General features: G+C 65.2%; 44 protein-coding genes, 1 tRNA gene, 1 pseudogene and 1 riboswitch (1 of these 47 only partly in view). Of the genes and pseudogenes, 26 read left to right on the top strand and 20 right to left on the bottom strand.

Annotated features, from left to right (window positions below):
* Window position 1: 1 nt before the first annotated feature.
* On the top strand, window positions 2–1,039 hold the full coding sequence (locus tag QEG70_RS07960) for a glycosyltransferase (protein WP_308720165.1): 1,038 nt from the start codon (window positions 2–4) through the stop codon (window positions 1,037–1,039).
* A gap of 79 nt (window positions 1,040–1,118) precedes the next feature.
* Here QEG70_RS07960 and QEG70_RS07955 read toward each other — a convergent pair.
* The 3 genes and pseudogenes from QEG70_RS07955 to QEG70_RS07945 form a co-directional block, all read right to left on the bottom strand.
* Window positions 1,119–2,448 (bottom strand): annotated as a pseudogene (locus QEG70_RS07955) (chloride channel protein).
* A 168-nt stretch (window positions 2,449–2,616) separates the two neighbouring features.
* Window positions 2,617–3,519, bottom strand: a complete 903-nt coding sequence (locus tag QEG70_RS07950) for a cation diffusion facilitator family transporter (RefSeq protein WP_308720164.1) — start codon at window positions 3,517–3,519, stop codon at window positions 2,617–2,619.
* A 22-nt stretch (window positions 3,520–3,541) separates the two neighbouring features.
* On the bottom strand, window positions 3,542–4,660 hold the full coding sequence (locus QEG70_RS07945; protein ID WP_308720163.1) for a cation diffusion facilitator family transporter: 1,119 nt from the start codon (window positions 4,658–4,660) through the stop codon (window positions 3,542–3,544).
* 151 nt (window positions 4,661–4,811) lie between these two features.
* On the opposite strand from QEG70_RS07945, the gene QEG70_RS07940 reads away from it, so the two are divergent.
* Window positions 4,812–6,497, top strand: coding sequence for an NAD(P)/FAD-dependent oxidoreductase (locus QEG70_RS07940; protein ID WP_308720162.1), 1,686 nt, complete (start codon window positions 4,812–4,814; stop codon window positions 6,495–6,497).
* Window positions 6,498–6,606: 109 nt separating this feature from the next.
* On the opposite strand, the gene QEG70_RS07935 is transcribed toward QEG70_RS07940, so the two are convergent.
* A complete protein-coding gene (locus tag QEG70_RS07935; protein WP_308720161.1) occupies window positions 6,607–8,856 on the bottom strand; it encodes a primosomal protein N' in 2,250 nt (749 codons plus the stop codon).
* Window positions 8,857–9,049: 193 nt separating this feature from the next.
* On the opposite strand from QEG70_RS07935, the gene QEG70_RS07930 reads away from it, so the two are divergent.
* Genes QEG70_RS07930 through QEG70_RS07920 form a run of 3 tightly spaced genes read left to right on the top strand, consistent with a single transcriptional unit; the run spans window position 9,050 to window position 11,958 of the window.
* Window positions 9,050–10,042 carry a tyrosine recombinase XerC gene (locus QEG70_RS07930; protein WP_308720160.1) on the top strand — a complete coding sequence of 331 codons (993 nt, stop codon included), beginning with the start codon at window positions 9,050–9,052 and terminating at the stop codon, window positions 10,040–10,042.
* 12 nt (window positions 10,043–10,054) lie between these two features.
* Window positions 10,055–11,011, top strand: a complete 957-nt coding sequence (pip, locus tag QEG70_RS07925) for a prolyl aminopeptidase (RefSeq protein ID WP_308720159.1) — start codon at window positions 10,055–10,057, stop codon at window positions 11,009–11,011.
* Entirely contained in the window at window positions 11,011–11,958 is a 948-nt protein-coding gene (locus QEG70_RS07920) for an aspartyl protease family protein (RefSeq protein ID WP_374762570.1), read from the top strand. The genes pip and QEG70_RS07920 overlap by 1 nt, the downstream gene beginning before the upstream one ends.
* A 31-nt stretch (window positions 11,959–11,989) precedes the next feature.
* Here QEG70_RS07920 and QEG70_RS07915 read toward each other — a convergent pair whose 3' ends face one another.
* Together QEG70_RS07915 and QEG70_RS07910 are read right to left on the bottom strand one after the other, a co-directional pair.
* Window positions 11,990–12,472, bottom strand: coding sequence for a hypothetical protein (locus tag QEG70_RS07915; protein ID WP_308720158.1), 483 nt, complete (start codon window positions 12,470–12,472; stop codon window positions 11,990–11,992).
* A gap of 44 nt (window positions 12,473–12,516) precedes the next feature.
* Entirely contained in the window at window positions 12,517–12,855 is a 339-nt protein-coding gene (locus tag QEG70_RS07910) for a P-II family nitrogen regulator (protein WP_061274536.1), read from the bottom strand.
* A gap of 204 nt (window positions 12,856–13,059) precedes the next feature.
* On the opposite strand from QEG70_RS07910, the gene QEG70_RS07905 reads away from it, so the two are divergent.
* The 4 genes from QEG70_RS07905 (at window position 13,060) to QEG70_RS07890 (ending at window position 17,961) form a co-directional block, all read left to right on the top strand.
* A complete protein-coding gene (locus QEG70_RS07905) occupies window positions 13,060–14,292 on the top strand; it encodes a UbiH/UbiF/VisC/COQ6 family ubiquinone biosynthesis hydroxylase (protein ID WP_308720157.1) in 1,233 nt (410 codons plus the stop codon).
* A gap of 143 nt (window positions 14,293–14,435) precedes the next feature.
* Window positions 14,436–15,212, top strand: a complete 777-nt coding sequence (gene cysE / locus QEG70_RS07900) for a serine O-acetyltransferase (protein ID WP_236944685.1) — start codon at window positions 14,436–14,438, stop codon at window positions 15,210–15,212.
* A complete protein-coding gene (locus QEG70_RS07895) occupies window positions 15,212–16,468 on the top strand; it encodes a TIGR03862 family flavoprotein (RefSeq protein WP_308720156.1) in 1,257 nt (418 codons plus the stop codon). Before cysE ends, QEG70_RS07895 begins: the two co-directional genes overlap by 1 nt.
* On the top strand, window positions 16,465–17,961 hold the full coding sequence (locus QEG70_RS07890) for an ATP-binding protein (RefSeq protein WP_308720155.1): 1,497 nt from the start codon (window positions 16,465–16,467) through the stop codon (window positions 17,959–17,961). The genes QEG70_RS07895 and QEG70_RS07890 overlap by 4 nt, the downstream gene beginning before the upstream one ends.
* 83 nt (window positions 17,962–18,044) lie before the next feature.
* Here the strand turns inward: QEG70_RS07890 and QEG70_RS07885 are convergent, their stop codons facing one another.
* Together QEG70_RS07885 and QEG70_RS07880 are read right to left on the bottom strand one after the other, a co-directional pair.
* Window positions 18,045–18,725, bottom strand: coding sequence for a DUF1963 domain-containing protein (locus QEG70_RS07885; protein ID WP_308720154.1), 681 nt, complete (start codon window positions 18,723–18,725; stop codon window positions 18,045–18,047).
* 242 nt (window positions 18,726–18,967) lie between these two features.
* A complete protein-coding gene (locus QEG70_RS07880; protein WP_308720153.1) occupies window positions 18,968–21,892 on the bottom strand; it encodes an Rne/Rng family ribonuclease in 2,925 nt (974 codons plus the stop codon).
* Window positions 21,893–22,558: 666 nt separating this feature from the next.
* Here QEG70_RS07880 and QEG70_RS07875 point away from each other — a divergent pair.
* Both QEG70_RS07875 and QEG70_RS07870 read left to right on the top strand, forming a co-directional pair.
* Window positions 22,559–23,482, top strand: a complete 924-nt coding sequence (locus QEG70_RS07875) for an N-acetylmuramoyl-L-alanine amidase family protein (RefSeq protein WP_308720152.1) — start codon at window positions 22,559–22,561, stop codon at window positions 23,480–23,482.
* 300 nt (window positions 23,483–23,782) lie between these two features.
* Window positions 23,783–25,357 (top strand): 2-isopropylmalate synthase, encoded by a 1,575-nt coding sequence (locus tag QEG70_RS07870; RefSeq protein ID WP_308720151.1) that lies wholly within the window; start codon window positions 23,783–23,785, stop codon window positions 25,355–25,357.
* A gap of 111 nt (window positions 25,358–25,468) precedes the next feature.
* Here the strand turns inward: QEG70_RS07870 and QEG70_RS07865 are convergent, their stop codons facing one another.
* Window positions 25,469–26,038 carry a hypothetical protein gene (locus QEG70_RS07865; protein ID WP_374762569.1) on the bottom strand — a complete coding sequence of 190 codons (570 nt, stop codon included), beginning with the start codon at window positions 26,036–26,038 and terminating at the stop codon, window positions 25,469–25,471.
* 311 nt (window positions 26,039–26,349) lie between these two features.
* On the opposite strand from QEG70_RS07865, the gene QEG70_RS07860 reads away from it, so the two are divergent.
* The 6 genes from QEG70_RS07860 to QEG70_RS07835 all read left to right on the top strand — a co-directional run bounded on the left by QEG70_RS07860 (window position 26,350) and on the right by QEG70_RS07835 (window position 32,552).
* Window positions 26,350–27,396, top strand: a complete 1,047-nt coding sequence (locus QEG70_RS07860) for a rod shape-determining protein (protein ID WP_308720150.1) — start codon at window positions 26,350–26,352, stop codon at window positions 27,394–27,396.
* 137 nt (window positions 27,397–27,533) lie between these two features.
* Window positions 27,534–28,436, top strand: a complete 903-nt coding sequence (mreC, locus tag QEG70_RS07855; protein WP_308720149.1) for a rod shape-determining protein MreC — start codon at window positions 27,534–27,536, stop codon at window positions 28,434–28,436.
* Entirely contained in the window at window positions 28,433–28,999 is a 567-nt protein-coding gene (locus QEG70_RS07850) for a rod shape-determining protein (protein ID WP_308720148.1), read from the top strand. The genes mreC and QEG70_RS07850 overlap by 4 nt, the downstream gene beginning before the upstream one ends.
* A 34-nt stretch (window positions 29,000–29,033) precedes the next feature.
* A complete protein-coding gene (gene mrdA / locus QEG70_RS07845; RefSeq protein ID WP_308720147.1) occupies window positions 29,034–30,953 on the top strand; it encodes a penicillin-binding protein 2 in 1,920 nt (639 codons plus the stop codon).
* A gap of 49 nt (window positions 30,954–31,002) precedes the next feature.
* Window positions 31,003–32,160 carry a rod shape-determining protein RodA gene (gene rodA, locus QEG70_RS07840; RefSeq protein ID WP_308720146.1) on the top strand — a complete coding sequence of 386 codons (1,158 nt, stop codon included), beginning with the start codon at window positions 31,003–31,005 and terminating at the stop codon, window positions 32,158–32,160.
* A 2-nt stretch (window positions 32,161–32,162) separates the two neighbouring features.
* Window positions 32,163–32,552, top strand: coding sequence for a DUF3293 domain-containing protein (locus QEG70_RS07835; RefSeq protein WP_308720145.1), 390 nt, complete (start codon window positions 32,163–32,165; stop codon window positions 32,550–32,552).
* Window positions 32,553–32,664: 112 nt separating this feature from the next.
* On the opposite strand, the gene glyS is transcribed toward QEG70_RS07835, so the two are convergent.
* Window positions 32,665–34,725, bottom strand: a complete 2,061-nt coding sequence (glyS, locus tag QEG70_RS07830) for a glycine--tRNA ligase subunit beta (RefSeq protein WP_308720144.1) — start codon at window positions 34,723–34,725, stop codon at window positions 32,665–32,667.
* A 6-nt stretch (window positions 34,726–34,731) separates the two neighbouring features.
* Window positions 34,732–35,622 carry a glycine--tRNA ligase subunit alpha gene (locus QEG70_RS07825; RefSeq protein WP_061274502.1) on the bottom strand — a complete coding sequence of 297 codons (891 nt, stop codon included), beginning with the start codon at window positions 35,620–35,622 and terminating at the stop codon, window positions 34,732–34,734.
* A 209-nt stretch (window positions 35,623–35,831) separates the two neighbouring features.
* Between QEG70_RS07825 and QEG70_RS07820 the strand changes: the two genes are divergently transcribed.
* On the top strand, window positions 35,832–36,608 hold the full coding sequence (locus QEG70_RS07820) for a DUF2076 domain-containing protein (protein ID WP_308720143.1): 777 nt from the start codon (window positions 35,832–35,834) through the stop codon (window positions 36,606–36,608).
* Between the two features lie 505 nt (window positions 36,609–37,113).
* On the opposite strand, the gene QEG70_RS07815 is transcribed toward QEG70_RS07820, so the two are convergent.
* Entirely contained in the window at window positions 37,114–37,539 is a 426-nt protein-coding gene (locus tag QEG70_RS07815; protein ID WP_308720142.1) for a hypothetical protein, read from the bottom strand.
* 388 nt (window positions 37,540–37,927) lie between these two features.
* On the opposite strand from QEG70_RS07815, the gene alkB reads away from it, so the two are divergent.
* Window positions 37,928–38,584, top strand: a complete 657-nt coding sequence (gene alkB / locus QEG70_RS07810; RefSeq protein WP_308720141.1) for a DNA oxidative demethylase AlkB — start codon at window positions 37,928–37,930, stop codon at window positions 38,582–38,584.
* 83 nt (window positions 38,585–38,667) lie between these two features.
* Here alkB and eda read toward each other — a convergent pair whose 3' ends face one another.
* The 7 genes from eda to ssb all read right to left on the bottom strand — a co-directional run bounded on the left by eda (window position 38,668) and on the right by ssb (window position 46,400).
* On the bottom strand, window positions 38,668–39,282 hold the full coding sequence (gene eda, locus QEG70_RS07805) for a bifunctional 4-hydroxy-2-oxoglutarate aldolase/2-dehydro-3-deoxy-phosphogluconate aldolase (protein ID WP_308720140.1): 615 nt from the start codon (window positions 39,280–39,282) through the stop codon (window positions 38,668–38,670).
* A 29-nt stretch (window positions 39,283–39,311) separates the two neighbouring features.
* Window positions 39,312–41,150 carry a phosphogluconate dehydratase gene (gene edd / locus QEG70_RS07800; RefSeq protein ID WP_308720139.1) on the bottom strand — a complete coding sequence of 613 codons (1,839 nt, stop codon included), beginning with the start codon at window positions 41,148–41,150 and terminating at the stop codon, window positions 39,312–39,314.
* A gap of 457 nt (window positions 41,151–41,607) precedes the next feature.
* Window positions 41,608–41,683 (bottom strand) — tRNA-Lys (locus QEG70_RS07795).
* 169 nt (window positions 41,684–41,852) lie between these two features.
* Window positions 41,853–42,344, bottom strand: coding sequence for a peptidylprolyl isomerase (locus tag QEG70_RS07790; RefSeq protein WP_061274494.1), 492 nt, complete (start codon window positions 42,342–42,344; stop codon window positions 41,853–41,855).
* A gap of 64 nt (window positions 42,345–42,408) precedes the next feature.
* Window positions 42,409–42,921: a pantetheine-phosphate adenylyltransferase gene (gene coaD, locus QEG70_RS07785; RefSeq protein WP_308720138.1), complete on the bottom strand. Its 513-nt coding sequence runs from the start codon at window positions 42,919–42,921 to the stop codon at window positions 42,409–42,411.
* On the bottom strand, window positions 42,914–45,691 hold the full coding sequence (gyrA, locus tag QEG70_RS07780; protein WP_308720137.1) for a DNA gyrase subunit A: 2,778 nt from the start codon (window positions 45,689–45,691) through the stop codon (window positions 42,914–42,916). The genes coaD and gyrA overlap by 8 nt, the downstream gene beginning before the upstream one ends.
* A gap of 163 nt (window positions 45,692–45,854) precedes the next feature.
* Complete coding sequence (gene ssb, locus QEG70_RS07775) at window positions 45,855–46,400, bottom strand: single-stranded DNA-binding protein (RefSeq protein WP_308720136.1); 546 nt, start codon at window positions 46,398–46,400, stop codon at window positions 45,855–45,857.
* 249 nt (window positions 46,401–46,649) lie between these two features.
* Here ssb and uvrA point away from each other — a divergent pair, with 249 nt between their 5' ends.
* The 3 genes from uvrA to speE all read left to right on the top strand — a co-directional run bounded on the left by uvrA (window position 46,650) and on the right by speE (window position 51,305).
* Window positions 46,650–49,688, top strand: a complete 3,039-nt coding sequence (gene uvrA / locus QEG70_RS07770) for an excinuclease ABC subunit UvrA (RefSeq protein WP_308720135.1) — start codon at window positions 46,650–46,652, stop codon at window positions 49,686–49,688.
* Window positions 49,689–49,847: 159 nt separating this feature from the next.
* On the top strand, window positions 49,848–50,312 hold the full coding sequence (gene speD, locus QEG70_RS07765; protein WP_025437442.1) for an adenosylmethionine decarboxylase: 465 nt from the start codon (window positions 49,848–49,850) through the stop codon (window positions 50,310–50,312).
* A 132-nt stretch (window positions 50,313–50,444) separates the two neighbouring features.
* Window positions 50,445–51,305: a polyamine aminopropyltransferase gene (gene speE / locus QEG70_RS07760; protein ID WP_308720134.1), complete on the top strand. Its 861-nt coding sequence runs from the start codon at window positions 50,445–50,447 to the stop codon at window positions 51,303–51,305.
* A 78-nt stretch (window positions 51,306–51,383) separates the two neighbouring features.
* Here the strand turns inward: speE and QEG70_RS07755 are convergent, their stop codons facing one another.
* Window positions 51,384–51,692, bottom strand: coding sequence for an antibiotic biosynthesis monooxygenase family protein (locus tag QEG70_RS07755; RefSeq protein ID WP_308720133.1), 309 nt, complete (start codon window positions 51,690–51,692; stop codon window positions 51,384–51,386).
* 126 nt (window positions 51,693–51,818) lie between these two features.
* Window positions 51,819–51,906, top strand: a riboswitch (glycine riboswitch).
* A 252-nt stretch (window positions 51,907–52,158) separates the two neighbouring features.
* Between QEG70_RS07755 and gcvT the strand changes: the two genes are divergently transcribed.
* The 4 genes from gcvT to QEG70_RS07735 form a co-directional block, all read left to right on the top strand.
* A complete protein-coding gene (gene gcvT / locus QEG70_RS07750) occupies window positions 52,159–53,292 on the top strand; it encodes a glycine cleavage system aminomethyltransferase GcvT (RefSeq protein ID WP_308720132.1) in 1,134 nt (377 codons plus the stop codon).
* Between the two features lie 47 nt (window positions 53,293–53,339).
* Window positions 53,340–53,705: a glycine cleavage system protein GcvH gene (gene gcvH / locus QEG70_RS07745; RefSeq protein WP_308720131.1), complete on the top strand. Its 366-nt coding sequence runs from the start codon at window positions 53,340–53,342 to the stop codon at window positions 53,703–53,705.
* 31 nt (window positions 53,706–53,736) lie between these two features.
* On the top strand, window positions 53,737–56,631 hold the full coding sequence (gcvP, locus tag QEG70_RS07740; protein WP_308720130.1) for an aminomethyl-transferring glycine dehydrogenase: 2,895 nt from the start codon (window positions 53,737–53,739) through the stop codon (window positions 56,629–56,631).
* A 259-nt stretch (window positions 56,632–56,890) separates the two neighbouring features.
* A protein-coding gene (locus tag QEG70_RS07735) for an ABC transporter substrate-binding protein (RefSeq protein ID WP_308720129.1) crosses the window boundary here: on the top strand, window positions 56,891–57,671 show its 5' portion. It continues 224 nt past the right edge of the window; 781 of the gene's 1,005 nt are visible here — the first part of the coding sequence; its start codon is at window positions 56,891–56,893; its stop codon lies off the right edge, out of view.

Genomic DNA, 57,671 nt, shown 5'->3' with positions numbered 1-57,671 from the left:
CATGCGGGTGCTGCATGTCATGGCCGCAAAAGGCAATGGCGGGGCGGAGCTTTATGCTACCGATGTCATGTGCAGCCTGCATGAGGCCGGGCTTGAACAGGGCATTGTCATGCACCCCGCGGCCCCCCGCGTGCCCGCCATGCGGGCGGCGGGCATGCAGGTGGATACCGGCCCCCTGCGCCTGCCGCTCCGCCCTGCGGCCCGCTACGCCATGCGGCGGCTGATCGGGCGCGTCAGGCCCGACCTCATTCATTGCTGGCTGCGGCGCGCTGCCGAGATCGTGCCTGCGGGCACCGGGGTGCCGGTCATCGGCTGGTTCGGCAATTACAAGGATCTGCGTGCCTTTGCGCATTGCGACTGGTTCGTGGGCTGCACGGCGGATATGGCAGCCTCGATGGTGGCGCGTGGCGCACCAGCGGAGCGGGTGGCCTATATTCCCACCTTCCCCTCCGTCAAACCGCAGCCGCCGGTATCGCGGCAGGCGCTCGATACGCCGCCCGATGCCCCGGTGCTGCTGGTGCTCTCGCGCCTGCACCCGGCCAAGGGGCTGGAAACCCTGCTTGATGCGCTGCCCGCCCTGCCGCGCTGCCATGTGTGGCTGGCAGGCGAGGGCGAGCTGCGTGCCGCCCTTGGCGCGCAGGCGGCAAGGCTGGGTGTGGCGGATCGGGTGCATTTTCTGGGCTGGCGGTCGGACCGGGGCGCTTTGCTGGCGGCAGCGGATCTGTGCGTGCTGCCCTCGCGCTATGAACCGTTTGGCACCGTGATACTCGATGCCTGGTCAGCAGGCGTGCCGCTGGTGGCCTGTGCGGCCGACGGGCCACGCGCCCATATCCGCAATGGCGAGAACGGTATGCTGGTGCCGATTGATGATGCACCGGCGCTTGCTGCCGCCATCCGCGCGGTGATCGACGACCCCGCCCTTGCCGCGCATATCGCGGCAGGTGGCACGCGCGATTACGAGGCAGGCTTTACCCCACAGGCTGTAACCAGCCAATGGCTGGCCTTTTACGACCGGGTGATAAAGACAAAAAACGGATAAAAGTTTTTGGGTGCTGCCTTTTTTCAAAAAGGTGGCGTCTTTCGAAGCTTTTTGAAAAAAGCTTCACCAAAAACTTTTGTTATTTTACGGCAGTTTTTGCCACAGGCGGGGGCTTGGGCGCAGAGGCCATGCCATCAAGAAACGCCTCGGCCAGCGCCGCATAGAGCGGCTGCGAGCAGATCATGCGCGACACGCCATAGGCCAAAAATGACGTGGCCAGCAGCGCCAGCGTGACCTGCTGGTTGTCACACATTTCCATGACAATGACCGAGGCCGTCAGCGGTGACTGCACCACGGCGGAGAAATACGCCACCGTGCCCAGCAGCACCACGGCGCCCGGCGTGGTGTGCGGCAGGAACTGCGCCACCCACCCGCCAAACCCCGCCCCGATGGCAAGCGAGGGCGCAAACAGCCCGCCCGGAATGCCCGAGCAGTAGGAAATGATGGTGGCGATGAATTTGAGGATGAAGAACGAGGCGGGATAATGCGTCCGCCCATCAATGATTTCATGCGCCTGATAATAGCCGGTGCCATAGGTGATCCCGCCCGAGGCAATGCCCAGTATGGCCAGCAAAAGCCCGCATACGGCGGCGAACGCCACCGGCCGCCCCTTGGCAAAGCGCCCCAGCCCGCCGGGCAGGCCGCGCGTGGCCCGGATGAGAATGGCCGAGAACACGCCCCCGCCAATGCCCCCCAGAATGCCGCAGGTCGGCACCGCGATCCAGCTTATGCCAATGGGCACCACCACATCCGTGTGGCCGAAGTAACTGTAATTGCCCACAAGGGCGATGGCCGTCACACCCGACAGGATCACACCGGTGAGCATGGTGCCGCTGGTGCGCTGCTCAAACGAGTGGCTGAGTTCCTCGATGGCGAACACGATGCCCGCCAGCGGCGTGTTGAACGCGGCTGACACGCCCGAGGCCCCGCCCGCCAGGATCAGCCCGCGCCGCATGCTGATGGTGGACAGGTTGAGCCACCGCCCGCGCATGCATGATGGCGGCCCCGATCTGCACGCTTGGCCCCTCGCGCCCGATGGAGGCCCCCGCCACCAGCCCCAGCGAGGTCAGCACGATCTTGCCCGCCGCCACCCGCAGCGACAGCAGCCGGTCAACAATGGCAAAATTTTCAAGGTGCAGCGTGGCAATGGTCTGCGGTATGCCGCTGCCCTGCGCGCCGCGGAACCATGTGCGCGTCAGCCACGTTGAAAGCGCAAGCCCGCCCGGCGTCAGCACCAGCATCAGCCATGGGTTGAATGCGATGATGTGCGTGCGCAGGCTCGCTGCCGCATCGGCTGCCATGGCAAAGCCCACCGCCACCACGCCTACCACCACGGCCGCCGCCCAGCATGCGAGCTTGCGCCGCCACTGCTCGGTGGTAATCCGCGCGGAACGGCGCAGATGACGCATGTGTTTCCGGCGTATCTCGGTAAGGTCGGTTCGCATGCCCGGTAACGTACTTTCAGCAACTGCCCTGAAACGGGTAAAACCGGGTTTAGGCCATCCGGTTGCCCGGCAGGGGTGGTATTTATCGCAGGTCAGGCGGTCACTGGCAGAATATCCGCCCCTGCCGCCAGGTCACGGCAGCACCAGCACGCCGGTATGCTTGGCCTTGCGCTCGGGCTCGACATGGATGTTGATCAGCGCATCGCCCAGCCCCGCGCGCAGGCCATCCTCAACCCGGTCGCATATGTGGTGGGCTTCCTCTACGCTCATGGCGCCGGGCACGACAAGATGAAACTCGATAAACGTCATGGCGCCCACAATGCGCGCGCGGATGTCATGCGCCTCCATCGCGCCGGTGGCGGTGTGCGAGATGATGGAGCGGATCTCGCCCAGCGTCTCGGAATTGGGGGCCTCGTCCATCAGCCCCGCGATGGAGGTGCGCATCATCTCCCACCCCGTGCGCAGCACGTTCACCGCAATCAGGGCGGCAAGCAGCGGGTCGAGCCACAAAAAGCCGGTGAGCGGAATCAGCACGAACCCCGTGATCAGCACTGCCGATGTCCAGACATCGGACAGCACATGGTGCCCGCTGGCCACCAGTGCGGGTGAATGGCGCGCCCGCCCCAACCGCAGCAGGAACAGCCCCCACACCAGGTTGAGCACGCCCGCGCCGCCATTGAGCGCAATGCCGCGCCACGAATCCTGTGGCGCATGCATGTGCTGGAAGCCGATCCATGCCTCATGCGCGATGGTGATGGCGGTAATGACCACCAGCACCCCTTCCGCCACGGCGGAGAGGTATTCGGCCTTGTAGTGGCCATAGGTGTGGTTGTGGTCGGGCGGGAGGCTTGCCACCCGCAGCGCCCACAGCCCGGCCACGGCGGAGACCACGTTGATGATGGTCTCGATGGCATCGGAATACAGCGCAATGCTGTCGGTCACCCGCCAGGCGGCATATTTCATGCCCAGGGCGATGAGGCTGACGACAACGCTGCACCAGGCCGCGCGGATCTTGGGGTCGGTACGGGCAAACATGCTGAACAGGCGGTCCTTGCGATCAGACGGAGTGGGCTTCGGCCAGAATGCACTCATTGGCATCGGTCAGGGTTTCAATCTGCAAGGTGGGATGAACAATGCCAAAGCGGGCCTGCAGCTCGGCTGCCGCGCGGTTCAGCAGGCCATCAGGGGCGTGGCCCTGCTCGCCCGCCGCGCGCACGAGGTGAACGGTCAGCGCGGTTTCGGTGGTGCTGATGGGCCATATATGCAGGTCATGCAGGTCGCACACGCCGGGCAGCGTGCGCAGGAAGGCGGCGACAGCGGCAGGGTCGATGCCACGCGGCACGCGGTCAAGCGCCATGTCGAGCGAATCACGCAGCAGCGACCATGTGGCAAGAATGATGGAAAGCGACACCACAAGGCAGATGACGGGGTCGATGCGCAGCCAGCCGGTCAGCAAAATCAGGCCGCCGCCCGCCACCACGGCCAGCGCCATCACCGCGTCGGATGCCATGTGCAGGAACGCACCATGCAGGTTGAGGTCCTTCTTGCCGCCACTGGCAAACAGCAGCGCGGTCAGCCCGTTCACCACGATGCCGATCCCGGCCACCACCATCACCGCAACGCCTGCCACCGGGTGCGGGTGGATCAGCCGCAGCACGGCCTCCCACATGATGCCGCCAGTCACGACCAGCAGGGCCACGGCATTGCCAAGGGCAGCGAGGATGGAAGACCGGCGCAGCCCGTAGGTGAAATTGGCGCTCGGCGAGCGGCGCGAGAGGATTTCGGCCAGCCATGCAGCCCCGAGGGCTAGCACGTCGGACAGGTTATGCCCCGCATCGGCCAGCAGCGAGAGCGCATGGCTGCGCACGCCCCACACCGCCTCGCCCGCTACATAGACAAGGTTGAGCGCAATGCCGATGGCAAACGCCCGTCCGTAGGAGGCCGGCGTGTGCACATGGTGGTGGCCGAACAGTCCGCCGCCATGCCCGTGATCGTGCCCGCAGCCCCCCTCATGCCCGTGGTCCGCATGGGCGTCATGGTCATGGCCGCAGTCATGGTCCGCCTCAGGGTGTGCATGGGCATCCTGCGCGTGGTCGTGGCTGCAGGCCGGACCGTGCGCTGGCGGGGTGGCATGGTCATGGCCATCTGCGCCATGGTTGTGTTGGCATTCGCCCATGGGGCCTGAATCCATATTGATCGGGAGGGGCAGGGTATCGCCGCCTTCCTAGCAGAAGGTTACGGCGCGTCGCCAGCATTTAGCACATTCCTGTGCGCGGCCCCGGCGTGATATGGCTCCCGCACTGCCACCAGCCACGGAAAACCCGCCCATGATCCGACTGACCGAACTGCGCCTGCCCATCGCGCATGACGAAGCCGCACTGGAACAGGCGGTAGCCGAACGGCTGGGCGTGGCACGGGCGGATATCGAAGCCATCACCATCTTCCGCCGTGGCCATGACGCCCGCCACCGGCACCGCATGATGCTGGTCTATACCGTGGACTGCGCCGTGCGCGACGAGGCCGCCGTGCTCGCCGCCCATGCAGGCGCGCGCAACATCATGCCCACGCCTGACACCACCTACCGTTTTGCGGTGGATGATGGCCCGGCCCTTGCCGCGCGGCCCGGTTTTGCGCGCCCGGTGGTGATCGGGGCGGGGCCGTGCGGGCTGATGGCGGCCCTCGTGCTGGCGCAGATGGGCCTGCGCCCGCTGGTGCTCGAGCGCGGCAAGGTGGTGCGCGAGCGCACGGTCGACACTTTTGCCCTGTGGCGCAAATCCATCCTCAACCCCGAGAGCAACGTGCAGTTTGGCGAAGGGGGTGCGGGCACCTTCTCCGATGGCAAGCTGTACAGCCAGGTCAGCGATCCGCGCCATTATGGCCGCAAGGTGCTGGCCGAGTTCGTGCGCGCGGGCGCCCCGCCCGAGATCGAATACCTCTCGCGCCCGCATATCGGCACGTTCCGGCTGGTGTCGATGGTCGAGCATATCCGCGCCGAGATCGAGGCGCTGGGCGGCGAATACCGCTTTGGTGCGCACGTGACCGAGTTCGTGACCGGCGATGACGGCGCGGGAAGCAGGCGCATCCGCGCGCTGCGCCTGGCGGATGGGGATGAGATTGTGGCCAGCCACGTGGTGCTGGCCATTGGCCACAGCGCGCGCGACACGTTCGGCGCGCTGCATGCGGCAGGCGTTGCCATGGTGGCCAAGCCGTTTTCCATCGGGGTGCGCATCGAGCACCCGCAATCGGTCATCAACACCGCCCGCTATGGCCAGCCCGAGGCCGTGCCGCTGCTGGGGGCTGCGGATTACAAGCTGGTGCACCACGCCAGCAATGGCCGCGCGGTCTATTCCTTCTGCATGTGCCCCGGCGGCACGGTGGTGGCCGCAACATCGGAGGTGGGGCAGGTGGTGACCAATGGCATGAGCCAGTATTCCCGCGCCGAGCGCAACGCCAATGCAGGCCTGGTGGTGGGGGTCACGCCGGAGCGCGACTATCCCGGCGGCCCGCTTGCGGGCATTGCCTTCCAGCGTGAATGGGAACGGCGTGCGTTCGAGGCCGGGGGCGGGGCCTATTTCGCGCCCGCGCAGACGGTGGGCGACTTCCTTGATGGCGTGGCCTCCACCACCCTTGGCGCGGTCGTGCCGTCCTACCGCCCCGGCGTGACACCGACCGACCTTGCAACCTGCCTGCCCGAGTTCGCGGTGGCGGCCATGCGCGAGGCCCTGCCGCATTTTGACAGCAAGCTGGCAGGCTTCTCCATGCGGGATGCGGTGATGACGGGGGTGGAAACCCGCACATCATCCCCGCTGCGTATTCCGCGCGGGGTGGACGGGCAGGGCATGAACCTGCGCGGGCTGTTCCCGGCAGGCGAGGGGGCGGGTTATGCTGGGGGCATTCTCTCGGCGGGGATTGATGGCATCCGCATTGCCGAGGCCGTGGCCCTGTCGCTGGCGGGGCGGGATGTGGAGCAGGCGCTGCACCGGGGCATGACCCATGCCACCGAGGCGCAGTAAAGCCCTAAAGAAGTAAAAGTTTTTGGTGAAGCTTTTTTCAAAAAGCTTCGATAAATGCAGCCTTTTTGAAAAAAGGCTGCACCCAAAAACTTTTATCTGTTTTTCCTCTCTACAGGAACGAGACCGGGTCAATATCCACGTCAATCCGCGCCCCGCGCTCGGGTTTCACGCGGCTGAGCCATTCGCGCATGATGGGCTGCACCGCAATGTTGCGCCGCGCGCGCAACAGCAGCCGGTGGCGGTGCCGCCCGCGCAGAATGGCCAGCGGTGCCGGTGCCGGGCCAAGAACCTGCACGCCATCAAGCCGTGGCGCGTTCTGGCCAAGGGCGCGGGCGGTCAGCTCGGCGGCATCAGGCGTTTCAGCACTTACGATCAGGGCGGCGAGCCTGCCATAAGGCGGCCAGAAGCCGGGGCGGCGCTGCTCGGCCTCCTGCTCCATGAAGCTGCCGAAATTACCCGAAACCAGCGCCTGCATCACCGGATGGTCGGGCACGTAGCTCTGCAACAGCACCCGGCCCGGTGCCTCCGCACGGCCCGCACGCCCTGCCACCTGGTGCAGAAGCTGCACCGTGCGCTCCGAGGCCCGCAGGTCGCCGCCGCCAAGGCCAAGATCGGCATCGACAATGCCCACAAGGGTAAGGTGCGGGAAGTGCCAGCCCTTCGCCACGATCTGGGTGCCGATCACAAGATCCACCTCGCGCCGGGCAATGCGCTCGACGGCGGCAGCGGTGGCGGCGGGGCCGCTGAGCGTATCACTCGCCATGACCAGAATCCGTGCGTCGGGGAAGGTGGCGCGCGCCTCCTCCGTTATGCGCTCCACGCCGGGGCCGATGGGGGTCAGGCTGTCGGCATCGGCGCATTTGGGGCAGGTCTGGGGAATGGGCTCGTCATACCCGCAATGGTGGCAGGTCAGGATATGGCGCGCACGGTGCTCGACCAGCCAGGCGGTGCAGTTGGGGCACTGCATGCGGTGGCCGCAGGTGCGGCATAGCGTGAGCGGCGCATAGCCCCGGCGGTTGAGGAACAGCATGGCCTGCTCGCCCCGGCCCACGGCGTCGTTGATCGCCCCGGTCAGCACGGGGGAAAGGAACAGCCCGCGCTCGGGCGGGTCGGCGCGCATGTCCAGCGTTTCCACCAAGGGCATGGTGGCATTGCCGTGGCGGGCCGTGAGCTTGAGGTGCCGGTAGCGGCCCGCGCCCACATTGGCCAGGCTTTCAAGGCTGGGGGTGGCCGAGACCAGCACGATGGGGGCTTTGCTCATGCGCGCGCGCACCACCGCCATGTCACGCGCGTGGTAGGTCACGCCATCTTCCTGCTTGAAGGCGGTCTCGTGTTCTTCATCGACAATGATCAGCCCAAGCTGGTCAAACGGCAGGAACAGCGCCGAGCGCGCGCCCACCACCACGCGGGCCGTGCCATCGGCCACCGCCCGCCATGTCACGCGCCGCAGCCTTGCCCCAAGGTCGGAGTGCCACAGCGCGGGTTCCGCGCCAAAGCGGCGGGCAAAGCGCCCGGTCCACTGGGCCGAGAGCGCGATTTCGGGCAGCAGCACCAGCGCCTGTTTTCCCGCCTCAAGGCAGGCGGCGATGGCCTCCATGTAGATCTCGGTCTTGCCTGATCCGGTCACCCCTTCCAGCAGGGTGATGGAAAAGCTGTTCTCATCCACCCTTGCCCGCAATTCGGTCGCAACCTCGGCCTGATTGCCGCCCAGCGTGGGCGGGCAATGGGCAGGGTCGGGTGTGGCGAAGGGCGGCGGGGGCGTGATTTCAACCGCGCGCAGGGCGCCCGCCTGCGCCAGGCCGCGAATCACGGCCGCCCCCACGCCCGCCCGGCGGGCGAGTTCGGCGGCGGGGAGCGGCGGGCCTGCGCCTGCAATGTCCAGCACTTTCTGGCGGGCGGGGGTCAGCCGGAGGTCGGCAGGCAATGTGGCGGCAGCGCTGTAGCCCGTGCTGGGCCTGGGCAGGGCGGCCAGCGCATTGGCCCGCAGCGCCATGGCCAGCACCATGCCGGGCGGCGAGAGCGTATAGGCGGCCACCCAGTCCACGAACTGGCGCAGTTGCGCGGGCAGCGGTGGCAGGTCAAGGCGGGCGGCCACGGGCTTGAGGCGGCTGGTGGCGACCTCACGCGCGGGTGGTGGCATGAATTCAGGCGGCAGGTTGGGGGCGGCATCCCAGATCACACCGGTTTCGGTGCGGCGGCCGAGCGGCACGCTTACAATATCGCCGGGGCGGGCATCGGCCAGACGCGGCGGCAGCAGGTAGTCCAGTGGCCCGGCAAAGGGCAAGGTAAGCATGACCCGCACGCGCCCGTCAGGGGCGGGGGGCAACAGGTCCGTCTGGGTGGGGTTGCGATGCGGCATGTGTTTTTCTACCGTCAGGCATCGGCTGTGTCTTGTCCATCCGTAAGGCATGGCGCATCCATCGCCCCGACAAGACATTATTTTGAAACAAGACATTGAGAATAGGTGATAAAAGTTTTCGGGTGCCGCCTTTTTTCAAAAAGGCGGCGTTCTTCAGCAGAAACTTTTTTCAGTCAGGCAAAGGGCAGGCGGCATGATGGCAACCGGGGCACGCGATGCCTTTCTGCAGTGGATGGAAACCGAACGCCGGGCTTCCCCCCTCACGCTTACGGCCTATCGCGGTGATCTGGACCGCTTTCTGTCCTTCCTCATGGGGCATCTGGGCGCGGAACCCGATATGGGGGCGCTGGCGGGGCTTTCACTGGCGGACCTGCGGGCCTGGCTGGCCCATGAGCATAATGCCGCCCTGACCGGCAGCCGCGCCACCACGCAGGACCGTGCGGCGCGCACGCGGGCAAGGCGGGTCTCCGCGCTGCGCTCGTTCTATCGCTACCTTGCCCGCTATCACGGAGTGGACAACCCGGCTCCGGCCCTGCTGGCCACGCCGCGCACCCGCCGCCCGCTGCCCCGCCCGCTGCCAAGGCCCGATGCGCTCGAGGTGCCCGAAGGTGTTGCCGACATCGCCCACACCCCCATGGCGCAGGTGCGTGACGGGGCGCTGTTCATGCTGCTGTACGGCTGCGGGCTGCGCATCTCGGAGGCGCTGGGGCTGGAGGTGCGTGATTTTGATCAGGCGGCCAGTCTTGGCAACCCGGTGCAGGGCGATGGCGTGCTGCGCATTCGCGGCAAGGGCGGCAAGGAGCGCATGGTGCCGGTGCTGCCGCAGGTCATGCAGGCGCTCAGGCGGTGGCGCAATGCCCACCCGCTGCCCCAGCCCGATGCACCGCTGTTTGTGGGCGTGCGCGGCGGGCGGCTGCAGGCGGGCATTGCCCAGCGCGCCATGCGCACGTGGCGGCACATGGCGGGCCTGCCCGAGCATGCAACCCCGCATGCGCTGCGGCATTCCTTCGCAACGCACCTGATGGAAGGCGGCGCCGACCTGCGCGTGATCCAGGACCTGCTCGGCCATGCCAGCCTGTCCACCACCCAGCGCTACACCCTGGCCGATGAGGCGCGGCTGATGGATGTCTGGACACGCGCCCATCCGCATGCCACCACCGACACCCCGCCCGATACTGCCCGATGAACAGGAAAATCCATGCCTGAGCGGTTTGCCTACCCTCCCATCGACCCCTACGACCACGGCTGGCTTGATACGGGGGAGGGGCACCGCGTTTACTGGGAACTGTGCGGCAACCCCGATGGCATTCCCGTAGTGTTCGTGCATGGCGGCCCCGGCGGCGGGTGCTCGGCCTTCCAGCGCCGCATGTTCGACCCCGCGCGCTACCGTATCCTTCTGTTCGACCAGCGTGGCTGCGGGCGCTCCACGCCGCATGCATCCCTCAAGCACAACACGACATGGCACCTCGTGGCCGACATGGAGCGCCTGCGCGTGCTCACGGGGGCGGAGCGGTGGATGGTGTTTGGTGGCTCGTGGGGCTCCACGCTGGCGCTGGCCTATGCGCAGACCCACCCCGGGCGGGTCACCGCGCTGGTCATGCGCGGCATCTTCACCCTGCGCCGGGCGGAACTGCTGTGGTATTATCAGGAAGGGGCGTCATGGCTCTTCCCCGACCTGTGGGAGCAGTTCCTTGCCCCCATCCCGCCCGAGGAACGCGGCGACCTGATCACGGCCTATAACCGCCGCCTGACCGGCCCGGACCAGGACGTGCAGATCGAGGCCGCCATCGCCTGGAGCGTGTGGGAAGGCCGCACCATCACCCTGCGCCCCGCCCCCGATACCGCCACCCGGCACGGCGACCCGCGCTACGCGCTGGCCTTCTCGCGCATCGAGAACCATTATTTCATCAATGCGGGCTGGCTGGAGGAGGGGCAGTTGATCCGTGATGTGGACCGCATCCGCCACATCCCCGCCATCATCGTGCAGGGGCGCTATGACGTGGCGACCCCCATGCGCACGGCATGGGACCTGCACCGCGCCTGGCCGGAGGCGGATTTTCAGGTTGTTGATATTGCAGGCCATGCCATGACCGATCCCGGCATTATCGAAACCCTGCTTGCCGCGACCGATGCCATGGCGGAGCGTCTGGGCTAGTGGCGGCGGCCCGCAACACCCTGCTGGCCCTAGGGCTGGCCTGCGGCCTCGGTGTGGCCCATGCCGCAATCGCCGCCCCGGACGCCGCGCGGCTGTGCAACCACGAGCGCGTGGCGCAGGTGCCGCTGCGTGATGACGGGGGCTACCTTTCCATCGTCATCAGCATTGCAGGCCACAGCCTGAGCGCACTGGTCGATACCGGCTCCGATGGCGGGCTGCTCACGCCCGAGATGGTGGGCTACCTGCGCCTGCGCCTCGACCCCGAGCATGAAACGGTGGTGCATGGCACCGGCGGCGTGGCGCAGGCCACGCCCAATGCCATCGTGCCCGACCTGCGGGTTGGCGGGGTGGATTTTGGCGCGCGCTCCGTGCCGGTGGGCGAACTGCCCGGCCAGCCGATGATCCAGCCGCCGGTGGCGGGGCTGCTTGGTGGCGATATCCTCTCGCGCTTCGATCTCGACATGGATGTGCCCGGCGGCACGCTGAGCCTGTGGAACATCCAGCACGGCTCGCTCGCCTGCGCCCCTCCGCCCGCGTGGGATGGCCCGTATGAAAGCCTGCCCCTGCGGCGGCAGGACAACCGTTTCCTGCTTGAGGTCAAGCTTGATGGCAGGCCGGTCACGGCGCTGCTCGATAGCGGCGCGCGCTCGCGCATTGTCTCGCCCGACGTGGCGCACCGCGCGGGTGTTGCCCAGTCACAGCTTGAGCGCGACCCCGGTGGGGTGACCGCCAGCGTGGATGGCCACAAGGACATCTATCACTGGCACCGTTTTGACAGCCTGCAGGTGGGCCACGAGCTTGAGCGCAATGTCACGCTCACCGTAGCCCCCCTGCGCGAGCACCTTGAAATGCTGCTTGGCTCGGACTGGTTCGCAAGCCACAGGGTGTGGATATCCTACGCCACCAGCCAGGCCTTTGTCCGCCCCGCGCGCGGGCAGGGCGGGTAGGCACGGGCCAGGGCGCGGCCCGTGCGGTGGCTCAGCCCTTGAGCTTGGCGTTGCACTGGCTGTAGTAGCCGCCGCCCTTCTGGATCCAGCGCAGCCCGCCATTGGCGTTGGCGGCCTTGTTGGCGTTGTACTGGTCAAGACAGGTGTGCAGGCGGCCCTTGCCCGCAGGTTCCTTGCTGTATTTGTCAGCAACAGCGGTGGGCATGGTGGCCGAGGTGGTGATTGCGGGCGCTGCGGCTTTGGCTGCTGCCGGCGCGGCTACGGGCGCTGCGGCAGGAGCCGGGGCTGCCGGTGTGGCGGGCTGGGCCGCCGCGGCTGTGGTGGCGGCGCCGGTATCGCACTGGGCTGCCTTGAATTCCTTGTAGGACTGGGTGCCCAGCGTGCCTGCCGTGCGGGCCGCCGTGAATTTGGCGTGGCACGCCTTGGACGTGTCACGCGCCTGCGCGGCCCCGGCGGAAAGGGCGAGCGCCATGACGGAGGCGGCGGCGAGGGAGATGCGGAATGATGTGGCCATGTGGCTGGTCGGTCCTGAAATGATGTATGAAAAAGGGAAGGGCTTTACAGCGCGCTGTCGCCCGTCTCGCGCGTGCGGATGCGGATGACGCTGTCTAGCGGGGAGATGAAGATCTTGCCATCGCCGATCTTGCCGGTGTGGGCGGCCTCCAGAATCGTCTCGACCGCCTGCTCGACGAGTTCGTCGGTCACGGCAACCTCGATCTTGATCTTGGGCAGGAAGCTGACGTGGTATTCCGCCCCGCGATAGATTTCGGTCTGGCCCTTCTGGCGACCGAAGCCCTTGACTTCCGATACGGTCAGCCCCTGAATCCCCAGCGGGGTCAGGGCCTCACGCACATCGTCGAGCTTGAAAGGCTTGATGATGGCTGTGACAAGCTTCATCGCACCGCGTCTCCATTCTTGCTGTTCCGGCCGGTTGACCGTGGGTGAAGTAAGGTAACCGCTCCGTCTATACCCTGATCGGGTGATGCATGTCATCCGCCTTCACGCCATGCATCTGGCATGTGCGCTTGTGCGTTGCCCCCGGTGGGGAGTAAATCCGTGTGGCCTGCCCCGTTGCCCGGGGGGCCCAGAACAGGAAACGAAATGACCGCGAACATGACAGCCACCGCCATGCCCGAAGCCCTTGGGGTTGATGTCTGCATCGTGGGGGCGGGTCCGGTTGGCGCCACGCTGGCCTGCCGCCTGGCCACCGCAGGCCTGCAGGTCGCGATCATCGACCGCGCGGCCCTGCCGCCCATGGAGCACCCGGCCTTTGATGGCCGCGCCTATGCCATCGCCGCAGGCTCGCGTCGCCTGCTCGAGGAGGCGGGCGTATGGGGCCGCCTGCCCATGGAGTCGTGCGATATCAACGAGATCCGCGTGACCGATGGCAGGCCCGGCCAGCCGCCTTCGCCCCTATTCCTTGAATTTGGCAGGGCCGATGCCGACCAGCCCTTCGGCGCCATGATCGAGGCCCGCGCCCTGCGCGTGGCGCTCAATGCCGCGCTTCACGCTACGCCGGGCCTGCATGTTTTCGCCCCCGATGAAGGCCGCGTGACCCGCACGGCTGATGGCGCCGTGATCCATACCACCAGCGGCCGCACCATCAATGCCCGCCTTGTGGTGGCAGCCGAAGGGCGTCGCAGCCCGCTGCGCGAGCAGGCCCGCATCACGGTCACCCGCATGCCCTACAACCAGTGTGGCATCGTGTGCGCGGTCGCCCACGAATTCCCGCATGAAGGCCGCGCGCTCGAGCACTTCCTGCCCGCAGGCCCCTTTGCCCAGTTGCCCATGGCGGGCAATGCCGAGCACCCCAACCTCTCCGCCCTGGTCTGGACCGAGAGCGAGAAGGTGGCCCACCGCCTTGCCGACCTGCCGCATGATGCCTTTACCCACGAGATCCGCCGCCGCATGGGCGATGAGTGGCTGGGCGCCGTGACCCCCGTGGGGCGGCGCTGGGTCTATCCGCTGTCCGCGCAGTACGCGCAGCGTTACATTGATACGCGCCTGGCGCTGGTGGGTGATGCCGCCCACGGCATCCACCCCATTGCGGGGCAGGGGCTCAACCTTGGCTTCCGTGACGTGATCGCCATGGCCGACATTCTGGCGCAGGTGCATGCGGCGGGCGGCGATGTGGGCGCGCCTGACGTGCTGCGCCGCTACCAGGCGCGGTGCAGGCCCGCCAACATGCTCATGCTGGCGGCCACCGATGCGCTCGAGCGCCTGTTTGGCAATGACAACCCGGTGCTGCGCCTGGCGCGTGACGTGGGGCTTGCCACCGTCAACCGCATAACACCCCTGCGCCGCAGCTTTGCCCGGCACGCCATGGGGCTGTGAACGCCCGCCTGCCAGACATATGACAACCGCCCATCGGACGGAAGAACAGACCGATCATGCCTGAAACCCCGCCTGCCGCCCTTTCGCTGAAGGACCGCGCCAGCCCCGTACTGCCCCCCACGCTGGGGCCGGTCGACCCCGCCATGCTGTGGCGCGAGATCGTAAGCGGCGCATGTGGCTGCAATGATCCGCTGGTCAAGGGGCTGCTGGCCACGGGCATCCGCAATCACGGCTCCTTTCGCGGCGCGCTTGCCGCCCTGCTCGGGCGCAAGCTCGGTGACCGCTCGGTAGCCGATGACGCGCTGGCCGAACTGGTGACGGAGGTGTTCGAGGCTGACCCCGACATCGTCAACGCGGCTGCCGCCGACCTCGTGGCCATCCGCGAGCGCGACCCGGCCACGGCGGAATACGTAACGCCCTTCCTGTTCTTCAAGGGCTACCACGCCGTGCAGAGCCACCGCGTGGCGCACTGGCTGTGGCATAACGGGCGTGGCTATCTGGCGCTGCACCTGCAGAGCCGGTGCTCGGAACTGTTTGGCGTTGATATCCACCCCGCCGCCCGGCTGGGGCGGCGGGTGCTGTTCGACCACGGCACGGGCATCGTCATTGGTGAGACCTCGGTGCTGGAGGATGACGTGTCGCTGCTGCAGGGCGTGACCCTTGGGGGCACCGGCAAGAACGTGGGTGACCGCCACCCCAAGGTGCGCCGTGGCGTGCTGATTGGCGCAGGCGCCACCATCCTGGGCAATATCGAGATTGGCGAGGGGGCCAAGGTGGGGGCGGGGTCCATCGTGCTGGAATCCGTCTCGCCCTACACCACGGTGGTGGGCAATCCGGCTCGCGTTGTCGGCACGCGCCATTCCAGCCTGCCCGCTTTCACCATGGACCAGATGCTCCCGCCGATTGATTACATCATCTGATGACCGAATTCGTTTTCAGGCCGCATGTGGCCATTATTGGCGGAGGGCCTGCGGGCCTTGCCGCAGCCGAGATCCTGTCCGCGCGGGGGTGTGCGGTGAGCGTGGTCGAGCAGATGCCTACCATGGGCCGCAAGCTGCTCATGGCCGGGCGCGGCGGCCTGAACCTGACCCATTCCGAGGATGCGGCAGCCTTTGGCGCCCGCTATGGCGCGGCCGCGCCCATGATGCAGGCGGCCCTGTCGGCCTTTGGTCCGGCCGATATGGTGCAATGGGCCGAAGGGCTGGGGCAGCCCTGTTTTACCGGCAGCAGCGGGCGGGTGTTTCCCCGCGCCATGAAGGCGTCCCCCCTGCTGCGCGCGTGGCTTGCGCGGCTGGCCGCGCGCGGGGTGCGCCTGCTCACCCGCCATCGCTGGCTTGGGTGGGATGAGGCAGGCCGCCTGCGCGTGTCCGGCCCCGGCGGGGCGGCGTGCTGGCGGGTCGATGCCACGGTGCTGGCCATGGGGGGCGCAAGCTGGGCGCGGCTGGGGTCTGACGGTGCGTGGCGCGAACGCCTTGGCGGACTCGGTGTTGATGTCACGCCGTTTGCACCCGCCAATTGCGGGTTCGTGACCGGGTGGAGCCCGGCCTTTCGCGCGCGGTTTGCCGGCACGCCGCTGCGGGGCATCGGCCTTGCGCTGGAAAATGGTCCGAGCGTGCGCGGCGAGGCGGTGGTGACCGATACGGGCATTGAAGGCGGCGCGGTCTATGCGCTGTCAGCCGCCATTCGCGAGCGGATTGCCCGGACCGGCAGCGCCCGCCTGCTCATTGACCTGCGTCCGGCCCTTGATGTGGCCGAGATCACGACGCGCCTCGCCCGCGTGCGTGCGCGTGAGAGCCTGTCCAACACGCTGCGCAAGGCGCTGAAGCTTTCCCCCGTTGCAGTGGCGCTGATGCGTGAAGGCGGCGATGGCCCGCCACCGCGCGCGCCACAGGCCCTTGCCGCACGGGTCAAGGCCTTGCCGGTTGAGGTATGCGCCCCTGAAGCGCTGGACCGCGCCATATCGGTGGCCGGTGGCATTGCGTGGTCCGCGCTGGATGCGCATTTCATGCTCCGTGCCCTGCCCGGCGTGTTTGCCGCAGGCGAAATGCTGGACTGGGAGGCCCCCACCGGCGGCTACCTGCTGCAGGGCTGCATGGCCACGGGCCGCATGGCGGGCGAGGGCGCATGGGCGTGGTTGCAGGACTCGCGGCGCGAGCGGTATCCGTCAGCGCCATGAGTGTTGCAATCACGATTGGCGAGCGGCGCGGAGCGGTTGCGGGCGATGGCCCGGTGACGATGGACCTGGCCGAACTACTGTCCACCCGCCTGCTGGTGCAGGGCAATTCCGGCTCGGGCAAGTCGCACCTGCTGCGCCGCCTGCTTGAGCAGTCGGCGCGCATGGTGCAGCAGGCCATCATCGACCCCGAGGGCGATTTTGTCAGCCTGGCCGAGCGCTTCGGCCATCTGGTCATTGATGCCGCCGAGCATACCGAAGCCGCCCTGCAGGCGGCGGGCGAGCGCATGCGCATGCACCGCGCCTCGGTCATCCTGAACCTTGAGGGCGTGGATGCGGATGTGCAGATGCGCCGCGCCGCCGCCTTCCTTGGCGGCATGTTCGAGGTGCCGCGCGATTACTGGTACCCCGTGCTGGTGGTGGTGGATGAAGCCCAGCTCTTTGCGCCAGCCGCAGCGGGCGAGGTGTCGGATGAGGCACGCCGTGCCTCGCTCGGTGCCATGACCAACCTCATGTGCCGTGGGCGCAAGCGCGGGCTGGCGGGCGTGATCGCCACCCAGCGCCTGGCCAAGCTTGCCAAGAATGTCGCGGCGGAAGCCTCGAACTTCCTCATGGGCCGCACCTTCCTCGATATCGACATGATGCGCGCCGCCGACCTGCTGGGCATGGAGCGGCGGCAGGCCGAGAGCTTCCGCGACCTTGAGCGTGGTTATTTCGTAGCCCTCGGCCCCGCCGTGTGCCGCAGGCCGCTTGCGGTGAAAATCGGCCCGGTCGAGACCGAAAGCCGCTCGGCTGGCCCTACGCTGATGCCCTTCGAGCCGGTGCCCGCAGGCGATGAAATACGCGAACTGATCCTGACCCCGGTGCCCGAGCGCGAACTGCCCGCGCGCCCGCCGCGCCATGTCAGTCCGCCGCCCGATATCCTCTCGCAGCTTGCAGCCCATGCCGAGACCGCGACGCTGGAGGCCGAAACGGCTGCGCCCGAAGCCCCGCCTGTGGATGCAGCAGCGCTCCGCCTGCGCTTTATCGAGATCCTGACCGACATATTGCGTGATGAGGATGCGGGCTTCCGCCCGGTGCATGTGCTGTATCAGGATTTTCTGGTGCGCTGCCGCATCGAGGGCATGGGCCGTGACGCGCTCGACATGCCGCGCTTCCGCCGCCTGCTGGCCGTCGCCCGCGCGGGCGTGGATGCCACGACGGTGGAAAGCGAGGACTGGCGGCAGGCCGAGCAGATGGCCGCCGTGCTGCCCGATGACATACAGGGCATCTTCCTGCTTATTGCGCGGGCTGCGCTGCATGGGGAGCCGTGCCCGTCCGACAGTGTGATTGCGCGCACCTATGGCACCCACTCGCTTGGCCGCGCCCGGCGGCAGCTTGCCTATCTTGAGGAGCAGAACATGATCGTGCTGCGCCATGACGGGCTGGGCCGCCGGAGTGCCGCCATTATCGGCCCCGGCTGGGAAACCGCGCCCGCCTTGCCTGAAGGCGGTTAAGCATAAGGAAGTTTTTGGTGAAGCTTTTTTCAAAAAGCTTTGAAAGACGCTGCTTTTTTTGAAAAAAGGCAGTCGCGTTTCCGTCAATCAAACTGGCATGACCAGCGCCACGTCCCATCAGGTAGCCGGAAGAAATAGGCCATTCCGCCGGTGCCCCAGATCAGGTCCACCCTGTCTTCCGAATTGATCTGGAACATGAAATCCTCAAGGCCAACCACCCCCTGTATATCAGCCGGGTAGCCGCCCACCTTGGTCTGGTCATGGCACTCGAAATTATCGGAGAAAGCATTGCTTCCTGCATCGTCGGCAACGAGGGCATCCATGTTGATCGGCAGGGACCAGGCATCTTCCCAGCCGGGAGCGTCGTCCTCAATACGCGTCCAGCGTATGGGCAAGGGTTTGAAGGCCTGCTCGGCCTGGGGCAGAGGCACGAGGCTGTCGGTGGACGTATATTCACGGATCAGCCAGCCCTCGCCATGAGGCTTGTCGAAGGGCAGGTCCTCCATGTCGAAAAACACGACAATAAGGGCCAGATGGGCCAGTTGTTCTGGTACGTAAGGCAGTTCATCAATCCGGATCTGCAGGATCGGGATCATGGGCCTGCCGTTCCATTGTGGCAGGCTTTCACCCGGTTGGCCCACGCCCCGGCAGAACCATGACGTGACCGGGTCGGATGGCGGGCGGAATCCGCCTGCGGTTGCGACTGATGCCGGGCGCAGCATGGTGCGAAGATCGTCAAGGCATTTGCGGGCGGCTGGGGTCATGGTTGTTCCAGTCCTTTAACTTGTACAGTTTCTGCATGAACATGGGTATTGTACATTGATAGAGAAATAGTAAAAGTTTTTAGGTGTCTATTTTTCAAATAGTCGGCGCCTTTTAAAGCTTTTTGAAAAAAGATTTACCAAAAACTTCTGATCAAAACAGGTTTCAGAATTTGTTCGGGCAATAAAAAACCTGCCTTCTTGCGAAGGCAGGTTTTTTACTTGGTCAGTCAGCTACGCTGCACTCAGCGCTTCCACCAGCCTGTGCGGCGGCGGGGTGCCGCTTCCGCTTCGGTCGATGCAGCAGGTTCAGCCGCCTCGTCCGTAGCCGGTTCCGCTGCGTCTTCCGCCTTCTTGCGGCGGCGCGTGCGGGTGGCTGTGGCCGTGGTGGTGGCTGCCTTGCGGGTGGTGGCCCGCTTGCGCGCCGCAGGCTTGGCCGGTGCGGCTTCCGCTGTCTCGGCTGCCGCTTCGGCCGGGGCTTCGGCTGCCTCGGTGGCGGCAGGTTCGGCCTTCTTGCGGCGTGCCGGGGCACGGCGGCGCTTGGGGGCCTCTTCCACAGCCGGGGCTTCCGCTTTCACGGGCGCTTCAGCAGTGACCTCGGTCGCCTCATCCGCCTTGGCAGCTGTCTTGCGGGTGGTGCGGCGGCGCGTGGTGGCCGTCGTCGTGCCCGTGCTCCGGCTGGTTGCCCGCTTGCGCGCGGGTTTGGCGGGTGCGGCTTCCTCGGCAGGGGCCGGCTCTTCCGCAGCGCTGGGCGCTACCGCCTCGGCCGGGGTCTTTTCCGGCGTGCTGGCAGGGGCCTTGGCGCGGCGGCTGCGCGTGGTGCTGGCCGTGCTGGTGCGGCGGCGGCGCGGTTTGGGCGCTTCCTCCACAGGTTCCGCCACGGCTTCCACCACGACCGGCTCGGCAGGGACAGCGTCCACTTCCACAACAGTGGCTTCTGGCTCCGGCGTGCTCACTTCAGCTTCCGCTCCGGCCTGCGGGGCCTCGGGGGTGGCTTCCGTTTCCGCCGGGGTGCGGCGGCGCGTGCGGCGGCGGCGGCGCGGCTTGGGCGCTTCCTCTTCCTCTGCTACCGCAATCACCGCAGGCTCGGCTTCCACAACCTCTTCCACGATCTCGGCAGGCGCCGTGGTCTGCTCGATCACGTCAAAAATGTCGATGATCGGGTCGCCATACGGGTCAGCCGGGGTGGGGCCGCGATAGGCTTCGCGCGCGGGGGCCGGCACGGGGGCCGGTTCCTCGGCTGCGGAGGCCTGCGGCGTCTCGGTCGTCTGCTCGGGCGTGGTGGCAGCGGAACCACGGCGACGGCGACGGCGGCGGCGACGGCGGTGGTCGGTGCCCGAGGCGATATCCTCGTCCTCTTCCGTGCTGGCCGGGGCTTCCGGGGCAGCGTCCGCTACCGGCGGCTCGGCCTGGATCTGGATCTCGCGCACGGTGCTGTTTTCAGCCGGGGCATGCGCGATGGCGGCAGGCGCCTCGAAGCGGGCCGTCTGCTGGCGCACGCGCTCGATCTTGCACTCGGGCGGCTGGAGCGTGGCATCAGGCGCGAACACGACCTGCATCTTGTGCCGCGTCTCTATTTCCGAAAGCCAGGCGCGCTTGTTGTTGAGGATGTAGAAGGCAACCTCGGGCGCCACCTGCACGGTGATTTCCGCGGCCTTGCGCTGCATGCCCTCGTCCTCGATCGCGCGCAGCACGTGCAGCGACGAGCTTTCGATCCCGCGCACGATGCCGGTGCCCTGGCAGTGCGGGCAGGGCATGAAGGCGGATTCGGCAATGGAGGGGCGCAGGCGCTGGCGCGACATTTCCAGCAGGCCGAAATGCGAGATCTGGCCCACTTGGATGCGCGCGCGGTCGGTGCGCAGGGCATCCTTGAGCTTGCGCTCGACCATGCCGTTATGCTTGCGGCTTTCCATGTCGATGAAGTCGATCACGATCAGCCCGGCAAGGTCGCGCAGGCGCAGCTGGCGGGCCACTTCCTCGGCGGCTTCGAGGTTGGTGCGCAGCGCCGTTTCCTCGATGTTGCGCTCACGCGTGGCGCGGCCCGAGTTCACGTCGATCGCAACCAGCGCCTCGGTCTGGTTGATGACCAGATAGCCACCCGACTTGAGCTGCACGGACGGCGAGAGCATGGAATCAAGCAGCCCTTCCACCTTGTAGTGCGAGAACAGGGTCTGCTCGTGGTCCTGCCACAGGCGCACCTTCTGCGCGTTCTGGGGCATGAGCATGCGCATGAACTCACGCGCGGACTTCCAGCCCGGCTCGCCATCAATCAGGATCTCGCTCACCTCGCGCGTGTAGATATCGCGGATGGCGCGCTTGATCAGGCTCGCTTCCTCATAGATCAGGGCGGGGGCGACGGATTCCAGCGTGTGCTGGCGGATGTCATCCCACAGGCGCAGCAGGTATTCGCAGTCACGCATGATCTCGGCGCGCGGGCGCTGGGCGCCTGCGGTGCGCACGATCATGGCCATGCCGCGCGGAATCGACAGCTCGGTAATGATGTCGCGCAGGCGGCGGCGGTCGGCCACCGAGGTGATCTTGCGCGAAACACCGCCCCCGCGCAGCGAGTTGGGCATGAGCACGCAGTAGCGGCCGGCCAGCGAGACATAGGTGGTCAGCGCCGCACCCTTGTTGCCGCGCTCTTCCTTGACCACCTGCACGAGCAGGATCTGGCGGCGGCGGATGACTTCCTGAATCTTGTAGTTGCGCAGGAAGCGGGCGATGCGGCGCTGGGCCTGGGCCTCGTCACCGGTATCGTTCTCGCCGCCCACGGTTTCGGGCTCGTCGCCTTCCTCGCCCGCGGGGGTTTCGGCTTCGTCCTCGGCGCGGGGGGCGTCGTCTTCCTCGTCATCACGCGCGCGGCGTTCTTCTTCCGCGCGGCGTTCCTCCTCCTGCAGCGCGAGCAGCTTTTCGCGGTCGGCTACGGGGATCTGGTAATAATCGGGGTGGATTTCGCTGAAGGCGAGAAAGCCGTGGCGGTTGCCGCCATAATCCACGAACGCAGCCTGGAGGCTGGGTTCTACTCGGATAACCTTGGCAAGGTAGATGTTGCCCTTGAGCTGCTTCTTGGAAGCGGCTTCGACATCATAATCCTCAAGGTGGTTACCATCCATCACGACCACGCGGGTTTCTTCCGCGTGGGTCGTGTCGATCAGCATGCGTTTGCTCATAAATAGGCGCACTCCGGTGTGTCACGCTCCGGCATCCGGGCTGCGCGCGAGTCGTGGCGGCAGGGAGGGCGGGGGAGCGGACAAAAGCATGATTGAAAAAGCCGTGACCGAAACCGGACAGGAGACCACCGCGCCCTGCGCGGGCGGACAGGCCATGCGCTGCGACCGGATGCGGCAAGACTGTGCCGCCCGTATTCGCGCATGGTGTCATCGCATATGCGGAAAAGGTCCGCGTGGTGTCCAATCCATCCTCTGTCATGGCTGGGGAGGGCGCGGCCCGGCCTGATTGCCGGGGCGGAACCTTCCGTATCGACTGGTATGCCATCCGGTTTCCTGTCGATGGGGAACACCGGCGCGGCTGCCTCAGGTCGTGCGTGGCATGTGCCCCCACGCCGTAACGTGGCCGGTAAGCATACCGGTAAGCGCATGTCGCGCATGCATGATGCATGCCGGATGGAGTTTTTAAGTCATGCCTGCTGGCATTTCGCCCTATCAGGCATGCCAGCGGGGCAGCCAGACCGGGCGCGGTCCATCACGGCTGGGCAGCATGGCGCAATGCGGGCTTTCCTGCAAGGGGCTTGCGTTTATCCCGCTGACGAAGGGCGTGGATGATGATAAGGGGAAAGGACACATGAACCCGCAACCGTTTTCACCGGAACCCGATGCATGACCACTGGCTGGCCTGATGCAGGCAAGGCGGCCCTGACAGCACGCACGTCTGGCCCCGTGCTGCCGCGCCGCGCTGTTGTGGCGGGGCTGGGCATGCTGCTGCCCGGCAGCGCGGGGGCGGCTGCCCCCCATGTGCCAGCCCACGTGCATGCGGCCGCCGCGGCCCATCACGCCGCCCACCCGCTGCACGCGCCCGCCATCGTGGGCCGGGCGGCGCCGCCCAAACCACTGGTCATGCTCGACCCCGGCCATGGCGGCAAGGACCCCGGCGCCATCGGCATTTCCGGCACGTATGAAAAGCATGTGGCGGAAGCGGCGGCCAGCGAACTGCAGCGCCAGCTTGAGGCCAGCGGCCGCTACCGCGTGGCCATGACGCGCGCCGATGACCGCTTCATCCCGCTCGAGGGCAGGGTGGATATCGCGCACAGCCACAAGGCCTCGCTGTTCATTTCCATGCATGCCGATGCCCTGACCAACCGCGCCGTGCGCGGGGCGAGTGTCTATACGCTGTCCTCAAAGGCATCGGACCGGCAGACCGCCATGCTGGCCCGCACCGAGAACAGCGCCGACCGCTATGGCGGCCCCCATGTGCATGCGGACTCGCCCGAGGTGCAGGAAATCCTCGCAAGCCTCGTGACCGAGGAAACCCGCCACGGGGCCGCCCACATGGCCAGCAGCATCGTCACTTCCTTCCGCCCGCGCATTGGCCTGTTGCAGCATCCCTCGCGGCATGCCTCCTTCGTGGTGCTGAAATCGGCCGATATCCCTTCCGTTCTGGTCGAGATGGGCTTCATGTCCAATCACATGGATGAAGCCGCCCTGCGGCAGGCCGCGCACCGCATGGTGGTGGCTGGCGCCATGGTACAGGCCATCGACCGCTATTTCGCCACTGACAGCATGGTCACCCATGCCACGGGCTAGGGCATGCTTTTCGGGTTGCAATCACGTTGCGGGGCTGTATTGTGCCCGGCATGGTAACGACAGCGCACATCGTGGGGATCGGATCGGGCGCACATGCGCGCCTTTCCGCGCGCGCATGTGCCGCGACAGGACTCCTTCGTCTTCGACTTATCCGCCCCTGAGCGATCAGGGCCGGCCTGCGTGCCGGCGCGCCCAGGGGATTGATCGGAGCGGCCATGCAGCCGCGCGAACACGAACAGACAGGCCGCATGCGCGTGCCGTCGCCCGTCCCATGTCAGGACCAAGTCCGAGGTTATTACCATGAGCATCGACCATCCTTCCTTTGGCCGCATCGACCCCAACCGCGTCATCATATTTGACACGACGCTGCGTGATGGCGAGCAGTCGCCCGGCTTTTCCATGAACCTCGCCGAGAAGCTGCGCATGGCCGAAGCGCTGGAAGAGCTGGGCGTGGACGTGATGGAGGCGGGCTTTCCCGTGGCCTCCAAGGGTGATTTCGACAGCGTTTACCAGATTGCCCAGAAGGTGAAGAACGCCGTGGTGTGCGCGCTCGCCCGCAGCGGTGGCAAGAACGACATCGCGAGCGCAGGCGAGGCGATCAAACCCGCGAAGCGCGGGCGCATCCACAACTTCATCTCCACCTCGCCGCTGCACATGAAGTACAAGCTGCGCATGGAGCCCGAGACGGTGCTCGAAGTGATCGAGGCCGGCAACCGCGCCGCCCGCCAGTTCACCGATGACGTGGAATGGTCCGCCGAGGATGGCTCGCGCACCGAGCCCGATTTCCTGTGCCGCTGTGTCGAGACCGCCATCCGCGCGGGGGCGACCACCATCAACATTCCCGACACGGTGGGCTATTCCACGCCCGAGGACATGGCCCGCATCTTCGCTGACCTGCGCGCCCGCGTGCCAGGGGCCGATGGCGTCATCTTCTCCACGCACAACCACAATGACCTCGGCCTGGGGGTTGCCAACACCATCGCGGCGCTGAAGGCTGGCGCGCGGCAGGTGGAATGCACCATCAACGGCATTGGCGAGCGCGCGGGCAACGCGGCGCTGGAGGAAATCATCATGGTGCTGCGCACGCGCCATGACGTGCTGCCGTTCACCACCGGCATCCATACCGAGCGCCTGCTGCGCACCTCGCGCATGCTGGCCACCATCACCGGTTTTGACGTGCAGCCCAACAAGGCCATCGTGGGCCGCAACGCCTTCGCGCATGAAAGCGGCATCCATCAGGATGGTATCCTGAAGAACGCAGCCACCTACGAGATCATGACGCCCGAAAGCGTGGGCTGGACCCGCTCCTCGCTGGTGCTGGGCAAGCATTCGGGGCGCGCCGCCTTCCGCGACAAGCTCAAGGCCATGGGCTACGACAAGCTGGAGGAAGACCAGTTCAACGAGGCGTTCTCGCGCTTCAAGGATCTGGCCGACCGCAAGAAGGTCATCTACGACGAGGATCTGGTGGCGCTGGTGGATGACGAGGTGCGTGACCATGCCCGCATCCGCTTCATCTCGCTCGATGTCACCGCAGGCTCGCGCCGCCCCGCCACCGCCGACCTGGTGCTGGAAGTCGATGGTGAGCGCCGTGAAGGCCACGCGGAAGGGCAGGGGCCGGTCGATGCCGCCTTCAACGCCATCCGCGCCATCGTGCCGCATGACGCAACGCTGCAACTGTATTCCGTCGGAGCCGTGACCGAGGGCAGCGATGCGCAGGCCCGCACCTCCGTGCGGCTGGAAGAAGATGGCAAGCTGGTCGATGGGCAGGGTGCGGATGCCGACACGCTGGTCTCTGCCGTGCGGGCGTACGTGCATGCGCTCAACAAGCTGCTGGTCAAGCGCGACCGCGCCGAGCCTGCTGCCCTCGAAGCCTGAGCCAAGAAAAACTGCACTAAAAACGCCGCTTTATTCAAGTAAAGGCGGCAGCAGATACCGCCGCAATGCCCCGCCGTGTCATGTCACGGCGGGGCGTTGTCATGTCAGGACTCAGTAGCCGCTTTCGCCTTCGTAGCCCGGCGGGTAGCTGCCTTCCTGCCCGTAGCCACCCTGCTGGCCGTAATAGCCGCTCTGGTCATATCCGCCCTGGCTGTATCCGCTCTGGCCATATCCACCTTGACCATACCCGCCCTGGCCATACGCGCCTTGCCCATAGCCGCCCTGCTGGGGGTAGCTGGGGGTGGCGTAGCCGCGCTGGTTTGCGTAGCCCGCGCGCTGGGCCGCCGCTTCGGGGCAGCTCTGCGGTCCGTAGCCCGGCGGCAGGACCCGCCCGCCCGCGCACACGGTGGAAGGGGCCTCGCCACGGGGGCGGTTGCGCGGCGTGGTGGCCGCGCCAATGGCCGCACCACCCGCCGCGCCGGCCAGCGCGCCAATGGCGGCACCCTGGCCGCCGCCTGCGAGCCCCCCGATCAGCGCGCCGCCACCTGCGCCAAGCAGCCCGCCGCCAATGGCGCGCTGGCCGGGGTCGCGCGTGTCCTCGCATGCGCCAAGGCCAAGGCACAGTGTCGCCGCAAGCAGGAGTGCCGGGCGAGGGGTCATGCGGGGCGATGAAGTCTTCATGTAGGTTTTTCCGCTTTCATGACGGGCGCTGCCACAATGGCCCGCTTTCCGCCTGGTAACAGGATATAGATGAAGCGGCGCGGGTGGTTTGACCATGACCAAAGAGGGGCAATTTGTAACAATCAGCCCGGGCATGAAGATTTTAATAAATTAAAACCATCTCGCCTCTTGCTCCTGTCAGCATGCACCGGTAATCCCTCGGGCTTACCCAGACGGTTTTCGACGTGACGCAGGCATGCCATGAGGGCATGCGGTGCCGCCAGTCGGGAGATGGGACGGTCCTGTCTGGTGGTTGTTGTCGGGAGTTCTGGATGTTTGCTCGTGTACTGGGTCTGCTTTCCGCTGACATGGCGATCGACCTCGGCACGGCGAATACGCTGGTTTACGTGAAGGGGCGTGGCGTCGTCCTGAACGAACCTTCGGTCGTCGCGCTGGCAGAGGTACGGGGCAAGAAGCAGGTGCTCGCGGTGGGCGAGGAAGCCAAGCAGATGGTTGGCCGCACGCCCGGCAACATCACGGCCATCCGCCCGCTGCGCGATGGCGTGATCGCGGACTTCGAGGTTGCGGAGGAAATGATCAAGCATTTCATCCGCAAGGTCCATAACCGCCGCATGTTCGCAAGCCCGCTGATTATCGTGTGCGTGCCGTCGGGCTCCACCGCCGTCGAGCGCCGCGCCATTCAGGAAAGCGCTGAAAGTGCCGGTGCCCGCAAGGTGTTCCTGATCGAGGAACCCATGGCGGCGGCTATCGGCGCGGGGCTGCCGGTTACCGAGCCTTCAGGCAGCATGATCGTCGATATCGGCGGTGGCACGACGGAAGTGGCCGTCATCTCGCTTGGCGGCATCGTGTATGCGCGCTCCGTGCGGGTGGGCGGCGACAAGATGGACGAGGCGATCATCTCCTACATCCGCCGCAATCATAATCTTTTGATTGGTGAAAGCTCGGCCGAGCAGATCAAGATCCATCTCGGCTCGGCCATGCTGCCGGATGATCCGCAGGATCCCGGCCCGTGGCGCGAGGTCAAGGGGCGTGACCTGATCAATGGCGTGCCGCGCGAGGTTGTTGTCTCGCAGGCGCAGATTGCCGAGAGCCTGGCCGAGCCCGTCAGCCAGATTCTTGACGCGGTGACCACGGCGCTTGAAAATACCCCGCCTGAACTCGCAGCCGATATCGTGGACAAGGGCATTGTCCTGACCGGTGGCGGCGCGCTGCTGTACCGGCTTGATGAAGTGCTGCGGCGCGAAACCGGGCTGCCGGTTACCGTGGGCGAGGATGCGCTGTCCTGCGTGGCCATGGGCACGGGTCGCGCGCTTGAGGAAATGAAGCGCCTGCGCAATGTGCTGACAAGCATGTACTAACGACGGTCGCCGCCCACGGCGCAAGGCAGGGCGGCGTGCCGAGGGGGGAGACGCAGGACGATGCAGGTCCGGCGACCAGGCAGGAATGAACGATCCGATCGGCACGGCGCAGGCGCCGCGCGTGGGGAACGTGTGTGATGCCTGTCTCCATCCAGTTCCGCCAGGCATTGGGCAAGCTTGTGCTGCCTGCCCTCATTCTCGTGGCCTGCGGGGTGATCCTGCTCGGCAAGGCCGATCGTGGATTGATCGAAAAACTGCGCATGAATACCGCCGACCTGCTCGCCCCCGCCTACGGGCTGGTGGCCTGGCCGCAGGAAAAACTGCGCTGGGTGTCGGGCAATTTGCAGGATATCCGCAACCTCGAGGCCGAGAACATCCGCCTGCGCACCGAGAACGCATCGCTGCGCCACTGGTATGACGTGGCGGCGGCACTCGCCGATGAAAACGCGACGCTGAAGGCCAACCTGCACTGGATTCCCGATAACGCGCCCACCTTCGTCAGCGGGCGGGTGGTGCGCGACACCAGCGGGCTGTACGCGCGCGCGGTGCTGCTGGCGCTGAACCCCGATACGGCAGTGCGCAAGGGGGGTATCGCCCTTGATGGCGCGGGGCTGGTCGGGCGCGTGACCGAGGTGGGGCGGCGCTCGGCGCGCGTGCTGCTGATTACCGATTCGTCGAGCCGCCTGCCGGTTACGCTGGAATCGAGCCACGCGGCGGCCATCATGGCGGGCGACAATTCGGCCCTGCCGCGCATCATCTTCTACCCGCAGGACAATGTGCCGATCGAGGGCGAACGTGTCGTGACCAATGGCGAGATCGAGAGCCTGCCCGCCGGCCTGCCGGTGGGGCATGTGCATTACCTGCGCCCCGGCCAGCCGGTGGTGGTGCCCGCCGCCGACCTCGATCATGTCGATATGCTGCGCGTGTTCGATTATGAGGACAGCGTGGTGCCGCCTGATGCGCCGGGTCGCGTGCCGCTGCCCGCAGGGGGTGGTGCCATGCCCCTGCCCGCGCACCCCGATCAGGGCCTGCACGGATGAAAACCTTCACGCCCCCCCCGATCCGCCCCGGCATCCAGCCGCGCTCCAGCATGGGGTACCGCATCGATCATGGCGTGCGCAGCAGCGTGCCGTTCCTGTTCGTGTTCTTTGCAACGCTGGTGCTTTCGGCCCCGCTCAACCTGCCCGGACAGGTTGAGTTGATGCCCGCCATCATCATGGCCACCATTTTCCTGTGGTCGGTGTTCGCGCCGGTGCTCATGCCCTCGCTGGCGGTGTTCGTGCTGGGCATATGGGCCGATATCCTGAGTTTTGGCCCGGCAGGGGTGATGCTGCTCATGATGCTGATCGTGCATGGTGTGGCCCTGTCGGGGCGTTATACACTGGCACGGGTTAATTTTTTTATTCTGTGGCTTGTCTTTGGCGTGGTGATGGTGGGCGTTACGGCGCTACAATGGGTGCTGTGCTGCGCGCTGGCGTTGCATATTGTGGAGTTCCTGCCCTTTGTGTTCGAGACAGTTCTGGCCTTTGGCAGTTTTCCTGTCCTGTATGCGGGATTTGTCTGGACCTACCGTTTTGTCGTCAACAACGCGGACGGCGCCTGAAGCCGGCGCCACGGCCTGCGTGCCGGATGAGTAAATGAAGTTACGCAAGAAGAAATCCGGCAACCGGCTCATGTCGCGCCCGGAGGAGGGCAAGAATCCCTCCCGTGGCGTCTTTACCCGTCGCGCCCTGCTGCTCATGGCGGCCCAGGGCGCGGTGCTCGGGGCATTGGGTGAACGTCTGTACGGGCTTCAGGTTCTCAACGGCAGCCATTATGCGAAGCTTGCGGAAAACAACCGCCTGAGCAAACGCTTCTTCGCCCCGCCGCGCGGGCGCATTACCGACCGGTTCGGCATCTCGGTCGCGGCCAACCGCATCAACTGGCGCGCCCTGCTGCTGGCCGAGGAAACCAGCGACATCAACGGCACGCTCGAGCGTTTTGCCCAGCTCGTGCCGCTCGAGCCGCGCGACAGCGTGCGCATCGAGCATGAACTGCGCCACAAGCGGCGGTTCATTCCCATCATGCTGCGTGATTTCCTGTCATGGGATGACATGGCGCGGCTTGAACTCAACATGCCCTCGCTGCCGGGCGTGCTGATCGATGTGGGCACGACGCGCGTCTATCCCTTCGGCCCGCTCATGGCGCATGTGGTGGGCTATGTGGCCCCCCCGGCTGAAAAGGACGTGGTGCATAATGCCGAACTCGCCCTGCCGGGCATGCGCGTGGGGCGCTCGGGCATCGAGCAGACACAGGACCTGAACCTGCGCGGGCAGGTGGGGTCGGTGGAGATGGAGGTCAACGCGGTCGGCCGCGTCATGGCCGAACTTGACCGCGACCCCGGCCTTGCGGGTGACGAGATCGCGCTTACCATCGATAGCGGCCTGCAGCAGCAGGTGCTTGGCCGCATTGGCGACCAGTCGGCCAGCGCGGTGGTGATGGACTGCCGCAATGGCGAGGTGCTGGCCATGGTCAGCAACCCCTCCTTCGACCCCTCGCTGTTCGATAGTGGTGTGAGCCAGGCGCAGTGGATCGAGTGGACCAACAACAGCCAGACCCCGCTCATCAACAAGGCGGTGTCGGGGCTGTATCCGCCCGGTTCCACCTTCAAGCCCGCCGTGGCCATGGCAGCACTCCGTGCAGGCACGCTGACCCCGTCCGACCGCATCAACTGCCCCGGTTATATCGATGTGGGCGGCACGCGCTTTCATTGCTGGTCGCGCTACGGGCATGGCACGATCAACCTGCGGCAGGGGCTGAAATATTCGTGCGACGTGTTCTTCTATGAAGTCGCGCGCCGCACCGGCATGGACCCGATTGCCGCCACGTCCGAGCTGTTCGGTCTTGGCGCCAAACTGCCCGAGATCGAACTGCCGCATGTGCGCCAGGGGCTGATCCCCACGCCCACGTGGCGGCGCGCGCATGGCCACCACTGGAATGGCGGCGACACCATTGTCAGCGGCATCGGGCAGGGTTTCGTGCAGGTGACGCCGCTGCAGCTTGCCACCTATGCCTCGCGCATCGCCACGGGGCGTAACGTGCAGCCGCACCTGATCCGCTCGGTGGCGGGGCGCATGGCGGACCTGACCGATCTTGGCCGCGCGCCGGGCATGGACATGCCCGAGCACTTTTTTGAAGACATACGGGCAGGCATGTTCGCCGTGGTGAACGAAGAGGGCGGCACCGCCCCCAAGGCGCGGCTGGACATTCCGGGCGTGCAGATGGCGGGCAAGACCGGCTCGGCGCAGGTGCGGCGTGTTTCGCGCGCCATGCGCGAGAGCGGGCACTTCAACTCGGCCAACCTGCCGTGGGAATACCGCCCCCACGCGCTGTTCATCTGTTTTGCGCCCTATGATGCCCCGCGTTACGCAACGGCCGTGGTGATCGAGCACGGCAATGCGGGTGCCGATGTCGCAGCCCCCCTTGCGCGTGATATCATGACCGATACCCTGCGCCGCGACCCGGTCAACCACCGCGAGCCGCCGGGCCAGGAAGTGGCGCAGGCCGAGGTGGACTGATACGGGCCAACGGCCCCCCGCCATGCCCGCGCCTGTTGTGGAGAATGGAATGAAATTCCAGAAGCGCCTGCTGCGCGCCGAACCCAATTTCCAGATCCTGACCAAGCTGTGGCAGGTCAACTGGCTGTATGTGCTGCTGATCTGTGCGCTGGCGGTGATTGGCTACGGCGCGCTGTATTCGGCAGGCGGGGGCACGTCGCGGCCGTTTGCCGGGCCGCAATCCATCCGCTTCTGCTTTGGTCTGGTCATGATGCTGGGCATCGCATTGATGAGTCCGGCCATTTTAGTGCGTATGGCGTGGCCGCTTTACATCTTCTCGCTCATCCTGCTCGTTGCGGTGCTGCGCATGGGGCATGTGGGCAAGGGGGCGGAGCGGTGGCTGATGCTGGGCGGCATGCAGGTCCAGCCCTCGGAACTGGCCAAGATCGCGCTGGTGCTCATGCTGGCCTCGTGGTTTCACAAGATCAGTTACCGCAGCATGGGCAACCCGCTTATGCTGGTGCCGCCTGCCGTCATGGTGCTGCTGCCGGTCGCCCTTGTGCTCAAGGAGCCGAACCTGGGCACGGCCGTCATCATCGGCACGGTGGGGGCGAGCATGTTCTTTGGCGCGGGCATGCGGCTGTGGCAGATCGCGCTGCTGGTGCTGCCCATGCCCTTCCTGGCCAAGATCGCCTATGGCCACCTGCATGACTACCAGAAGGCGCGGGTGACCACCTTCCTCCACCCTGAAAGTGATCCGCTTGGCGCGGGCTACAACATCATCCAGTCCAAGATCGCGCTGGGGTCGGGTGGCATGTGGGGGCAGGGCTACCTGCGGGGCACGCAGGGGCAGCTCAACTTCCTGCCTGAAAAGCAGACCGACTTCATCTTCACCATGATCGCGGAGGAATGGGGGTATGTGGGTGGCATTACCGTCATCGTCATGCTGCTGCTGCTGGTATTTGGCGGCATGCTGATTGCCATGCGCAGCCGCAACCAGTTCGGGCGGCTGCTCGGGCTTGGCATTTCCATGAACTTCTTTCTGTACTGCGCAGTCAACCTGTCTATGGTGATGGGGGCGATCCCGGTGGGTGGCGTGCCGCTGCCGCTGATTTCCTATGGCGGGTCGGCCATGCTCATGGTCATGTTCGGCTTCGGGCTGCTCATGTCGGCGTGGGTGCATCGCAATTCCACCTTTGGTGAGGCCACGCCGGGGGAGAAGGACTGACAGTGGCGATCCTGCCGCCCACGCCCGCCATCCACCGTTCCTACCGGCTCAGCACCTATCATGTGGCTGGCCTGCCGGTCATTCGCATTGGTCACAGGCCGCGCTGGTGGGGGCGCGCGCCTGCGGGCGATATTATTCTGCTCAGTGCGTGCAACCCCGGTGGCAGGCTACGGCCCGATGGCTGGAACCGGCGCATGATGGCGCATCTGGCCCGCGCCCTGCACGGGCTGCCCCATGCGTTGGGGGAAGGCAGGCTGGGCCGGTGGTCCGAACCGCTTTATGGCGTGCGGGTGGAGCTTGCGCGTGGGCTGGGTCTGGCGCGGCGGTTCCGGCAGAATGCCGTGGTGGTGGTGCACGGCAACCGGCCCGCCCGGCTGGTCTATCTGGCCTGAACCGGGAAACAGATAAAAGTTTTTGATGAAGCTTTTTTCAAAAAGCTTCAAAAAGAATGCCGCCTTTTTAAAAAAAGGCGGCACCCAAAAACATTTGTTTTTTAAAGGTTTATCAGCCTTCGATCTGGCTGAAATCGGCAATCAGCACCGTCATGCGGCATAGCTCCGACAGCAGGCGCAGGCGGTTGGCGCGGATGGCGGGGTCGTTGTCATTGACCGTCACCTTGTCAAAGAACTGGTCGAGTGCGGGGCGCAGGGCCGCGACATCGCGCATGGCATCGGCGTAGCGTTCCTGAGCGGTTGCCTGCTCGACGGCGGGAATGGTCGTGGCCAGTTGATCGGCCAGCGCCTTTTCCTCCGTCTGGGCGTACAGCGCGGGGTTGGGCGTGCCTTCATGCGGGCCGTCCTTGCGGTCCTCAATGCGCAGGATATTGGCGGCACGCTTGGTGGCGGCGAGCATGTTGCGCCCGTCATCAGTTTCCAGCATGTCGGCAATGGCCTTGGCACGGGCCAGCAGGCGCACGATGTCGGTATCGGTATTACCTACCGATACGGCGGCCAGGATGTCATGCCGCGCGCCTTCGCCACGCAACTGCACGCGCAGGCGGTCGGCCACGAATTCGGGCAGCACGTCCAGATCGGGTGCAAGGCGCAGGGCCTCGGGCAGGCCTTGGGCTGCCTCCCAGAACACTTTTGCCAGATCCAGCCGCAGCCCGTTTTCACGGATGATGCGGATGACGCCAAGGGCTGCCCGGCGCAGCGCATACGGGTCGCCCGAGCCGCCCGGCTTCTCGCCTGCGGCAAAGAAGGCCACCAGCATGTCGATCTTGTCGGCCAGCGCGATTGCAACCGAGACCGGGGCGGTGGGCACCGCATCGAGTGGCCCACGCGGCATGTAATGCGCGCCAATGGCATCGGCCACGGCAGCGGGTTCGCCATCATGGCGGGCGTAATAGGCCCCCATGATGCCCTGAAGCTCGGGGAACTCGCCTACCATGCCGGTGGTCAGGTCCGCCTTGCACAAAAGGGCTGCGCGTTTGGCCTGCGCCGGGTCGGCCCCGGTCATGCCCGCAAGGATGCCCGCCAGCCGCACGATGCGCCGCACGCGCGCGCCCTGGCTGCCAAGGCTTGCATGGAACACGATGCGGTCAAGTGCGGGCACGCGGCTGGCCAGCGTGGCGGCGCGGTCGAGATCCCAGAAATGGCGGGCATCGGCAAAGCGGGCGCGCAGCACGCGCTCGTTGCCTGCAATCGTCAGCGTCCCGCCATCACTGGGCAGCAGGTTGGCCACGAAGGCGAAGCGGGGTGCAGCCGATCCATCGGAATTACGCAGCGCGAAGTAACGCTGGTTCACGCGCATGGAAACCTGCATGACCTCAGGCGGCAGGGTCATGAATTCATCATCGATCTGGCCAAGGAAGGGCACCGGCCATTCGGTCAGCCCCGCAACCTCGTCAATCAGGCCAGGATCGGCCACCACGTTCAGCCCTTCCTCGCCTGCAAGGCGGGCAACGCCTTCGGCAATCAGGGTGCGGCGGCGGGCGGCATCGGGCTCGACCTCGTGGGCGCGCAGGCCGTCCAGCCAGTCCTGCGTACTGCTGACGGCAAAGGCGCCGGGTCTGGTGAAGCGGTGACCCTCGGTCAGGTTGCCGGATTTCAGGCCGTGGCCGTTATCCTCGCCTTCCGCCAGCGTGAAATCGACCACTTTTCCATCAAGCAGGCACACGATGCGGCGCAGCGGGCGCACCCATGTAAAGGCGCTGCCTACGCCCCAGCGCATGGATTTGGGCCACGGGAAGCGGCGCAGCAGGCCGGGCAGAACCTCGGCAATGCGGGTTGCGGCATCAACGGGCGGAATCTCGCGGTGCAGTACCCAGAAGCCGTTTTCCAGCGTCAGCGCATCCTGTGTCACGCCATGCTTGCGCGTGAAGCCCGCCAGCGCCTTTTCTGGCGCGCCTTCACGCGGGCCGCGTTCATTGACCGTGCTGCCGGGCACGGTGGCATCGACTTCAAGCGAGAGTGCAATGCGGCGCGGGCTGGCATAGGCTGCAGCCGCGCGTGGCTTGAGGGGGCCCAGCGCCTCGGTTACGAGGCGTTCGAGGTCGGAGGCCGCGCGCGCCTGCATGCGGGCGGGAATTTCCTCGGAGAAGAGTTCGATAAGCAGTTCGGGCATGATCTCTTATTCCTCGCCCGCCAGCCACGTTTCACAGCAGCGCCTGGCCAGGTTGCGCACGCGGCCGATATAGGCGGCGCGCTCGCTTACGCTGATCACGCCGCGCGCGTCGAGCAGGTTGAACAGGTGGCTGGCCTTGAGGCACTGGTCATAGGCGGGCTGGGCCAGCCCGGCCTCGGCCAGGGCGGTGGATTCGCGCTCGGCATCAATGAAGTGCCGGTGCAGCATCTCCACATCCGCCACCTCGAAGTTGTGGCGCGAATAGTCCTGCTCGGCACGCAGGAACACATCGCCATATTTCAGGCCCTGGCCGTTGAAATCGAGGTCATAGACATTCTCGATTCCCTGCACGTACATGGCCAGCCGTTCCAGCCCGTAGGTGAGTTCGGTGGAGGGCATGACGGTGGGAATGCCGCCAACCTGCTGGAAGTAGGTGAACTGCGTCACCTCCATGCCATCGCACCACACTTCCCACCCCAGGCCCCAGGCGCCGATGGTGGGGTTCTCCCAGTCATCTTCCACAAAGCGGATGTCGTGCTCGAGCGGGTCGATGCCGATGGCGCGGTAGCTGTCGAGCAGCAGCTTCTGGCTCTCCTCCGGCGTGGGCTTGAGCAGTACCTGGTACTGGTAATAGTGCTGGAGGCGATTCGGGTTCTCGCCATAGCGGCCATCGGACGGGCGGCGGCACGGCTGCACGTAGGCGGCCTTCCACGGCTTGGGGCCAAGCGCGCGCAGCGTGGTGTGCGGCGAGAGCGTGCCAGCGCCCACCTCCGTATCATAGGGCTGGAGGATGGCGCAGCCCTGATCGGACCAGAACTGGTGCAGCTTCAGGATAAGCCCCTGAAAGGACAGCGGGCGCGGTGAGGTGGGTGATCGGGGCACGGGGGCCGGGTCCATGAACGAAATGCTCCGGTAAACGGGGAGTGGTCTGCGCCATCTGGCGCAAAATCGCGCGACAGCATACCGTTATGCGGCCCCGACCGGAAGGTCGGGCGTGCCATACGCCCAAAGCGGCCCCGCATGGCAGGTTGGGGCCTTGCTTATTGCGCCCGCACGGACCACATCAGCAGGGATACGGTATCCCAGCCCAAGGCAGGACAGACAGGATGAATGACCAGGAACGCGAACTGATCACACAGTTTTTTGCCCGCGTGGGGGGCAATGCCCCCGGCAGCGTGCCGCAGACGACAACCGCCCTCCCGCCGATCGACCCGCAGGCCGATCAGTATATCGGGCAGATGTTCCAGAAATATCCTGAAGCCCGCTACCGCATCACCCAGACCGCCGTGGTGCAGGAAGCGGCCCTGGCCGAGGCGCAGAACCGGATTCGCCAGTTGCAGTGGCAGCTCCAGCAGGCACAGCAGCAGATCCAGCAGATGCAGCAGCAGGTGCCCCCGCAGCAGGCATCGGGTGGCAGCGGTGGCGGGTTCCTCAGCGGCATTTTTGGTGGCGGCCAGCGCACGCAGCAGGCAGCGCCCCCGCCAGGCTGGGGTGGGACTGCACCTTCATCACCGCCGCCGCAGCCGGTTTACCCGCAGGGCATGCAGCCGGGCATGTTCCGCTCGGGTGGTTCGGGCTTTCTGGGTTCGGCCCTGACCACGGCAGCCGGTGTGGCCGGTGGCATGATGATGGGCAACGCGCTGACCGGCCTGTTCAGCGGGCACCATGATGATGGCGGCTTTGCCAGCGGCATGCCGCAGGGCGGCACGGGCGAGACCATCATCAACAACAACTACGGTGACAGCACGGCAGGCACCGGCGGCGCCGACCCGTTTGCCGGTGGCGGCACCACGGCGGATTCCGGTTTTGATGCCGGTGGCGCTGGCGATGGTGGCGGTTTTGATGACGGCGGGTTTGACGCGGGCGATGACAACAGCTTCTGATTGAGTGCTGTCTTGCTTATGGGAAAGGGGCATCCGGTGCGGGTGCCCCTTTTTTTATGCGGATGCCTGCAAAAGGGTGCCGCGGGCCGGGCTGGGAGATGGCCTTGTGGCGGATGGTCTTTGCCACTCCATACCGTTCTTGAAGTAACAGTCCATGGGGTCCGTTTTTCCAGGCACAGGCAGTTTCATCACGTCCTGGCTGAAATCTGGTTCTCCCCACAGGTGGCGGACTTCTGCGCGGGTCATGTTGATATTGATGCCAAACGGCAGGTCGCCCGCTACATCTGGTAACCATGCCCGTCTGTTTTGCCATAACAGGAAATGGCGCTGATAAAATTTTCTTCTGGTTCCTTGTGCATGGAAAATCCATCAGCATGGAAGATGTAATCGGTTATGCATTTTATGTCCTGAATTTCATCGCATCCATTTCCCAAAATATCTTTTATGCTGTCAGGGTTTTTCTAAAAAATTAAATGCATCTTTCATTTCTACTTTTCATAGAATACTAATCAATGTTTGCAATTATGTATAATATTGAATATTCATCAAAACTATAATTTATATTAACTGTTATGGAATTTCTGACGTATTTATCCATGGGTGGCACTGCGCCAAGTGCTGGCAGTGTTATTGCGCCCCGACTGGAATCAGGTTTTCCGCATAATTGGTGGACTTCTGCGCGGCTCATGTCAAAGCGGAGGCCCAAAGGTAGTTCTCCATGATAAGCTTGGTAGCCATACCCGTAATTTTTGCTATAGAAAAAGATATTATCAATGATGTTTTTCCGGGATTCCTTGCGTAAGCAAAATCCATCATTGAAAAATTCATAATCTACACGGTCATCTATTTTTTCAAGATTATCATATTGTTTTTCAGAGATGATTTTTATTTTTTCAGGCGCTATTCCTAACAGATCAATTATATTTTTCATTTCAGATGCCTATTGAAGATTTCACGCTCTTTCAAAGAAAACGATCCTGCCCGGTTAAGGCGGGGAGGGGGAGCATTTTTGTCATGATGGTATGCGGGCAACCGGAATGATGATGGCACGGTGCCGCTTTTAAGGTGCGTGCCCATATCCTTTCTGAAGGGTGCCTGAAGATGTGATCCAGCATCCAAATGCCATTTGTTGAAAAAGGCGGTGCATGATAGCGATTTAAAATCAAAGGAAGTTTTTGGTGAAGCTTAGTTTAGAAAACTTTGAAGAACGCCACCTTTGTTGAAAAAACGATACCCTGAAACTTTTATTTTTTTCAATGCGTTGTTTTCAAATAATCTCTTAACGGTCCGTAGCAGGGCACAAGGGGAAAAGACCGGGCATGGCGCAGCAGGAATTCATGCTTGACCTACCGCCCGCAGCCACGCCAAGGCTTGAGGTGCTCGATGCCGGAGCCATGGTGCTACGCGGGCATGCTGCCTTGCAGGCGCAGGAGATGCTGGCGGGCATAAGGCAGATTGCCCGTCTCTCCCCCTTCCGGCGCATGACGGTGGTGGGCGGGGGCACCATGTCGGTCGCCATGACCTGTTGCGGCGCGGCAGGCTGGTGCAGCGACGCGCAGGGCCACCGTTATGAAAGCCGCGACCCCATGACCGGTCAGCCCTGGCCTGCGTTGCCGCCTGCGTGGCGGAACTGGGCCGTTGAGGCAGCACGGCTGGCCGGGCATGAAGGGTTTGCGCCCGATACCTGCCTGATCAACGGCTACCGCCCCGGCGCGCGCATGGGGCTGCATCAGGACGGTGATGAACGGGCGGATGCGCCAGTGGTCTCCGTCTCTTTCGGCCTGCCCGCCATCTTCCAGTGGGGCGGGTTGCAGCGCACGGACCCGGTCCAGCGTATTGCGTTGCTACATGGTGATGTTGTGGTGTGGGGAGGCCCGTCGCGGCATGTATTCCACGGCATTGCACCGCTCAGGGCAGGCCAGCACCCGGTTACGGGGCCGTGCCGCTACAACCTGACCTTTCGGCGGGTGTGGTAGAATATCTGGCAAAGATTTTTTCAAAAAGCGTCGAAGAATGCAGCCTTTTTGAAAAAAGGCTGCACCCGGAAACTTTTGGTTTATCAGGCTTTCAGGGCTGCGGCCTGCTGGGCGCGCGCGGTAATGGCCGCCACATCGGGCGCGCCGGCGGGCACCAGCCACGAGCCGCCCACGCACAGCACGGAGGGCAGGCCCAGCCAGTCGGCTGCGGTCTCGGCCTTGATGCCGCCGGTGGGGCAGAACCGCGCCTGGCCAAACGGGGCGGACAGGGCTTTCAGCGCCGGGATGCCGCCTGCGGCTGTGGCGGGGAAGAACTTGAAATGCGTCAGCCCAAGGTCCAGCCCGCGCATGATGTCGCTGGCATTGGCCGTGCCGGGCAGCAGCGGCACGTCGCTCGCCCGTGCGGCCTGCGCCACATCCGTGGTCAGGCCGGGGCTGACAATGAAGCGGGCCCCCGCATCGACCGAGCGCTTGAGGTCATCACCATTGAGCACAGTGCCAGCGCCCACAACCGCGCCTTCCACCTTCGCCATCTCGGCAATCACTTCCAGCGCGCAGTCGGTGCGCAGGGTGACTTCCAGCGCGCGCAGGCCACCGGCCACAAGGGCCTCGGCCACCGGGCGGGCATGGGCGGGGTCGTGAATGACCAGCACCGGAATAACCGGGGCAAGGGTCATGATCTCTTCAATGCGGGCCATGTCGGCTCCCTTGTGCAAGGCGTTGGGGTTCATGCGCTCTGTTGTGCCGCCATGTGGTCCATGGAAGCAAGAATGGCCGAGGCCCCCTGCTCGGGCAGGTCCACATGATTGCGCATCAGCGCAAACAGCTCGCGCCCGGTACCAAACTGCGGCGCAGGTGGCCGGGCAGGCGTGCGGTCGGCCAGCACGCTGGCCTCCACCAGTGCCTCGATGCGGCCGGTCTGGGCGCACACGCGCACCACATCGCCATCGCGCAGCAGCGATAGTGGCCCGCCCACATAGGCTTCCGGCCCGATATGAATGGCGGCGGGCACCTTGCCGCTTGCACCCGACATGCGGCCATCGGTCACCAGCGCCACCTTGTGCCCCCGGTCCTGCAACACCGCCAGCGTGGGGGTGAGCTTGTGCAGTTCCGGCATGCCATTGGCGGCGGGGCCCTGAAAGCGCACCACGACAACCACATCCCGGTCGAGTTTGCCTGCGCGGAAGGCGGTCAGCACGTCTTCCTGGTGGTCGAACACGGCGACCGGGGCCTCGATGGTCCAGCGCTCGGGTGCGACGGAACTGGTCTTGTAGATGCCGCGCCCCAGATTGCCTTCCATCACCTTAATGCCGCCATCGGCGCGGAAGGGATTGGCGGGCGGGCGCAGGATGCTCTCATTGGTGGAAGGGCCAGCTTCTTCCCACACCACCTTGTCCTCACGCAGTTCAGGCTTCTTGCGGTATTCACTGAAGCCGCCACGCGCCACGGTCAGGATATCGGGGTGCAGCAGCCCCGCATCGAGCAGCGAGCCGATCAGGCTGGGCATGCCGCCCACTGCGTGGAAGGCGTTCACATCCTCCGACCCGTTGGGGTACACGCGGGTGAGCTGCGGCACGATGGCGGAAAGCTGGTCGAGGTCGGTCCAGTCGATGATGATGCCCGCCGCCCGCGCCATGGCGGGAATGTGGATGGCAAGGTTGGTCGACCCACCCGTGGCCAGCAGGCCCACAGCGGCGTTGACAATGGCGCGTTCATCAACACACAGCCCCAGCGGGCGGTAATCCTCGCCGCGCGCGCCGATCTCGCTCAGGCGGTGGATGGCGGCACGCGTCAGTTCCTGCCGCAGTTTTGTGTTGGGCGGCACGAAGGAGGAGCCGGGCAGGTGCAGGCCCATTACCTCCATGAGCATCTGGTTGGTGTTGGCCGTGCCATAAAAGGTGCAGGTGCCTGCTGCATGGTAGGATTCTGATTCCGCATCCATGAGCCTGTCCTTGCCCACCTTGCCCTCGGCATAAAGCTGGCGGATGCGCTGTTTCTCGCTATTGGGCAGGCCCGATGGCATGGGGCCGGACGGGATCAGGATGGTGGGCAGGTGGCCAAAGCGCAGCGCGCCCATGAGCAGGCCGGGCACGATCTTGTCGCAGATGCCGAGCATGGCAACGCCTTCATACATGCCATGGCTCAGCCCGACAGCGGTGGACAGCGCAATGACATCACGGCTGAACAGCGAGATTTCCATGCCCGGCTGGCCCTGCGTCACGCCATCGCACATGGCGGGCGTGCCACCGGCCACCTGCGCCGTGCCGCCCACCTCACGCGCGAACAGCCTGATCTGGTCGGGGTAGCGGGCATAGGGCTGGTGGGCGGAGAGCATGTCGTTATAGGCGGTGATGATGCCCACATTCATGCCGCCCGCCGCGCGCAGGCCCGCCTTGTCGCTGCCCGAGGCCGCAATGGCATGGGCCAGGTTGCCGCAGGCCAGGCGGGGGCGGCTGATGCCATTTTCACGCTCGCGGGCAATCAGGTCCAGATAGGCCCTGCGGGTGCGGGCCGAACGGGTGATGACCCGCTCGGTCACGGCGGTCAGGACGGGGTGCAGGCTCATGGCATCTCACAGACTTTGAAGCACCTGCGCCGGGCTGTGCCGGGGCAGGTTCGCCATCCATTGCACCGGCAACGATAGCGGGAGAGAAAGCGGCCGGAATGTGCGAATATCCTGTGACCGCATGGCGGAAGGCCATTTATTGGAAAAAATGGCCCCAGATCAAGACATAAAATTATAAAAAATCATCGATAAGATAACTTAATTATTAAAACGAATATGAAGTCGCCTGAAAACGCACTTTTTCGTAGCCCGTCTGGCCCATGAAAGCTGGTATTCGGCCACGCGTTATCGTCACGGGCCGGGTGGTCCATGGCGGCCATATCAAGATTTTACGGGAATAAGGGTGCAGCGCCACGTGTTCGCGCAAACAGACACGAACAACCATCACCCACGCTATGCAACAGGTGGCAACAGCGGCGTAGGAGCCACAAAAAGCAGGAAAAGAAAGAAGGGGTTCTGGTGAGCCGGGTGGGATTCGAACCCACGACCATTCGATTAAAAGTCGAATGCTCTACCGACTGAGCTACCGGCTCACATGACCTGTTTCATTAAGGGGCCTGCCCGCCGGGGTTACACCGGGGCGTGGCGCCTTGGGCAGGTCTCTAAACATCCACGGCGGGAGTGTCAACCTGCGCGTGCCGTTTATGCGCATGCGCAGGGGTGCCGGGCGGCGGCAGGGTGCGCAGCCCGGCAGGTGGCCAATCAGGCCTCGGCGTCGGCCGGGCGCATCTTGATGATGCGGTCGGGGTCCTGCACCATGCCGCTCTGGCCCGCGCCGCGCTTGATCTGGTCGATATGGTCCATGCCTTCAATCACCTGGCCCACGATGGTGTACTGGCCATCAAGGTGCGGCGAGGGCTCGAACATGATGAAGAACTGGCTGTTCGCGCTATCGGGGTTCATGGTGCGGGCCATGCCCACCGTGCCGCGCTCGAACTTCGCCTTGTTGGTGAACTCGGCCTTCAGGTCCGGCAGCTTGCTGCCCGAGGTACCGGTGCCCGTGGGGTCGCCGCCCTGCGCCATGAAGCCATGGATCACGCGGTGGAAGGGCGTGTTGTCATAAAAGCCTTCCGCCGCCAGCGTGCGGATGCGCTCTGCGGCCAGCGGCGCAATGTCGGGACGCAGGCGGATCACCACCCGTCCTGTCTTGAGATCGACGTTGATCAGGTCGGACTTGTTTTCTGTAGCAGACATTGTGATCCGTTTCGTAAATTGGGGTGTGGGAGGGCAGGCCCGCGCGGGGCGCGGTCTCGGCCCGTCAGCCGCGCAGGCGGCTCAGGATGTGCCTGCACGTAAAGGGAGGGACAAAACCGGAAATGTCCCCATCCAGCTTCGCTATTTCCTTGACCAGCCGCGAGGAAACGTACTGGTGCCCCTCGCGCGCCATGAGGAACAGCGTGTCAATGTCCGGGGCCATGTGCTGGTTCATACCGAACATCTGGTTCTCGTATTCGAAATCCGCAACCGCCCGCAGCCCGCGAATGATTGCATGCGCCCCATGCGTACGCGCCGCATGCACCACCAGCCCCGTAAAACCGACAACGGTGATAGGCATGGCCCGCCCCGCATTGAGCGGGGCGATATCGGTGCGCAGGCACAGGATCCGCTCTTCCAGCGGCAGGAGCGGGTGCTTGTCGGGGTTTTCGGCCACCCCGATCACCAGCCGGTCCATCAGCCCGGCAGCGCGTTCGATAATATCCATGTGCCCGCAGGTCACGGGATCGAACGTGCCCGGATAGAAGCCGGTGCGGGCGGGCGCGGCCTCAGTCATCGCCGCCAGCATCAGGGGTGGCGGCCTCGGCGGCATCACCGTCCTCGCCCTCTTCGCCATCATCCATCACGGGGAAGACGCTGGTCACCTCTTCCGTGTCGTTCAGGCGGAACAGGGTCACGCCGCTAGCCTGGCGCGACATGATGCGCACCTGCGCGATCGGCAGGCGGATCAGGCGGCCCGCATCGGTCACCAGCATGACATCCGTGCCCTCGAGCACCGGCAGGGTGGCCACCACCGCGTTGCCGCGCTTGTTGGCCGAGAAGGTCATGTTGTTGATGCCCTGCCCGCCCCGCCCGCTCACGCGGTAGTCATAGGCGGAAGACCGGCGGCCAAAGCCCGCGTTGCTTACGATCAGCAGCACTTCCTCCGCCGCCTCGAGTTCGGCAAAGCGCTCGGGGGTCAGGGGCAGGTCGCCTGTGGTTTCGTCATCATCGGGGGTGATGATGTCCTCGGCTTCCTCCTCACCGGCGGCGGCCTCGGCGCGGCGGCGGGCATTGGCCATGCGCAGGTAGGCGGCGCGTTCCTCCACCGTGGCCTCGACATGGTTGAGCACGCACAGGCTGTTCACGCTGTCGCCCTCGGCCAGCTTTATGCCGCGCACGCCCGAGCTGCCACGCCCGGCAAACACGCGCAGCGTGTCATCGGTGATCTGGAAGCGGATGCAGCGCGCGTTGCGCGTGCCGAGGAACACGTCCTGCCCCTCGCGGCAGGTGGCGACACCGATCAGGCGGTCATCGCCTTCCAGCTTCATGGCGATCAGGCCGGACGAGCGGATATTGCGGAAATCGCTCAGCCGGTTACGCCGCACGCTGCCCGATGCAGTGGCGAAGACGAGATGCAGGTTCTCCCACAGCTCCTCATCCTGCGGCAGCGGCAGGACGGCGGTAATCGTGTCGCTGCCCAGGTCGGGCAGCAGGTTGACCAGCGCGCGGCCCTTGGCGGTGGGGCTGGCCTCGGGCAGGCGCCACACCTTCTCGCGGTAGGCCTTGCCGCCCGATGAGAAGAACAGCACCCACTGGTGCGTATGTGCGTTGAACGAACGGACGATGATGTCATCACCCCGCCGCCCTGCCGCCGTGCGGCCACGCCCGCCCCGGTTCTGGGCGCGGAACACATCAAGCGGCGTGCGCTTGATGAAGCCCTCGCGCGTGATGGTGACCACCATCTGGCCGGGTTCGATCAGGCTTTCATCGGTCTGGTCGCCAGCGTAATCGGCAATGTCGGTGGCGCGCGGGGTGGCGAGTTCGGCGCGGATGGTGGCGAGTTCCGTGCACATCACCTCCATGCGGCGCGGGCGGCTGGCGATGATCTCCAGCAGCTCGTTGATCTTGACTGCCACTTCCGAGAGTTCGCTCTGGATTTTGTCGCGCTCCAGCCCGGTCAGGCGCTGCAGGCGCAGCTCAAGGATGCCACGGGCCTGCGCCTCGGTCAGGTGCACCTTGCCGTCCACGATGACATTGCCTTCATCGTGGATGAGTTCGAGCAGCGGCGCCACGTCGGCTGCATCCCATGCGCGCGCCATCAGCGCTGCGCGGGCGGCGGCGGTGTCGGGGGCCGAGCGGATCAGCGCGATCACGGCATCGATGTTGGCAACCGCAATGACCAGGCCAACAAGCAGGTGGGCGCGGTCGCGGGCCTTGTTGAGGTCAAAGCGCGCGCGGCGCAGGATCACGTCCTCGCGGAAGCGGATGAACGCCTCGAGCACGTCCTTCAGCCCCATCAGGCGCGGCTGGCCGCCATCAAGGGCCAGCATGTTCACGCCAAACGAGGTCTGGAGCTGCGTGAAGCGGTAGAGCTGGTTGAGCACCACCTCTGGTGTCGCCTCGCGCTTGATCTCGATGACGATGCGCATGCCCGAGCGGTCGCTCTCGTCGCGGATGTCGGAGATGCCTTCCACCTGCTTGGTGCGCACGAGGTCGGCAATGCGCTCCTGCAACGTGGCCTTGTTCACCTGATACGGAATTTCCGTAACGATGATGGCCTTGCGGTCCTTGCGGATATCCTCGATCTCGGCCTTTGCACGGATGATGACCGAGCCGCGCCCGGTCTCGAACGCGCTGCGGATGCCCGCGCGGCCAAGGATGGTGCCGCCGGTGGGGAAGTCGGGGCCGGGCACGTATTCCAGCAGGTCATCGAGCGTCATGTCCGGGCGTGCAATGAGCGCCAGCGTCGCATCGATGATTTCGGTGGGGTTGTGCGGCGGGATGTTGGTGGCCATGCCCACCGCAATGCCCGAGGCGCCATTGACCAGCAGGTTGGGGAAGGCTGCGGGCAGGATCTTGGGTTCCTGCTCGCTTTCATCATAGTTGGGCTGGAAATCGACGGTATCGCGGTCGATGTCATCAAGCAGGAAGGAGGCGGCCTTGGCCAGGCGCGCCTCGGTATAGCGCATGGCGGCAGGCGAATCGCCATCCACCGAGCCGAAATTGCCCTGCCCGTCGATCAGCTTCACCCGCATCGACCACGACTGCGCCATGCGCACCATGGCGTCGTAGATCGAGGAGTCGCCATGCGGGTGGTATTTACCCATCACGTCACCCACCGCGCGGGCCGACTTGCGGTAGGGCTTGTCGTGCGTGAACCCGCTCTCGCGCATGGAATACAGGATGCGGCGATGGACCGGCTTCAGCCCGTCGCGCACATCAGGCAGGGCGCGGCTGACAATGACGGACATGGCATAGGCCAGGTAGGAGGAGCGCATTTCCTCCTCGATGGTGACCGGCAGCATGTCGGACGGGGGCAGGGGATCGTCGGGTATCTCGGTCAAGGCAGTTCCGTCATGTCAGTCAGGGTTATCCACCCCATGGCCATGCGGGCACGGGGTGGAGCGGAAGGCAGGCATGGCGCGGTTGGCGGCCATCATATCCCTGCGTCTCTCATAGCATGGCTTGCCCCCCGGCGCGAAGCGCCGCGCAGGGGGCAGGGGCGGCTCAGAACGGAATTTCGTCGTCCAGGTCGCTGCCATCGGCGGGAGCGTCCCATCCGCCACCACCACCGCCGCCGCCTGCCGGGCGCTCGTTGCGCTGGGGCTGGCTGCGCGCGGGCGCGCTGTAGCCGCCGCCACCACCACCACCACCGCCATAGCCGCCGCCCATGTCATCGCCGCCGCCGGAGTCACCGCCGCGATTGCTGTCAAGCAGCACCAGCTCGCCACGGAAGCGGTCGATCACCACCTCGGTGGTGTAGCGGTCCTGGCCGCTCTGATCGGTCCATTTGCGGGTCTGGAGCGTGCCCTCGAGGTAGACCTTGCGGCCCTTGCGCAAAAAGCGCTCGGCCACGTCGCCCAGGCGTTCATTGAAGATCACGACCCGGTGCCATTCGGTGCGCTCGCGCCGCTCGCCCGAGGCGCGGTCATTCCATGTATCGCTCGTGGCCAGGGTGAGCGAGACGATCTTCGCCCCGCTCTGGCTGTTCCGCACTTCGGGGTCCTTGCCCAGGTTGCCGACCAGAATGACCTTGTTGACGCTGCCCGCCATATGCTGTCCTTCGAATATGGGTCCGGCGGATCGCGGCCTGCTGGCCCCGCCGGTTGCCACGCTGGCTGCCTCATCAGGCAGCCATGGTGAATAGAGGTGCGGCGATCTTAAAGGATCATCGTATGAATTGCGAGTGCGCGTCATGATGGCGCGACCCTTGTCCGAATGGACCGGCGGGACCAGATATGACAGGGCCGGATATCGCGGCCAGCATCCGCTCCCCCCACGGGACCGGAACAGGGAGAGTTCATGAGCGTTTCTTCGCGTCCGGGGCAGGTTCCGGCGGGTCAGCATGTCAGCCAGCAGTCCATTCGCGTGCGGGGTGCCCGCGCGCATAACCTCAAGAATGTCGATGTCGACATTCCGCGTGATGCGCTCACGGTCATGACCGGCCTGTCCGGCTCGGGCAAGTCCTCGCTCGCGTTCGATACGGTCTATGCCGAGGGCCAGCGCCGCTACGTCGAGAGCCTCTCGGCCTATGCCCGGCAGTTCCTTGAGCTGATGGGCAAGCCCGATGTCGATTCGATCGAGGGGCTGTCGCCCGCCATCTCCATCGAGCAGAAGACCACATCCAAAAATCCCCGCTCGACCGTTGGCACGGTTACCGAGGTGCATGACTACATGCGCCTGCTCTGGGCGCGCGCAGGCGTGCCGTATTCGCCCGCCACGGGCCTGCCGATCGAGGCGCAGACCATCAGCCAGATGGTTGACCGCGTCATGGCCATGCCCGAGGGCACGCGGCTGATGCTGCTCGCCCCGGTGCTGCGTGACCGCAAGGGCGAGTGCAAGAAGGAACTGGCCGATCTGCAGCGCAAGGGCTTCACCCGCGCCAAGGTGGACGGTACGCTCTACACCATTGACGAGGTGCCCGAACTCAACCGCCGCCTGCGCCACACGGTCGAGGCGGTGGTGGACCGCATCGTGGTCAAGGAAGGCATTGAAAGCCGCCTGGCCGACAGTTTCGAGACCGCCCTCGGCCTGTCCGACGGGCTGGTCTATGCGGAAGAGGTGGTAAAAGGTGCCAAGGAGGGCGAGGAAGCCCCGCGCACGGTGTTCTCATCGCGCTTCGCCTGCCCGGTCAGCGGCTTTACGCTTGAGGAAGTCGAGCCGCGCCTGTTCTCCTTCAACGCCCCGCAGGGCGCGTGCCCGGCCTGTGATGGCATCGGGCAGGAGACCTTTTTCGACCCGCGCCTGATCGTACCCGACGAATCGCTCTCGCTCGCCGCGGGTGCAATCGCACCGTGGCGTAACAGCCAGAGCCCGTATTACACCCAGACGCTGGCCTCCATCGCCAAACATTACGGCGTGTCGATGGATACCCCGTGGGAAGACCTGCCCGAGGGCGTGCGCGACGTGATCCTTGAGGGCGGGAAAGACCCCATCGAGTTCACTTATCGCGACGACCGCCGCGCCTACAGCCTGACCAAGCCGTTCGAGGGCGTGGTGACCAACCTGCGCCGCCGCATGGCCGAGAGCGACAGCGTATGGGTGCGCGAGGAGCTCTCGCGCTACCAGTCCGAAAAACCCTGCCATGTGTGCGATGGCGCGCGCCTGCGGCCCGAGGCCCTTTCGGTCAGGGTGGCGGGTCTTAACATTGCGCAGGCATCCGACATGCCCATCAGCAGGGCGCTGGAATGGTTCGGCACGGTGGAGGCAACGCTCACGCCCCAGCGCGCCGAGATCGCGCGGCGCATCTTGCGCGAGATCCTCGACCGGCTGCGCTTTCTTGATGACGTGGGGCTGGACTATCTCACGCTATCACGCGGCTCGGCCACGCTTTCAGGCGGGGAGAGCCAGCGCATCCGTCTGGCCAGCCAGATCGGCTCGGGGCTGACGGGCGTGCTGTATGTGCTTGATGAACCCTCCATCGGCCTGCACCAGCGCGATAATGAGCGCCTGCTCGGCACGCTTGACCGGCTCAAGAAGCTGGGCAATACGCTGATCGTCGTCGAGCATGACGAGGATGCCATCCGCGCCGCCGACTGGCTGATCGACATGGGGCCGGGTGCAGGTGTGAATGGCGGCAACATCGTCGCCGCCGGCACCCCGCAGGAAGTGGCGGCTAACCCGGACAGCCTGACCGGTGCCTATCTGTCAGGCCGCAAATGCATTCCCGTGCCCGCCAAGCGCCGCAAGATCGACCCCAAACGCGAACTCGTGCTGCGCGGGGCTACGGGCAATAACCTCAAGGATGTGACCGCAAAGTTCCCCTTGGGCACGTTTACCTGTGTCACCGGCGTGTCGGGTGGCGGCAAGTCCACGCTGGTGATCGACACGCTGTACAAGGCGCTCTCACGCAAGCTGATGGGCTCGGGGCAGAACCCGGCCCCTTATGCCAGCATCGACGGGCTGGACCAGCTCGACAAGATCATCGATATCGACCAGTCGCCCATCGGACGCACGCCGCGCTCCAACCCGGCCACCTATACCGACCTGTTCGGCCCCATCCGCGACTGGTTTGCCGAACTGCCCGAGAGCAAGGCGCGCGGCTACAAGCCCGGGCGCTTCTCGTTCAACGTAAAGGGCGGGCGGTGCGAGGCGTGCCAAGGCGATGGCGTGCTCAAGATCGAGATGCACTTCCTGCCCGATGTGTTCGTCACCTGCGATACCTGCAAGGGCGCGCGCTACAACCGCGAGACGCTGGACGTGAAGTTCCGCGGCAAGTCGATTGCCGACGTGCTGGCCATGTCGGTGGATGAGGCGCTGCCCTATTTCTCCGCCGTGCCGCGCATCCGCGACCGGCTGGCCATATTGCAGAAGGTGGGCCTGGGCTACGTGGCGCTGGGCCAGCAGGCCACCACCCTTTCGGGTGGCGAGGCGCAGCGCGTCAAGCTGTCAAAGGAACTGGCGCGCAGGGCTACGGGCCGCACGCTCTACATTCTTGATGAACCCACCACCGGCCTGCACACCGAGGACGTGCGCAAGCTGCTCGAGGTGCTGCATGCGCTCGTGGACCAGGGCAACACGGTGGTGGTGATCGAGCACAACCTCGAGGTGATCAAGACCGCTGACTGGGTGATCGACATGGGGCCGGAGGGCGGCGATGGCGGTGGCCGCATCGTGGCCTGCGGCACGCCCGAGCAGGTGGCCGCCACGCCTGAAAGCCATACCGGGCGATTCCTGCGCCCGTTGCTCGAACACAAACCGCTCGTGCCGGTGGAAGAGCCGCCCGCGCCAGTGCGCAAGCCGCGCGGCAAAAAAGCCACAGTGGCATCGGACGCCAAAACGCCCGAAAGCCCGAAAAAGAAAGGAAAACCGGCAAAAGCGAAGCGTAAACCGGCAAAATAAACACCACTTTTCGTAACGGGTTGCGCGGTGGGTGCAAAAAACTTTTCGCATAGTGCGAAAAACACTTGCACCCCAAGCCCCGCAGGCCCTATCAGCGCCTCTCTTGGCCCAAGGGGGCAATTCTGCCCAACAGGCTGTCTACTGGTTTGGGGGTACGTGATGAACGCACTTGCTCAACTGGGGATGGTCTCGGAACACCCGAGCGATAACCAGATCTCTTCAGCGCCGTTTTCGTCCGAGGACGACCGGAAGGATTATTTCGTCGAGAAAGACGGAATGAAGTTTGCGGGAACGCACCTTCTTGTCGATCTGTGGGATGCCCGGAATCTCGATGATCCGGAACAGATCGACCGTACCCTGTGCGAGGCCGCCGTCACGGCGGGGGCGACGATCCTGCACAGCCACTTCCATCACTTCACGCCCAATGGCGGCGTGTCGGGCGTGGTCGTGCTGGCGGAAAGTCACATCTCGATCCACACATGGCCCGAGCGCAATTTTGCCGCCGTGGATATTTTCATGTGTGGGGCGTGCGATCCGCACCTTGCCATTCCGGTCATGCAGCGCCTGTTCCAGGCAGGCCGGATCGAGGTGGACGAGCAGCGCCGTGGGCGCGTGCAGCTTTAAGGGCTGTGGCCGGGGTGGCGTTTATGCGCCCTGGCATGCTTTCAGTAAATCAAAGTCGAAGTGGCGGGCCGGATGTATTTCCGGCCCGTGCTTTTTCATGTGCATCGATTAAGGACGTAAAGGGGGTTGGTCATGTCCCGTGAGTGGATCAGCGAGGGCCTGTATCAGGGCTGGCGGCAGGAACTGAGCGTGGACAGGCTGCTGGCACGCACCAAAAGCCAGTTTCAGGACATTGCGGTGTTCGAGAATGTCGATCTTGGCCGGGTGCTGATGCTCGATGGCGTGGTCCAGATCACGGAACGCGACGAATTCGTCTACCAGGAAATGCTGACCCACGTGCCGCTGCTCGAGCATGGCGATGCGAAGCGCGTGCTGATCATCGGCGCGGGCGATGGCGGCGTGCTGCGCCGCGTGCTCGAGCACCGCACGGTGGAAAAGGCCGTGATGGTCGAGATTGATGGCGAGGTCATCGAACTTTCAAAGAAGTTCCTGCCCGGCATTGCGGGCGATGCGTGGAACGACCCCCGCGCCGAGGTGATCGTGGGTGACGGCATTGAATACGTGACGAACGCGGCGGATGGCTCGTTTGATGTCATCATCGTCGACAGCACCGACCCGATCGGCGTGGGCGAGGTGCTGTTTACCGATTCGTTCTACAAGCACTGTGCCCGCATCCTGAGCGCCAACGGCATTATCGTGAACCAGTGCGGCGTGCCGTTCATGCAGGCCGATGAACTGCGCGACACCAGCGCGCGGCGTGCGCAGTTCTTCGATCATGTCTCGGCCTATGTCGCCGCCGTGCCGACCTATGTGGGCGGGTTCATGACGCTTGGCGTGGCTGCCAAGGGCACGGTGCCGGGTCGGCAGTCAGTGGATGTGATCCGCGCGCGCGCCGAGAAGGCGGGTATTGCCAACACGCGCTACTGGACGCCGGAGATGCATGTCGCCTCTTTCGTCCTGCCGCCCTATATCGCGCAGAACCTGCCGCGCTGATCGGGGTGTCAGGCTAAAAGAAAGGCCGGAGGGGGCATGCTCCCTCCGGCCTTTTTTGTTGTGGCTACAGGCAGGTGTTCAGGCGCGGGGCGCGATGCGGGCGGTCTTGCGCAGGCTGACGAGGTCCGCACCCAGTTCCTTCACGGCCACTTCGAACACCTTGAAATGCGGCGTGGCGAGATGGGCCTCGAAGGCGGCTTCATCATCATAGACTTCCACCAGGATGACGGTCTGCGGGTCATCGAGCGGGCAGACGGCCTCAAAGCGCTGGCAGCCGCTTTCATCCTCAACCGAATGGGCACTGTCATAGGCGCAGAGTTCGAGGAAGTGATTGCGATGCTCGGCGGGAATCCGGAATTCGGCCACGATGGTCAGCGGGCTGGTCATGAAGGGATCATCCTTTTTACGTTACAGGCCCAGAACGTAATGCCTGCGGTGGGCGGTGTCATGATGTGCGCGTTCATTGCGCATCTTCATGGATTGACTTGGCGCGTCGGCTCATGTCAAGTCAGCTTCGTCGACACGGGAGAGACTGGCCCCGCGCCAGCGCCGAAGGAGCAACCGCCCCGGAAACTCTCAGGCCAAAGGACCGGTCGGCCGAGACTTCTGGAAAGAGGCGTCCGTTCACCCGGATGCCCGCCGACGGGATAGCGATCTCAGGCACATGCGACAGAAGGGGCACTTGGAATCCACACAGGATTCGACAGGAGTCCCGCATGCCTACGCCGTTCGTTACCGTGTTCCCCGCATTTTCCCCGATCTGTTCCGCTGGCGCGTTGCGTGCCTGCCCGCCCGCATGCCTGGCATGTCGGGCCGCGTGCGCGCCTGCGGACCTGCATAAGGCCCAGCCCGCATGACCCAGCCCCTGCTGCGCACCCCGCTTTACGACCTTCATATCGAACTCGGCGCCCGCATGGTGCCGTTTGCTGGCTATGACATGCCGGTGCAGTACCCCGCCGGCGTCATGGCCGAGCACCTGCACACGCGCACCAAGGCCGGGCTGTTCGATGTCTCGCATATGGGGCAGGTGCGCATCCGCCCGCGCTCGGGCAACATCGCCGATGCGGCTCACGCCCTCGAGGCGCTGGTGCCTGCCGATATTGCGGGCCTCAAGCCCGGCCGCCAGCGCTACGCCGTGTTCACCACCGATGATGGCGGCATAAGCGATGACCTGATGGTGACCAACATGGGCGAGTGGCTGCTGCTCGTGGTCAATGCTGCGTGCAAGGCGGCCGATTTTGCCCATGTGCACAAGGCCCTGAACGCAACCTGCACGGTCGAGATGCTCGATGGCCGCGCGCTGATCGCCCTTCAGGGCCCGGCTGCCGAGGCCGCACTCGTCGCCCTTAACCCCGCTGTCGCCGCCATGCGCTTCATGGATGTGGCGGAAATGGCGCTTGCAGGCGTGAACTGCATCGTCTCGCGCTCGGGCTATACCGGCGAGGACGGGTATGAAATCGGCATGGCCAACGAAGGCGCCGAAACCGTGGCCCGCGCCCTGCTGGCCCAGCCCGATGTGGCCCCCGTGGGGCTGGGCGCGCGTGACAGCCTGCGGCTTGAAGCCGGTCTGTGCCTGTACGGCGCGGATATCGACCTGACCACCACCCCGGTGGAAGGTGCTCTGGAATGGTCCATCCAGAAAAGCCGCAAGCCCGGTGGCGCGCGCGCGGGTGGCTACCCCGGCGCGCAGATCGTGGCTGACCAGCTTGCCGATGGCACGACGCGCCGCCGCGTGGGCCTGCGTGCCGAAGGGCGCGCCCCGGTGCGCGGCGGGGCAGAACTGTTTGCCGATGAGGCGGGGCAGATGCCTGCGGGCCGGGTCACGTCCGGCGCGTTTGGCCCCAGCGTGGGTGGCCCGGTGGCCATGGGCTATGTGGCAACCGACCATGCAGCCGTGGGCACGCGGCTGTTTGCCAGCGTGCGCGGGCGGCTGCTGCCGGTGTCGGTCGTGGCGCTGCCCTTCGTGGCTGCGACGTTCAAGCGCTAGTTTTTTACTGTTTTTCAAACTTCTATTCAGATCAAGGAAGCACGGACATGACCGTCTATTACACCAAGGAACATGAGTGGCTGCGCGTTGAAGGCAATGAGGCCGTGGTCGGCATCACGGCGCATGCGGCCAATGAACTCGGCGAAATCGTGTTCTCCGAAGCGCGTGACCCCGGCACCACCGTGGAGCAGGGCGACAGCGTGGCGGTGGTCGAATCCGTCAAGGCGGCATCCGACATCTATGCCCCCGTCACGGGCGACGTGCTGGCCTTCAATGATGCGCTGACCGATGACGCGGCCCTCATCAACCGCGACCCCGAGGGCGAAGGCTGGATCGTGCGCATGACCATTGCGGACGCCACCCAGCTTGAAGGGCTGATGGACCACGCCACCTACACCGCGCTGGTTGGCTGATTTTTCCCCTCGTTCCCACCTTTGACGGAGTATGCTGGCCGTGACGTCTTCTTCCTGCGGTTCTTCTTCCCTGTGGCAAGATACGGGCGCTGACGCCGGGGCGTTCTGCGCCCGGCATGTTGGCCCCGATGCACATGACGTGGCGGCCATGCTGCGCGTGGTGGGGGCGGATACGCTTGACACCCTGATGGCCCAGACCGTGCCCGGTTCCATCCGCCTCGGGGGCGCCATGGGCCTTGGCGCGGGCGTGCCCGAGCATGTGGCGCTGGCCCGGCTGCGCGGCATAGCGGCTGAGAACCGGGTGCTGACCTCGCTGATCGGCCAGGGCTATTACGACACCATCCTGCCTGGCGTCATCCAGCGCAACGTGCTGGAGAACCCGGCCTGGTACACCGCCTATACGCCCTACCAGCCCGAGATCAGCCAGGGGCGGCTTGAAGCGCTGCTCAATTTCCAGACGCTGGTGATCGAACTGACCGGGCTGGACGTGGCCAACGCCTCGCTGCTCGATGAAGGCACCGCCGCCGCCGAGGCCATGGCCATGGCCCGCCGCGTGGCCAAAAGCAAGGCCAGCGCCTTCTTTGTCGATGCCGCCTGCCATCCGCAGACCATCGCCGTCATCCGCACCCGCGCCGAGCCGCTGGGCTGGCAGGTCGTGGTGGGCGACCCTGCCACCGACCTTGATGCGCAGGCGGTGTTTGGCGCGGTGTTCCAGTATCCCGGCTCGACGGGTGAACTGCGCGACCCGCGCGCGTGGATTGAAAAGCTGCATGCCGCCGGTGCCATCGCCGCCCTGTGCGCCGACCCGCTGGCGCTGATGCTGCTGCAAAGCCCCGGCGCATTGGGGGCCGACATTGCGGTGGGCTCCATGCAGCGCTACGGCATGCCCATGGGGGCCGGTGGCCCGCATGCGGCCTATATGGCGGTGCGCGATGCCTTCCGCCGCAACATTCCCGGCCGTATCGTGGGCGTGTCGATCGATGCACGCGGCAAGCCTGCCTACCGTCTGGCGCTCCAGACGCGCGAGCAGCACATCCGCCGCGAGAAGGCGACCTCGAACATCTGCACGGCGCAGGCGCTGCCGGCCATCGTGTCCTCCATGTACGCGCTGTATCATGGGCCGGTGGGGCTGAAGGCCATTGCCTCGCGCATTCACAAACTCACCACCATCCTTGCCGCAGGGCTGCGCGCGCTTGGCGCCGAGGTGGTGACGCAGGCGTTCTTTGATACCATCACCGTCAACACCGGCGTGCAGACCGATGCGGTCATGGCGCGTGCGCTCGATGCGGGCATGAACCTGCGCCGGGTTGACGGGGTGCATGTGGGCATCAGCCTTGATGAGACCACCACGCCTGACACGGTGCGTGCACTTTGGGCGGCTGTCAGTGGCGATGCGACCCGCGCAGCGCAGGTTGAGGCCGGGCTTGCCGCCGCAGGCAGCACCATCCCCGAAAGCCTTGTGCGCACGGGCGAGCTTCTGGCCCAGCCGATCTTCTCGGCCTGCCAGTCGGAAACGGACATGCTGCGCTACATGCGCCGCCTCGCCGACCGTGACCTTGCGCTTGACCGCTCCATGATCCCGCTGGGCTCGTGCACCATGAAGCTCAACGCCACGGCGGAGATGCTGCCGATCACATGGCCCGAATTCTGCAATATTCACCCCTTCGCGCCAGCCGACCAGATGCGCGGCTATGCCCGCCTGTTTGCCGACCTTGAGCGCATGCTGTGCCAGATCAGCGGTTATGCGGCGGTCTCGCTCCAGCCCAACTCGGGCGCGCAGGGCGAGTTCGCGGGGCTGATGGCCATTCGCGGCTACCACCGCGCGCGTGGTGATGTGGGGCGCGATGTATGCCTCATCCCGGCCTCGGCGCATGGCACCAACCCGGCCTCCGCCCAGATGGCGGGCATGAAGGTGGTGGTGGTGGCGTGTGACAGCAACGGCAATGTCGATATTGAAGACCTGAAGGCCAGGATTGCGAAGCACGCCGATGCGCTGGCCGCGATCATGATCACCTATCCCTCGACCCATGGCGTGTTCGAGGAGAACGTGCGCGAGATCTGCGACCTTGTGCACGCGGCAGGCGGGCAGGTTTACGTTGATGGCGCGAACCTCAACGCGCAGGTGGGCCTTGCCCAGCCGGGCGTGTATGGCGGCGATGTCAGCCATTTCAACCTGCACAAGACCTTCTGCATTCCCCATGGCGGCGGTGGCCCCGGCATGGGACCGATCGGGGTGGGGGCGCATCTGGCCCCCTACCTGCCGGGCGCGCCGCAGGATGGCGGGGCCAATGCCATTTCGGCAGCCCCCTTCGGCTCGGCGGATGTGCTGCCCATTTCGTGGATGTACATGGTCATGATGGGCGATGCGGGGCTGAAACGTGCCACCGAGGTCGCGATCCTGAACTCCAATTACATCGCAACCCGCCTCGCGGCCCATTACCCGGTGCTGTATCAGGGGGCCAATGGCCGTGTTGCGCATGAATGCATCATCGACCTGCGCCCGCTCAAGGATGAGACGGGGGTGACGGTTGATGACATTGCCAAGCGGCTGGTTGACCATGGCTTCCATGCGCCTACGGTCAGCTTTCCGGTTGCGGGCACGTTCATGATCGAGCCGACCGAATCTGAAAGCCGGGCCGAACTGGACCGGTTCTGTGATGCGATGATTGCCATCCGCAAGGAAATCAGCGCGGTTGCGGCAGGCGAACTCACCATTGAGCAAAGCCCCCTGCGCCACGCGCCGCACACCGTGCGCGACCTGACCGACCCCGACTGGGCGCGCGCCTATGACCGTGCGAGCGCCTGCCTGCCCGGTGCTGTGCATCCGGCAAGCAAATACTGGTCGCCCGTCAACCGGCTGGACAATGCCTATGGTGATCGCAACCTGATCTGCTCCTGCCCCGATATGAGCACTTACGAGGCCTGACAGGCAGATTTAAAAAACGATAAAAGTTTTTGGGTGCCACCTTTTTTCAAAAAGGCGGCATTTTTTTTAAAGCTTTTTGAAAAAAGCTTCACCAAAAACTTCCTTATGTTTTCAGGGTTGGCTTTTCAGGCAATCCCTGTGCGGCTGATTGCGCCGGGCCGGTTAGTCTATATATCTGCAAGGATATAATAACCGCTCAGGGGACAGGATTGTGAACTGGGGCAGATGCACTGTAGCCACGGGGGCGCTGGCATGCGCCATGGCAGCGGGCCTCGCGGCCCATCCCGCCACGGCGCGCGAAATTACGGACATGGCGGGCCACGCGCAGGCCGTGCCTGATCATCCCGCCCGCATTGCCGACCTGTGGTTCGCCCATAACGAACTGCTGCTGATGCTTGGCGGCGTGCAGCAGATTGTCATGACGGTGGACAGCCCGCAGGCACGGCCGTGGATGTACCGGGTGTTTCCGGCACTCGCGCAGGCGCAGGTGGTCAACGGGCCGCAGGTCAATGCCGAATCCCTGCTGCATGACCAGGTGGATCTTGTATTCGTGCCGCAGGCCTCGGCGGCCATTACGGCGTTTGGCGCGGTGGGTATTCCGGTGCTCGTCTCGTCGTTTCAGGATGTCGATGGCCTGCTGCGCGTGGTGGACATGACGGCGGCGGCCCTCGGCACAGAGCACGCGCACGCTACTGCAGCCCATTACCGCACCATGATGAAGCAGACGGTCAATGACGTGCGCGAGCGTCTTGCCAACGTGCCCGCGGCCGCACGCCCGCGCGTGCTGCACATCCAGTCGCTCCACCCGCTGCGGGTGGATGGGGCGGCCAGCATCGTGGATGAATGGATTACGCTGGCGGGAGGCCGCAATGCGGCAACCGGGGTGAGTGGCAACATGAAGCCGGTCACGCCCGAGCAGGTGGCGGCGTGGAACCCTGATGTCATCATCCTTGGCCCCGAATGCGGCACCATCGACCCTGCCGCCGATGGCGGGCTGTGGCAGCGGTTGGATGCCGTGCGCAACGGGCGGATCCATGCCA

Source organism: Komagataeibacter xylinus (genome assembly GCF_031081985.1).
Lineage (GTDB): Bacteria > Pseudomonadota > Alphaproteobacteria > Acetobacterales > Acetobacteraceae > Komagataeibacter > Komagataeibacter xylinus_E.
The sequence above is the reverse complement of the archived record's forward strand: the minus strand, read 5'-3'. Positions and strand labels throughout refer to the sequence as shown.

Coding starts and splice junctions, on each gene's coding strand:
- edd (WP_308720139.1), bottom strand. CDS start 41,150: ATGAGCCTGCACCCCGTCCTGACCGCCGTGACCGAGCGGGTCATCACC.
- mreC (WP_308720149.1), top strand. CDS start 27,534: ATGCCTGTCTCCATCCAGTTCCGCCAGGCATTGGGCAAGCTTGTGCTG.
- QEG70_RS07945 (WP_308720163.1), bottom strand. CDS start 4,660: ATGGGCGAATGCCAACACAACCATGGCGCAGATGGCCATGACCATGCC.
- QEG70_RS07865 (WP_374762569.1), bottom strand. CDS start 26,038: ATGAAGACTTCATCGCCCCGCATGACCCCTCGCCCGGCACTCCTGCTT.
- speE (WP_308720134.1), top strand. CDS start 50,445: ATGTCCCGTGAGTGGATCAGCGAGGGCCTGTATCAGGGCTGGCGGCAG.
- eda (WP_308720140.1), bottom strand. CDS start 39,282: ATGGCCCGCATTGAAGAGATCATGACCCTTGCCCCGGTTATTCCGGTG.
- QEG70_RS07790 (WP_061274494.1), bottom strand. CDS start 42,344: ATGTCTGCTACAGAAAACAAGTCCGACCTGATCAACGTCGATCTCAAG.
- QEG70_RS07895 (WP_308720156.1), top strand. CDS start 15,212: ATGACCGAATTCGTTTTCAGGCCGCATGTGGCCATTATTGGCGGAGGG.
- QEG70_RS07860 (WP_308720150.1), top strand. CDS start 26,350: ATGTTTGCTCGTGTACTGGGTCTGCTTTCCGCTGACATGGCGATCGAC.
- gcvP (WP_308720130.1), top strand. CDS start 53,737: ATGCTGGCCGTGACGTCTTCTTCCTGCGGTTCTTCTTCCCTGTGGCAA.
- rodA (WP_308720146.1), top strand. CDS start 31,003: ATGAAATTCCAGAAGCGCCTGCTGCGCGCCGAACCCAATTTCCAGATC.
- gcvT (WP_308720132.1), top strand. CDS start 52,159: ATGACCCAGCCCCTGCTGCGCACCCCGCTTTACGACCTTCATATCGAA.
- QEG70_RS07755 (WP_308720133.1), bottom strand. CDS start 51,692: ATGACCAGCCCGCTGACCATCGTGGCCGAATTCCGGATTCCCGCCGAG.
- QEG70_RS07850 (WP_308720148.1), top strand. CDS start 28,433: ATGAAAACCTTCACGCCCCCCCCGATCCGCCCCGGCATCCAGCCGCGC.
- QEG70_RS07915 (WP_308720158.1), bottom strand. CDS start 12,472: ATGGCCACATCATTCCGCATCTCCCTCGCCGCCGCCTCCGTCATGGCG.
- QEG70_RS07885 (WP_308720154.1), bottom strand. CDS start 18,725: ATGACCCCAGCCGCCCGCAAATGCCTTGACGATCTTCGCACCATGCTG.
- glyS (WP_308720144.1), bottom strand. CDS start 34,725: ATGCCCGAACTGCTTATCGAACTCTTCTCCGAGGAAATTCCCGCCCGC.
- alkB (WP_308720141.1), top strand. CDS start 37,928: ATGGCGCAGCAGGAATTCATGCTTGACCTACCGCCCGCAGCCACGCCA.
- uvrA (WP_308720135.1), top strand. CDS start 46,650: ATGAGCGTTTCTTCGCGTCCGGGGCAGGTTCCGGCGGGTCAGCATGTC.
- QEG70_RS07940 (WP_308720162.1), top strand. CDS start 4,812: ATGATCCGACTGACCGAACTGCGCCTGCCCATCGCGCATGACGAAGCC.
- cysE (WP_236944685.1), top strand. CDS start 14,436: ATGCTGTGGCGCGAGATCGTAAGCGGCGCATGTGGCTGCAATGATCCG.
- coaD (WP_308720138.1), bottom strand. CDS start 42,921: ATGACTGAGGCCGCGCCCGCCCGCACCGGCTTCTATCCGGGCACGTTC.
- gcvH (WP_308720131.1), top strand. CDS start 53,340: ATGACCGTCTATTACACCAAGGAACATGAGTGGCTGCGCGTTGAAGGC.
- QEG70_RS07870 (WP_308720151.1), top strand. CDS start 23,783: ATGAGCATCGACCATCCTTCCTTTGGCCGCATCGACCCCAACCGCGTC.
- QEG70_RS07880 (WP_308720153.1), bottom strand. CDS start 21,892: ATGAGCAAACGCATGCTGATCGACACGACCCACGCGGAAGAAACCCGC.
- QEG70_RS07910 (WP_061274536.1), bottom strand. CDS start 12,855: ATGAAGCTTGTCACAGCCATCATCAAGCCTTTCAAGCTCGACGATGTG.
- mrdA (WP_308720147.1), top strand. CDS start 29,034: ATGAAGTTACGCAAGAAGAAATCCGGCAACCGGCTCATGTCGCGCCCG.
- QEG70_RS07930 (WP_308720160.1), top strand. CDS start 9,050: ATGATGGCAACCGGGGCACGCGATGCCTTTCTGCAGTGGATGGAAACC.
- QEG70_RS07890 (WP_308720155.1), top strand. CDS start 16,465: ATGAGTGTTGCAATCACGATTGGCGAGCGGCGCGGAGCGGTTGCGGGC.
- QEG70_RS07960 (WP_308720165.1), top strand. CDS start 2: ATGCGGGTGCTGCATGTCATGGCCGCAAAAGGCAATGGCGGGGCGGAG.
- QEG70_RS07935 (WP_308720161.1), bottom strand. CDS start 8,856: ATGCCGCATCGCAACCCCACCCAGACGGACCTGTTGCCCCCCGCCCCT.
- QEG70_RS07950 (WP_308720164.1), bottom strand. CDS start 3,519: ATGTTTGCCCGTACCGACCCCAAGATCCGCGCGGCCTGGTGCAGCGTT.
- QEG70_RS07825 (WP_061274502.1), bottom strand. CDS start 35,622: ATGGACCCGGCCCCCGTGCCCCGATCACCCACCTCACCGCGCCCGCTG.
- QEG70_RS07815 (WP_308720142.1), bottom strand. CDS start 37,539: ATGAAAAATATAATTGATCTGTTAGGAATAGCGCCTGAAAAAATAAAA.
- QEG70_RS07905 (WP_308720157.1), top strand. CDS start 13,060: ATGACCGCGAACATGACAGCCACCGCCATGCCCGAAGCCCTTGGGGTT.
- speD (WP_025437442.1), top strand. CDS start 49,848: ATGAACGCACTTGCTCAACTGGGGATGGTCTCGGAACACCCGAGCGAT.
- pip (WP_308720159.1), top strand. CDS start 10,055: ATGCCTGAGCGGTTTGCCTACCCTCCCATCGACCCCTACGACCACGGC.
- QEG70_RS07875 (WP_308720152.1), top strand. CDS start 22,559: ATGACCACTGGCTGGCCTGATGCAGGCAAGGCGGCCCTGACAGCACGC.
- ssb (WP_308720136.1), bottom strand. CDS start 46,400: ATGGCGGGCAGCGTCAACAAGGTCATTCTGGTCGGCAACCTGGGCAAG.
- QEG70_RS07820 (WP_308720143.1), top strand. CDS start 35,832: ATGAATGACCAGGAACGCGAACTGATCACACAGTTTTTTGCCCGCGTG.